Genomic DNA, 57,671 nt, shown 5'->3' with positions numbered 1-57,671 from the left:
AGAACCAGAATTTTTCTATACTTCTTCAATGCACGGTGACGAAATTACAGGTTACCCAACTATGCTTCATTTTATTGATTATTTGTTAACTAATTACGGCTCATTATCTGAAATTACTAACTTAGTTAATGGAACTGAATTATACATAAATCCACTTGCAAATCCAGATGGATCATACAAAACTATTAGTAATGATATTTATAATCCTGGTGGAGCTACAAATACTCCTACAAGAGCAAATTCTTTAGGTGTAGATTTAAATAGAAATTATGCTGACGCCATTGGAGGATTACATGACGATGGGTTTGCTTATCAACTAGAAACAGTTGCTTTTATGAATTTTCAAGCAACTAGAAATTTTGTTTTGGCAGCAAACTATCATGGAGGAACGGAAGTTATAAATTTCCCATTAGACACTTCAAATACACCAGGAACTGGTAATTTTAGTTATCATCCACATGATACTTACTTTAAATTTGTTTCTACAGAATACGCACAATTGTGTCAAACTGCTGATGGGAATTTAAATTATATGGATGCGGTTTATAATACTGGACAATTTCCTGGTACAACAAACGGAGCTGCATGGTATTCTGTTTATGGCGGAAGACAAGATGCAAGCAACTATTTTGATCATAGCAAAGAAATAACTGTAGAAATTTCAGATTTAAAAACTCCTGCTGCTGCTAATTTACCTTTCTTTTGGGATAGAAATAGACAAGCATTATTAAACTTTGTAAAACAAGCTAATTACGGTTTACATGGTATAGTTACTGATCAATCTGGGAATCCAATACATGCAAAAGTGTATGTTGGAGGAACATTTGATAATTTTGGTTCATGGGTTGAAACTTCTCCCACAAAAGGTGATTATCACAAAGTTCAAATTGCTGGAACTTACAATGTAATTTTTGAAGCTCCAGGTTATGCCACTCAAACAATATCTGTTACTTTAACAAATAATGCTACAACGACACTTAATGTTACTATGGTTCCTTCAACTTCAGTACCAACGGCAAGTGATGCAACAATTTGTACAGGACAAACCGCTGCCTTATCTGCAACTGGTACTGGCACAATAAGATGGTATAATAGTGCTACATCAACAACTCCTTTAGCTTCAACAGCTGCTTATACTACACCAGCTTTAACTTCAAACACATCATATTGGGTTGAAAGAGAAGTAACTCCTGCAAATGTTGGTCCTGCAACTGTTTCTGGAACTGGTGCAACTAATGCTGCTCTAGCAAATAGGTATCTAATATTCAATTGTACCACTCCAACTAAACTAAAATCAGTAGCTATAAACAATACTGTAGTTGGTGACATTTTAGTAGAATTACAAAACAGCTCAGGTGTAATGCTTGAATCAAAAGTAGTTAGATTAACAACTACCGGAAGTAAAGACATCGATTTAGATTTCTTTTTACCTGTAGCAACTGGTTTAAGATTAGTTTCAAGACAACTTTCAGGAACAAGTAATACATTGATTAGAGCTACTACCGGAATTACTTATCCTATAACAAGTGGTAGTATATCTATAACGGCAAATAGTGGAACAGGAACTTTCTTTCAATTTTTTAATTGGAAATTAGGTGCTGTAAAAAGTAATAGAGATGAAGTTATTGTTACCGTAAAACCAAATCCAACAAATGACTCGGTTAATCCAACATCTAGACTTGCAGGTTCTGGTGCATTTACTTTAACTGTAAATGGTACAAACTTTGTTAGTGGAGAATCAATTGTAAGATGGAATGGAACAAATAGAACAACAACTTTTGTTAGTTCAACTCAATTAACTGCAGCTATCAATGCAACTGATGTTGCAACTGCAGGAACAGCAAATGTAACAGTATTCAATACTTGTAATTCAACTACAACAAGTGCAAGAACATTTACAATAAATGTAAATTGTACTGCACCTGTTCCGAATGTTGCTTCATTACCAACAATAACTGCTCAATGTTCAGCTACTGTAACTGCTCCAACTGCAACAAGTAATTGTTACGGTCAAATTACTGGAACTACAAACTCACCTTTGACATATAATGCTCAGGGAACTTACCAAATTTATTGGACTTACAATGATGGTAACGGAAATACTTCTAATCAATTTCAAACAGTTACTATTACAGATACGACTGCACCTGTAGCAAACGTAACAACATTACCTACAATTTCAGGACAATGTTCAGTAAATATTACACAAACTCCTACTGCAACTGATAATTGTATGGGAACTATTAATGGAACTACCACAGATCCATTAACTTATTCTGCTCAAGGAACTTATTCAATCCTTTGGACTTATACTGACAATAGAGGTAACCAATCATTCCAATCACAATCTGTAATTTTTGATGATACTATTGCTCCAGTAGCAAACGTAGCTTCTTTACCAACATTAACTGGACAATGTTCAAGAACTGTAACTGCACCTACTGCAACTGATGCTTGTGTTGGAACTATTACTGGTACAACTGCTTCACCTTTAACTTATAACGCTCAAGGAACTTACAGCATTACTTGGACTTATAATGATGGTAACGGAAATACTTCAACTCAAACTCAAACAGTAATTGTTGATGATACTATTGCTCCAGTAGCAAACGTAGCTTCTTTACCAACAGTAACTGGTCAATGTTCTGCTAGTGTAACGGCTCCTACTGCAACTGATGCATGTGCTGGAACTATTACTGGGACAACTGCTTCTCCTTTAACATACAATGCTCAAGGAACTTATAACATTACTTGGACATACAATGATGGTAACGGAAACACTTCAACTCAAACTCAAACAGTAATTGTTGATGATACTATTGCTCCTATTGCAAACGTAGCTTCTTTACCAACTGTAACTGGTCAATGTTCTGCTACTGTAACTGCTCCTACTGCATCTGATGCTTGTGCTGGAACTATTACTGGTACAACTGCATCGCCTTTAACATACAATGCTCAAGGAACTTACAACATTACTTGGACATACAATGATGGTAACGGAAACACTTCAACTCAAACTCAAACTGTAGTTGTTCATGATACTATTGTTCCATTAGCAAATTTAGCTTCTTTACCAACTGTAACTGGTCAATGTTCTGCTACTGTAACTGCTCCTACTGCATCTGATGCTTGTGCTGGAACTATTACTGGTACAACTGCTTCACCTTTAACATACAATGCTCAAGGAACTTATAACATTACTTGGACATACAATGATGGTAACGGAAACACTTCAACTCAAACTCAAACTGTAGTTGTTGATGATACTATTGCTCCATTAGCAAATGTAGCTTCTTTACCAACTGTAACTGGTCAATGTTCAGCTACTGTAACGGCTCCTACTGCAACTGATGCTTGTGCTGGAACTATTACTGGTACAACTGCTTCACCTTTAACATACAATGCTCAAGGAACTTTCACTGTTACTTGGACATACAATGATGGTAACGGAAATACTTCAACTCAAACTCAAACAGTAATTGTTGATGATACTATTGCTCCTATTGCAAACGTAGCTTCTTTACCAACTGTAACTGGTCAATGTTCGGCTACTGTAACGGCTCCTACTGCAACTGATGCATGTGCTGGAACTATTACTGGTACAACAACTGATGCTTTGACTTACAATGCTCAAGGAACTTTCACAGTTACTTGGACATACAATGATGGTAACGGAAATACTTCAACTCAAACTCAAACGGTAATTGTTGATGATACTATTGCTCCTATTGCAAACGTAGCCTCTTTACCAACTGTAAGTGGTCAATGTTCTGCAACTGTAACAGCTCCTTCTGCAACTGATGCTTGTGCTGGAACTATTACTGGCACAACAACTGATGCTTTAACATACAATGCTCAAGGAACTTTCACTGTGACTTGGACATACAATGATGGTAACGGAAATACATCAACTCAAACTCAAACTGTAGTTGTTGATGATACTATTGCTCCTATTGCAAACGTAGCTTCTTTACCAACTGTAACTGGTCAATGTTCTGCAACTGTAACGGCTCCTACTGCAACTGATGCTTGTGCTGGAATTATTACTGGTACTACAACTGATGCTTTAACATACAATGCTCAAGGAACTTACACTGTTACTTGGACATACAATGATGGTAACGGAAATACTTCAACTCAAACTCAAACATTAATTGTTGATGATACTATTGCTCCAGTAGCAAACGTAGCTTCTTTACCAACTGTAACTGGTCAATGTTCAGCAACTGTTACAGCTCCAAGAGCAACTGATGCTTGTGCTGGAACTATTACTGGTACAACAACTGATGCTTTGACTTACAATGCTCAAGGAACTTACACTGTGACTTGGACCTATAATGATGGTAACGGAAATACATCAACTCAAACTCAAACAATAATTGTTGATGATACTATTGCTCCAGTAGCAAACGTAGCTTCTTTACCAACTGTAACTGGTCAATGTTCTGCTACTGTAACGGCTCCTACTGCAACTGATGCATGTACTGGAACTATTACTGGTACAACAACTGATGCTTTGACTTACAATGCTCAAGGAACTTACACTATTACTTGGACATACAATGATGGTAACGGAAATACTTCAACTCAAACTCAAACAGTAATTGTTGATGATACTATTGCTCCATTAGCAAATGTAGCCTCTTTACCAACTGTAACTGGTCAATGTTCTGCTACTGTAACGGCTCCTACTGCAACTGATGCATGTACTGGAACTATTACTGGTACAACAACTGATGCTTTAACATACAATACTCAAGGAACTTACACTATTACTTGGACATACAATGATGGTAACGGAAATACTTCAACTCAAACTCAAACAGTAATTGTTGATGATACTATTGCTCCATTAGCAAATGTAGCTTCTTTACCAACTGTAACTGGTCAATGTTCTGCTACTGTAACTGCTCCAACTGCAAATGATACTTGTGCTGGAACTATTACTGCTACAACAACTGATGCTTTGACTTACAATGCTCAAGGAACTTACACTGTTACTTGGACCTATAATGATGGTAACGGAAATACATCAACTCAAACTCAAACAGTAATTGTTGATGATACTGTTGCTCCAATAGCAAACGTAGCTTCTTTGCCAACTGTAACTGGTCAATGTTCTGCTACTGTAACTGCTCCTACTGCAACTGATGCTTGTGCAGGAACTATTACTGGTACAACAACTGATGCTTTAACATACTATGCTCAAGGAACTTATACAGTCACTTGGACATACAATGATGGTAACGGAAATACATCAACTCAAACTCAATCTGTAGTTGTTACAAATGGTGGAACAATTATCACATTCTACCAAGATACTGATGGTGATACTTTTGGTAATCCTGCTGTAACTACTCAAGCATGTACACAACCTGTTGGTTATGTTTTAAACAATACAGATTGTAATGATAACGAAATACAATATTTAGATGCTGACAACGATGGTTTCGGTTCCACAACAATTGTAGCTTGTGGTGTTGCAAACAATACTGATTGTAATGATAACAATAATACTCAAAATGTATTAATTACATTCTATCAAGATATTGATGGAGATACATTTGGTAATCTTTCAGTTTCTACTCAAGCATGTACACAACCTGTTGGTTATGTTTTGGATAATACAGATTGTAATGATAACGAAATACAATATTTAGATGCTGATAACGATGGTTTCGGTTCGACAACAATTGTTGCTTGTGGTGTTGCTAACAATACAGATTGTAATGACAACAACAATACTCAAAATGTATTAATTACATTCTACCAAGATATTGATGGTGATACTTTTGGTAATCCTTCAGTTTCTACTCAAGCTTGTTCTCAACCTGTTGGTTATGTTTTAAATAATTCTGATTGTAATGACAACCAAATTCAATATTTAGATGCTGACAACGATGGTTTCGGTTCTACAACAATTGTAGCTTGTGGTGTTGCTAACAATACAGATTGTAATGATAACAACAATACTCAAAATGTATTAATTACATTCTATCAAGATATTGATGGAGATACTTTTGGAAATCCATCAGTTTCTACTCAAGCTTGTTCGCAACCTGTTGGTTATGTATTAAATAATTCTGATTGTAACGACAACCAAATTCAATATTTAGATGCTGACAACGATGGTTTCGGTTCTACTACAATTGTAGATTGTGGTGTTGCTAACAATATAGATTGTAATGATAACAATAATACTCAAAATGTATTAATTACATTCTATCAAGATATTGACGGTGATACTTTTGGAAATCCATCAGTTTCTACTCAAGCTTGTTCGCAACCTGTTGGTTATGTATTAAATAATTCTGATTGTAACGATAACCAAATTCAATATTTAGATGCTGATAACGATGGTTTCGGTTCTACTACAATTGTAGCTTGTGGTGTTGCTAATAACACAGATTGTAATGATAACAACAATACTCAAAATGTATTAATTACATTCTACCAAGATTTAGATGGTGATACTTTTGGCAATCCATTAGTTTCTACTCAAGCTTGTTCACAACCTGTTGGATATGTAACTAATAATTTAGATTGTAATGATAATAATGCCGCTTCTAATGCATTAAATACTTACTATCAAGATTTAGATAATGATGGTTTTGGAAATCCAAATGTTTCAACTCAATCATGTTCTCAACCTTTAGGTTATGTGATTTTTGGAACTGACTGTGATGATACAAGAGCAAATGTAAATCCTAATGCTGTTGATGTTTGTTATGATGGATTAGATAACGATTGTAACGGAATTATCGACAATGCTTGTACACCAATTGTAGGATCATTACCATCAGGAACATGTGGTACAACTATTGCAGGTTTGTACTCAACTGTTACGACAAACTGGACTAATTCTGCTCAAGGGTACAGATTCAAAATCACTAAAGTGGATATGAATACTAATGCACCAATTGCTGCACCAGTTATCATTGACAGACCAGTAAATAATATTTCTTTGGCGAACGTTCCAGGAACTACTTACAACTCAAGATATATGTTTGAGATTGCAGTACGATACAACAACGTATGGCAACCTTTCTTTGGAACACCATGTTACTTAAACACACCAAATCCAGTTTCAACAATTGGAGCACAATGTGGAAGTACATTAACAGCTATGAACCAATGGATAAATGCAGGAGTAGTTTCTGGTGTTACTGCTTATAGATTTAGAGTTACAAGAGTAATTGCAGGTGTTCCAACAGGGGCTTCACAAGAAATTACTCAAGGTATGAATAGGTTCAACATGACACAATTGTCAGGAATCTTGTTTGCAAGTACTTATAGAGTAGAAGTTTCTTTAAGAAATATGGATGGTACCTTCTTACCTTATGGTACTCCATGTGATATCTATACACCAGCCCACCCAACTACACAATTAGCATCAACATTTTGTAATAATTATACAGTAAATAGTAATTCAGAATTGATAACAGCTAATGCGATTAATGGTGCAACTTCTTACCGTTTCAGAATATTTAACGGATCTGGATATAATGCAACTTATACTAATTTATATAATAGATTCACTTTAAATAATTTTGCTGGACTTACAACAGGTACTTACTCAGTTCAAGTTTCTGTAAAATTACCTAATGAACCAGATTTTGGTCCATATGGTCAAACATGTACTATTATTAAGCCTGGACCAGTTAATAACAAAACTATTAACGAAGATAGTATTGGTGAAGTTGAATTTAATGTTTCAATCTATCCAAATCCATTTAGTGATAGCTTCAACATTAAAACGAATACAATATTTAATAAAAATACTTCTATAACAGTATATGACTTAACTGGAAGACAAATTGAATCAATCAACTTAGATTCAAATGAGTTAGAAAGTATTGCTATTGGAAGTTCATATCCTAGTGGAGTTTATTCAATGATTGTAACTCAAGGAAATAATACAAAAACTGTAAGAATAGTTAAACGATAATTTTATAATTGCTTTCAAAAGAGCCATCTATTTATTAAATAGGTGGCTTTTTTTTATCTATTTATCTTAAAAACATTTTTTTTCAATCAAATAAATTAATAAATCAAATATTTCAACAATTAAAGGCGTCAAAATTGTAGAATTACTACTATGCTTAAATTATTTATTTGTAAGAAATTTTTCTTATTTTGTTTATTTTTATGTATTTCATCGATTTATTATGTATTTTATCGATGAAATATTTTTTTAATTAAAATTACAACTCTACATTTGTCATGTCAAATTACATATAAGTAAGATTCATGATTTTCTTACTTGATGAAAAAAAAGAAATCATAATTAAAACCCTAAGAGTTATGAAAAATTTTACTAAAACAAAAATGTTATTAAGAGTTATAGTTTTAATGCTATTACCATTAACATCTTTATCGCAAACAGTAATCAATTCTGAAACATTTGAATCTTCACTAGGCATATGGACCTCTGGAGGAGCCAACGTTGTTAGATTTGGTGGAGGCGCAACTGCATATCAAGGATCAAATGCTGTTAGATTTAGAGGAACTACTGGTATGACATTAACATCACCTGCCGCTGGTATTAATACTTTACCTTACAACAAAATTGATGTCAAATTCTTTTTGAGACATAATGCAAACACTAACGAAACAATTACTTTGGAATATCGTCCAAACACAGCTGCTGCATGGCAAACTGTTAGGGTTTATACAGTTGGTAATGGAGGAACAATTAGAGATATGAATAATTCAGGAATTTATCATGCCTTTTATGGTACCCTTTTTTCTACTAATTTCACATTCTCTGCCACATCTCAATTTAGATTTTCAGCAGCAATAGGCAACTCTTCTAGATTTTTCTATTTGGATTATGTTTCTATTATAGGTACAACTTACAATACTATTACTAATGGTCCTGGAGGTATAACTGCTAACCTAGAAACTTGGTTAAGAGCTGATAAAGTAAATGGAACAGGTGTAGCATCAGACAATACAGATGTAAACTCTTGGGAAGATATAGGTAAAGGAAATGATGCAACCGTTATTGATGCAACAAGAGCGGCTTTAACAAATAGACCAAGATTTAAAAATAATGCTACAGATAATATTAACTTCAACCCAACAGTATTCTTTAACAACAATCCAGCTATAAATGGTATTTCTGACTTCACTGGATTAACAAATCAAGCTGAATTGAATGGAACAGGCGGTTTTTTTACTCATGAGCAATATTTAGTTCTTGTAAATGATGTTCCTTCTACTTACAATGCTGCTACTCCTAGTACTGATATTTATTGCTCACAAAATTTAAATCCATACGACAATGATGGTACAGGTTTTGGTTATGGCCAATATACTATTAGAATGGATAATGAAATAGTAAGTTATTGTATAGGTTCAAGTCCAAGTCCAAATCCTGCCGATGTAAACTTAAGAGGATATGGTATAGCACACACAAGTACATCAGATTCTTATTCCAATGCAATTAGCATTTTAAATGCACGAAATAATCCTGCAATAAATGGCATGCAGTTATTTCATAATGCAAATCGAATAGATAATACTGAAGTTGGAGTACCTCAATTTGCTAATATATCTAACAGAAGATATTGGTTAGGTAGAAGTCAAGTTTGGAATGGAAGTTTTGGAGGTAGAATTGCCGAAGTAATCTCTTTTTCAAGCAGAAAAAATGATGTTAGCGAAAGAAGAAGAATCGAAACTTACTTAGCTTTAAAATATGGTATCACATTAGGAGTAAACGGAACTTCAATGAACTATGAAGACTCGAATGGTAACGTAGTTTGGAATTCTACAACAAATGCAGGATACAATTTTGATATTGCAGGTATTTTTAGAGATGATGCATCTCAACATTCTCAAAAACAATCTAAAAGCATCAATACAACAGAAGTTATGACTATTGGTTTAACTGATATATTAGCTACTAATTCGGCAAATACAAATACATTTGCAACAAATAGAAGTTACCTAGTTTGGGGTTCAAATGGAGCAAACATGAACAACTCTGGTGTTAACTTAAATGTAGATTTAGGTCCAACTACTATTACAACAATTACAGAAGTAGTAAACAGAAGATGGAAAGTAGTTGAAACTGGTGGTGATGTTGCTACTACAAGAGTTGCTATTCCAACAGCATCATTCACAAGTGGTTTACCGGCTTTGGGACCAACAGATGCTTATGTTATGGTAGTAGCGACAAACGCAGGATTTACGACTGGTGTTGAAACAGTATTCATGTCAACAACTGGTATCAATCAAACTTGTTTATATGATTTTGACGGAACTAAATTCATCACTTTTGGTGTAGCACATCGTGCAACTAACCCATTACACATTACGTTAGATGGTTCTGATGATTACGTGAGAATTGATAATGTAAACGAAATTGGATCTAACTTCTCAATAATGACTTGGATTAGACCAAATGGTGCCAATGATTTAGGAACTGAAAGAACGATTATTGCTAAAAAAGCATCTGCCACAACAGGATATCAAGTAGTTTTACAAAACGATAATAGAATTCGTGTTGAATGGTATCGCACAGTTTTAGGATTTCCAATACAACAAGTGTTAGTAACCAATACGGCAATTCCAAATGCTATTTGGCATAATTTTGCTGCAACTTATTCTGGTGGAACTTTAAGACTTTATATTGATGGTGTTTTAGACAGAAGTCAAAATTTAGCAATAACTCCGGCTGCATCAACAAGCACTTTTGCAATTGGAGCTCAATATATTGACAAAAACAATATTATTAATTTATTCAAAGGAGACATCGATGAATTAAGAATTTGGAACAGAGCAGTTTCAGTTACTGAAATTCGTTTCCTAATGAACCAAGAAATTGCTCAAAATGGAACTGGGACAAGAGGAACTATTATTCCTACTACAGTTACAAAAAATGATGCAAGTGCATTATTATGGAATAACTTAATTGCTTATTATTCAATGAATTCCTACATCGGAACTCACCTTGACGACGATTCTAACAATGCTAATAGAGGTAGCTTAGTAATTCCTGATAAAATTTCTATCAATTTACAAACAGCTCCAATGCCATATGAGAGTGCAGCAAATGGTTCTTGGTCAACTGATGGAACATGGAGAAATGGTACTATACAAGATATCCCTTACAGCTTATCTATAGTTGATGGTACAACTCCAATTGATTGGAATATTGTAAGAACAAATCACAATGTTGATTCAAATGGTAACAAAGTGTTATTAGGTTTATTTACTCACTCAAACACATTATCATCATCTAACGATTCTAAAATCGAAATTACACATCATTTCAGATTAGATGGTATCATGGACTTACAAGGAAGATCACAATTAGTACAACCTATTAATAGTGATTTAGACCCAACAAGTTCTGGTAGAATTGAAAGAGATCAACAAGGAACTAAAAATATTTATAACTATAATTATTGGTCATCTCCTGTAGGAACTATCAATAACACAACTAACAACAATACATTTTCTGTAAATGGTGTTATGAAAGATGGTACAACAAGTACACCACAAAACATTACTTGGACATCTGGATTGAATGGTAGTCCAACAAGTCCAATAACATTGAGTAGCTACTGGATTTTCAAATTCCAAAATCTAAGCAATAGTTATGCTAACTGGCAATCTGTAGGTTCTGGTGGTACATTGAATCCTGCACAAGGATTTACATTAAAAGGTAGCGGTGCTGCAGGTGCAAATCAAAACTTTACTTTTGTTGGAAAACCTAACAATGGTTTAATTACAACAACTGTTGCAGCTAACAATTTGAACCTTGCAGGAAACCCTTATGCTTCTGCTCTTGATGCTGATGCATTTATTACAGCAAATAATTCTTCAACAACTGGAGCTTTATATTTCTGGGAACATTCAAGCACAAACAGTACTCACAACTTGGTAGCTTATCAAGGTGGATATTCTGTAAGAAACTTAGTTGGTGGAACGCCTCCAACAGCTCCTGCAGGTATTAGCGGAGTTGGAGTTAGTGCAAAAGTTCCTCAAAGATATATTCCTGTAAGCCAAGGATTCTTCATTGTAGGTTCTGGTACTGGAGGTACGGTTACTTTTAATAATAACCAAAGAGCATTTATTAAAGAAGATAATGCTTTATCAACAAGTTTATTTAGAAGTAATACCAATATGTTATCATCTGTGAATCATTTCACAAACAATCAAGATGATGAAACTACAACTGATTCTTTCAAGAAAATACGTTTAGGATTAACATCTAAAGATAACTATCACAGACAAATTCTTTTAGGATTTATGAATCAACTTGCTACAAGCGCAATAGATTTTGGATACGACGCTGCAAACATTGATAACCAATTAAATGATATTTATTTTATCAATACTGGAACTAAACTTGTAATTCAAGGAGAAGGAAACTTTGATGTGAATAACTCTTATCCTATCGGAATCAAAACTAGTGTAACAGGTGAAGTAAAAATTATGCTAGACACTGCAGAAAACTTTACAAGTGGTGATAACTTAAGAGCATTCATTCATGACAATACAAATAACCAATATCATGAAATTACTGATCATCCTTATATTGTAGAATTACCTCAAGGTCTTACAGATAATCGTTTTACCTTAACATTTAAAGATAATAGTGCAGCTTTAGCTAATGCTTCTTTCAATATTGAAAACGGAATTGAAGTAGCTTACGCAAATACTAAAAACATATTGAACATTAAAAATAACGTGGCTGATGCCACAGTAGAACAAGTATTACTATACAACTTGTTAGGTCAATTAGTTACGACTTTTGAAGTAGAAAATCAAAGTCAACAAAACATCCAATTGCCTATCAGTGGAATTAGTTCTGGAACTTACATTGTAAAAGTAAAAACAGACAAAGGTGATACTAGCAGAAAAATCGTTTTTAATTAGGGTTTAAATGATTGATTTGACGCCAAAAAGCTCCGCAAATGCGGAGCTTTTTACTTTTTACTAATCATCTAAAAACTTGATACTTTCAACGATAGAAAAGCTTCAATCATCTAAAATTTAAAACACAATTATCTATTAACTATACTTTTACACCATAATACTGATTGGTGCATGTCTTTTTCAAATGGGGGTTTGAAAAAAGACATAAAAAAAAGTCCTCGGGTTTAAAACATAAACTCTAAAAAAAAATGAAAAAACAGAAAAATTTTTTATGTTATTTTAAAAAAAGAAAACGATAACATAAAGAAGCAACGTTAAATCAAAATCTGAGGCAATCAAACAAAACAAAAAAACCACGTAGTTTACGTGGTTTTTTTTTATTAAAAAATCAGATTTATTTCAAAGTTGTACTTAACGTAGAAAAGTCTACCTGAACTTGCTCACCAGAAATAATATTTTTCAAAGTGAACAATCCATTTGAAATTTCCTTTACTACAAAAGGAATTCCTCTTCTTTCGGCATATTTAAATTGTTTATCAATTTTGGCTGCATCTGGATACATTTCACTTTTAATGTTAGCAGCTCTAAGTTTTTGAATGGTTTGCATTACTTCAAAAGATTGGATTTCTCCAAAATTTAAAAACATCACTTTCGTTGCGGTAGTTACCGTTTCTGGAAACAATCCCAACTCATCAAGAACCAAATAAATTCTATCCAAACCAAAAGATATTCCTACTCCACTCATATTTTTTAATCCGAAAATACCTGTCAAATCGTCATATCTTCCACCACCGCCTATCGAACCCATGGCAACTCCTTCTGGCGCTGCAACTTCAAAAATTGCTCCTGTATAATAATTCAATCCTCGAGCCAAAGTTACATCTAAATCCAAAGTTGCTTTTTGTAATCCAAGTTTAGAAACATTATCACAAATAAATTGTAACTCCTCTACTCCTTTCATTCCTTCATCTGACGAAGAAAGCAAAACCGAAAGTTTCGCTATTTTCTCTTGAATAGTTCCTGTAAAATTAAATAATGGTTGTACTTTGACTAAAGCTTCTTCAGAAATTCCTTTTTCAAGCATCTCTTTTTTGACGCCGTCCTCTCCTATTTTATCCAATTTATCTAAAGCAACGGTAAAATCAATCAATTTATCTGAAGCTCCTATAACCTCAGCAATTCCAGATAAAATTTTACGATTGTTGATTTTAATGGTAACACCATGCAATCCCAATTCTGCAAAAACAGCATCATATAATTGCACCAACTCTACTTCTTGCCACAACGAAGTTGAACCAACAACATCGGCATCACATTGATAAAATTCTCTAAAACGTCCTTTTTGTGGTCTATCGGCACGCCAAACTGGTTGAATTTGATACCTTTTAAAAGGAAACTCAATCTCACTTTGGTGTTGCACAACGTACCTTGCGAATGGTACTGTTAAGTCGTAGCGTAAAGCTTTTTCGGAGATTTTACTAGTTAATTGTTTGTAGTTAATTGTTTGTAATTCATCAGAAGATACTTTATCCAAATAATCACCACTATTCAAAATTTTAAAAATCAATCGATCACCTTCTTCACCATATTTCCCCATCAAAGTATCTGAATTTTCAAAACTTGGTGTTTCTATAGGTTGGTAGCCATAGTTCTCAAAATGAGTGCGCATAATAGCAATAATATAGTTACGTTTAGAAACCTCAACTGGTGAAAAATCGCGTGTGCCTTTAGGAATACTTGGTTTAGATGCCATTTTTAAATATTAGATTTTAGATTTTTGATATCAGATATTAAATTTTCAGATTGTATTTTAGACATTAAATCTAATATCTAAAATCAGATATCTGAAATTATGGTACAAATATCATACTTTTTAAAATAATTTGTAATTCTTATAACACAAACTTGTAACAAAAACTGTAATTTCGTGTCAAATAAGAATTATGAATTCAGTTTTTAGAGAAAATATTAAGATTGCTTTGGGTTCGATTCGTGCACAATTGTTGCGTACGATTCTTACCATCGTCATTATTGCCATAGGAATCACAGCTTTAGTAGGAATTCTTACGGTTGTTTCAGCAATTGACAATGAGTTGAACTCGAAATTTGCTTCTATGGGTTCTAATACTTTCAACATCAATCAATATGAATTTTCTACAAGAAATCAAGGTGGTGGTGAAATTGAAAAAATAAACCCAATCATTTCTTATCCTGAAGCCAAAGCATTCAAAGAAAAGTACGATTATCCTTTTACACATACTTCCGTTTCATTCACTGCAACTGGAACTGCAGAGGTAAAATATGAAAATGAAAAAACCGATCCCGAAATAAGTGTTTTAGGAGTTGATGACCTTTATACAACCAATTCTGGATTAGAAATTGTAAATGGTAGAAACTTCAATCCATTCGATATTTCAAACAATGCATACGTTTGTCTTGTTGGTAGTGATTTTGCAACAAAAGGTTTATTAAAAGACGTCAATCCTGTAGATAAAATTCTTTCTATAAGAGGTGCAAAATTTAAAGTGATTGGTGTTTTAAAAGAAAAAGGCTCAACCTTTGGAAACAATCAAGATTTACGAATTCTTATTCCAATACAAGTAGCACGTTCTATTTTTTCAACACCAAACATCAATTACACAGTAAGTTCGATGGTAGACAAAAAAGAACTTTTAGAAAGTGCTGTAAATGATGCAACGGTTACTATGCGACAAATTAGAAAACTAAGTCCAGTAGAAGAAACCAATTTCGGAATATCGAGAAGTGACGATTTAGCCAACAGAATTGCCAATATCACAGGATATTTAAGTGCTGCAGCATGGGTAATCAGTATTATCACTATCATGGGCTCCTCTATTGCCTTAATGAACATTATGATTGTTTCTGTAACCGATAGAACAAGAGAAATTGGTGTAAGAAAATCACTTGGAGCCAAAAAAAATACCATTGCTTGGCAGTTTTTTATGGAAACCTTACTAATCGCTCAAATTGGTGGATTGGTTGGAATAATATTAGGAATGTTGGTAGGTTATCTAATGGCATCCTTAATGAAATTCGGATTTGTTATTCCTTGGGGTGCAATTGTTGCTGCTGTAATAACAAGTTTCATTGTAGCCATAGTTTCTGGACTTTACCCGGCAATAAAAGCATCGAAACTTGATCCTATCGAGGCGTTGAGATACGAATAAAAAGTACGAAGTACGAAGTACAAAATACGAAGTACAAAATACGAAGTAGAAAATACAAAGTAAATCTATCTTGTACTTCTAATCATTCTATCATTTCCATAAATATCTTTTTTCAAAACAATATTCTTGAAACCCATTTCTTCAAGTAATTCAACTGTTTCTTTGCCTAAATATTGATTGATTTCAAAATATAATTTTCCGTTTTTAGATAAATTTTTCTTGGCTAATTTTGCTATTTTTCTATAAAAAAGTAAGGCATCATTATCCTCAACAAATAATGCTAAATGAGGTTCATATTCTAAGACATTAGGCTTAATTTCTTCTTTTTCAAGATTTCTAACATAAGGAGGATTGGAAACAATAATATCGTATTTTTCATCTAAAACTTTTGTTTCCAAAATATTTTTTAGAATAAAATTTACTTCAACTTTATTTATTTCAGCATTTTTATGAGCTGTAGCCAAAGCTTTTTCAGAAACATCAATTGCAGAAACTTGAGCACTTGGAAGATTTTTAGCCAATGAAATAGCTATACAACCACTTCCTGTTCCTATATCTAAAACATTCAACTTCGTACTTTGTTCTTCGTACTTCGTACTTTCCAAAATCCATTCTACCAATTCTTCAGTTTCTGGTCTTGGAATTAATGTGTTTTCATTTACAAGAAATGGCAAACCATAAAATTCTGTTTCTCCTAATATATATTGTATAGGTTTCTCTTTTTTTAAATCAGACAAAACGCTTTCCCATCGCAACAATTGAACAGCATCCATTTCCATTTCTGGATTTAATGCCAAATCGATTCGTTTCTTGTTGTGAAAACTTTCTAATACAATGTAAAAGAAACTCTCAATTTCCTTTTCATCATATAAAGGAGAAAGCTCTTGTAAAAATGTGGATTTGTAGGTTTTCAACAACATTAAACTATTTTTAAACAATATTAAACTACTATAAACTTTTTATCATCCAAACCGGACAACTTATATGACCAGTTCCACCAAGTGGTTCACAAAGATACTCAAACCCAACTTTCTTATACAAACTTTGAGCTGCGAGCATTTCTGGAAGTGTTTCTAAGTAACATTTTTCATAGCCGAATTCTTTTGCTTTTGTCAAACATTTTTGAATCATTTCAAATCCAATTCCTTTTCCACGAGCTTCTTGTAAGAAATACATTTTCTGCAATTCACATATATTTTCTTCCGAATTATCCAATTGACTTACTCCTGCTCCACCAACAATTTTTCCTTCAATCTCAACTACGAAATATATAGATTTTGGTTTATCATAGGTTTCAAACATAAAATCTAATTGCTTATCGGCAAAAGCAGTTCCGGTTTTTGGATAATCATCCGATATAAATACTTGACGAATTACATTGGCAATTTGTTTGTTATCTTCAGATTGGATTTCTCTAATTATCATTTCTAAAATTTCAAAATTCGTTATTCAAAGTTGGATATTCAAAATTCAAAAAATCAAATGCTTTTGAATTATAAAATTACATTACAAAAATAGTACTTTTGTGATGTGAAAACACATGATACATACATAAAACGCTGCATCGAATTAGCCAAAAATGGTTTGGGTACAACTTATCCAAATCCTTTGGTTGGAAGTGTAATTGTATATAATAATGAAATTATTAGTGAAGGTTGGCACAGAAAATCAGGCGAACCGCATGCAGAAGTAAATGCTATAAATTCTGTAAAAGACAAATCATTACTATCTAAATCAACTATTTATGTAAGTTTAGAACCTTGCAGCCATTTTGGAAAAACACCGCCATGTTGCGATTTAATTATTGCCAATAAAATTCCAAATGTAGTTATTGGAACCATAGATCCATTTGCAAAAGTCGCAGGAACTGGAATCAAAAAGCTAATCGAAGCTGGAAAAAATGTTACTGTAGGAATTCTTGAAGACGAATGTAACGAACTAAACAAATGCTTTTTTACTTTTCACAAAAAAAAACGACCTTACATTATCTTGAAATGGGCAGAAAGCCAAGACGGATTTATAGCTCCATTAACAAAAGAAAAAAAAGAACCAGTTTGGATAACCAACGAATTTGCACGACAATTGGTTCATAAATGGCGCAGTGAAGAACAAGCAATTCTTGTTGGAACCAATACTGTTATAGAAGATAATCCAAGTTTGACAACTAGAGATTGGTCTGGAAATCATCCTATTAGAATAGTTTTAGACCAAAATAATAGAATTTCAAAAGAAAGTCATATCTTTGATAATCAAGTAAAATCCATTACGATAACTAAAGAGAATATCAATTTTAATAATAATATTGCTCTTGAAATTACCGATTTCTTATTTAATGAAGGAATTCAATCGGTAATTATTGAAGGTGGAAGACAAACTTTGCAGACGTTTATTGATGCAAACATTTGGGACGAAGCGCGAGTTTTTAGAGGTGAAATTTATTTTAAATCAGGAACCAAAGCGCCAACTATTTCTGGAGAAAATAGTAAAAAAGAGAAAATTTTAAATGACGAACTTTTAACATTTTTCAATTATGATTGATACAATAATTTTTGATTTTGGTGATATTTTTATCAATTTAGAAAAACAGGCTCAAATTGAAGCATTCAAAAAATTAGGTTTAAACGAACCTAAACCTGAACTGATTGAAATAAATGACTTATTTGAAAAGGGAAAAGTAACAGAATTAGAATTCATTCAGTCGTTTCATCAATTTATTCCTAATGCATCTTTAGAAGAAATTAGAGGAGCATGGAATACCATAATTGGAGAATTTCCATTATATAGATTGGAGTTTTTACAAATGCTTTCCTATAAAAAATACAAATTGTTTCTACTAACAAATACAGATGAAATTCACATAAGTAGATTTGAACACAATGTTGGAGTTTCTTTTTTCAGTGATTTCTATCAATGTTTTGAAAAAGTTTTTTACTCGTATGAAATGGGAATGAGAAAACCCGATCCTGCCATTTTTACAACCATAATGAGTAAATACGATTTATCTCCTAAACGCACTCTATTTGTAGATGATAAAAAAGTAAATACCGATGCAGCAGCTAGTTTAGGACTTCACGTATGGAATCTAGAAGTTGGAAAAGAAGATGTTGTAGACTTGTTCAATCAAAAACATTTGCCGCTTTAAGTTTTGAACGATACCTACAAAACCATTGCCACATCATCTGAAGAAATTTTATTTAAAGAAAAAAATAGCAAGTTTTTTGGCTACGCATTTCCTGTAACTTCTGAAGAAGAAATCAAAAATCATTTAGACATCTTACGAAAGCAACATTATGGCGCAGTACATTTTTGCTATGCTTTTCAAATTGGAACCGATAAAATTCAATATAGAGCCAATGATGATGGCGAACCAAGTAATACTGCTGGAGCACCAATTTATGGACAAATTCAATCTTTTGGACTAACTAATATATTAATTGTAGTAGTTCGATTTTTTGGCGGAATTAAATTAGGTGTTGGCGGATTGATTTCAGCATACAGAACTTCAGCTCAAATGGCATTGGAAGCATCAGAAATTATTGAAAAAACAATTAACATACATTATACAGTATCCTTTGATTACAAAAACATGAATAAAGTAATGCGAGTAATTAAAGAAAAAAATCTTGAAATAATTTCACAAAACATGAACGAAAGTTGCGAAATTGAAATTGCAACACGCAAAAAAAATGCCGAACAAATTGTCGACATTTTTAATAATTTATTTGAAATTGAGATAAAATTAAAAGACTAAACTTCTGCTTTTAAAATATCTAAAATGTAGCTTGGTGGAACAATAGGTTTTCCATTTTTTATGTCCACAAAAACGAGTATAAAATGAGCAGTTGTTAACAACTCTTCGTTTTCACTGCGGATTTCACAATCAAATTCAATCTTTACACCACTATATTTCTTCAACTTCGTATTGATTGTTAACATATCATCATAACGAGCTGGTTTTTTGTAATTCAAATGCATTGAAACTATAGGTAAGGCTATTCCGCTTTCTTCTAATGCTTTGTACGAAACGCCTTTATTTCTAAGCCATTCCACTCTTCCTATTTCAAAATAAGGCACATAACTGCCATGATATACTACTCCCATTTGGTCGGTTTCGCCATATCTAACTCTAACTTGTACTTCGTGTCCGTTCATCTATTTTTTTTGCTTTTAATCTAAATTTAAAATACTCATTACAACAAAATTTTTAAAAAATCAATACCATATTATTTTTTTTTAAAGAAATTTGTTCACATATTTGTTAACCCAAAAAACACGAAGAAAATCTCCTTTTTTTTTGTAAGAGAACCTTTAATTAAATTAGTAATTTTAACAATAATATGAACAAAACTGCGCAATCGGTATGGGAAAACTGTCTGTCATTTATAAAAGACAATATTCAAGAGCAAGCATACAAAACTTGGTTTGAACCTATTAAGTCAGTTGAACTTTCTGATAACGCATTGTACATTCAAGTTCCAAGTAAATTCTTTTACGAATGGCTAGAGGAACATTATGTGAAATTACTAAAAGTTGCCCTAACCAAAGAACTTGGAAAAAACGCAAAGTTACTCTATAAAATTAAAATGGAAAACACTTATGGCAATAAACAACCTTTTACGGAACAATTGCCATCTGCTCACCGTGGTCCAATAAAATCACAAGATGTTGACGCTCCTTTTAAAAATCTAAACCCAGAACTTAAAAATCCATTTGTGATTCCTGGAATTAGAAACTTAAAAATTGAGTCTCAACTTAACCCAAATTATAGTTTTGATAATTTCTTAGAAGGTGATTCTAACAGATTAGCTCGTTCAGCTGGTATGGCAGTTGCCAACAAACCTGGAGGAACTTCATTCAATCCACTGTTAATTTTTGGTGGTGTTGGACTAGGAAAAACTCACTTAGCGCATGCTATTGGTGTTGAAATTAAAGATAAATATCCTGAAAAAACCGTGTTGTATATTTCTGCCGAAGTATTCACACAACAATATATAGATTCTGTTAAGAAAAATAATCGTAATGATTTTATTCATTTTTATCAATTGATAGATGTGTTAATTATTGATGACGTTCAATTCTTATCAGGAAAATCAGGTACGCAAGATGTGTTTTTCCATATTTTTAATTATTTACATCAAAATGGAAAACAAGTAATTCTTACTTCAGACAAAGCTCCTGTTGATATGCAAGATATCGAACAACGTTTGTTGTCTCGTTTCAAATGGGGATTATCTGCCGAATTACACCAACCTGACTACGAAACAAGAGTTTCTATTTTGAACAACATACTTTATCGTGATGGTGTTGAAATGCCAAACGAAATTGTAGAATATGTTGCACAAAACATAAAATCTAATGTACGTGAACTTGAAGGCGCAATTATTTCTTTAATCGCACAATCATCTTTCAATAAAAAAGAAGTTACTCTCGAATTAGCGAAAAGCATTGTAGAGAAATTTGTTAAAAATGTAAAACGTGAAATATCAATCGACTATATCCAAAAAGTAGTTTCTGATTATTTCCAATTGGATTTAGATACTTTACAATCTAAAACTAGAAAACGTCATGTGGTTCAAGCAAGACAATTGGCTATGTTTTTTGCAAAGAAATTTACTAAAGCCTCTTTAGCAAATATTGGTTCTCAAATTGGAGACAGAGATCACGCTACTGTTTTACACGCCTGCAAAACAGTTGACAACTTGGTTTCAACCGATAAGCAATTCAAAAAATTTGTTGAAGATATTCACAAAAAATTATCATTATAGCAATCAGCTTTTCTTACTTTTGCATTTGAAAGTAAAAACTGAAACTTAATACTATGTCCGTTAAAATTTTAATGGTTTGCTTAGGCAATATCTGTCGTTCACCATTGGCAGAAGGACTTTTAGCAGCTAAACTTCCTAAAGACAAATTCCTGGTAGATTCTGCCGGAACTGGTCATTGGCATGTTGGAAAACAACCAGATGAGCGCTCTATAGCTACAGCTAAAAAAAACGGACTGGATATATCCAAACAAAGAGGTAAACATTTTACTCCTAAACACTTTGAAGAATTTGATTACATCTATGTTATGGATGGTTCAAATTATGACGATGTTGTCTTTATGGCTAAAACCGAAGAAGACAAAAATAAAGTACAACTTATTTTAGACGAATTATTTCCTGGTGATAATGTTGACGTGCCAGACCCATATTATGGTTTACAAAACGGATTTGATATGGTTTACGAAATGCTTGATGAAGCTACGGATTTATTAGCAAAAAAATTAATAGCAAAACATTCCTAATGAAGCCAGTAAACTTAAAAGGTATTTTATATTTAATTCCTACAACACTTGGCGAAAGCAATCCGCATGATGTTTTGCCTCAAACAGTTAAAAGAGCCATCGAATTTATAGATTGCTATATTGTTGAGAATGAAAAAACTGCACGTAGGTTTATAAAAAGTATTTACCCAGAAAAAGTACAATCCTCTCTAATAATTAGTTCTTTAAACAAACACACCGAAGTTTCTGAACACAACGAAATGATTCAGCCTTGTTTACAAGGAATCAATGTTGGATTAATGAGCGAAGCTGGTTGTCCTGGTGTAGCTGATCCTGGTGCTGCAATTGTTAAACTAGCTCATGAAAAAGGAATTCAAGTAGTTCCTTTAGTTGGGCCATCCTCCATTTTATTAGCTATGATGGGTAGCGGAATGAATGGACAAAGTTTTGCTTTTAATGGTTATTTACCTATTGACAAATCTGATAAAAAATCGGCTTTGAAAAATTTTGAAAAACTTTCTTTTGATAAAAACCAATCGCAAATTTTTATTGAAACACCTTATAGAAACAATAAGTTATTAGAAGATTTTCTCCAAACATTACAACCCAACACTCATTTGTGTATTGCTGCAGATATAACACTTCCAACAGAATACATCAAAACAATGAAAGTTTCAGAATGGAAAAAAGCAACCATTGATTTACACAATCGACCGACTATATTTATTATACATAAATCATATTAAATAAAAAAGCCATCAGAATTTGATGGCTTTTTTATTATATAACTTTTAACTATTTTGTCACTTTAGGACTACTTTCAGGTTTGATATTATGAGTTTCATAACCACCAAACTCTTTCATATACGACTTTACTGAAGTTCCGTAATTGTCTTTACATTTTTTTCTTCCGTTAGATTCTAGGAACTTTCTAACAGAACCTGCTCCACCTAAATGAGCTGCAGCTAAAATTCCTGATTCAGTAATTCTTACTCCATCAATCATTTTACCTCTATATTCTTTTATCACTTCTCTTAATTCCCATTTGTTCTTTTTTAACAACGCGATAAAAGCTTTTTCTTGCATTTTGTGACTTCTCAAAAACAGCATGCTATCTTTAATTCCGATTGAAGCTAATGTTGATTTACCAAATTGGTATTTACCTAAATATCCTAAAGAATTAACTTTACTATATTTTCCTTGAGATTCTTTGAAAGCGATAGCTTCTTTAAATCCAATAAAATATTTTCCGGTAAAAGGTATAGAAGTATTGATATAATCTGATGGTTTTTCTGAAGGAAATTGATATAACAATTCTTCATTTTCGTCTACATAAAACCAGTTATGATTGAAAGATTCTATAGGTTTAAAAGCGGAGCTTATAAATCCAATTAACACAACGATTCCTATGTAAAACGACCATCTATTTATCATAAATTGTAATTTCCAAGTGCTGTCACCATCTTGATATTGACGGTGCAAATGTACAACTTATTTTTAAATAAAATTGAAAATCAAGCAGTTAAAGTTTTCTAAAAGTAAAAACCACGCCATTTAACTCCTTGTGAACCACTGATTTCAATCGTTGGAGCTGGAATTTTGATAGCGTTAAAAATCGAAAAAAAAGTCTTTAAAAAAGCTGATTTCGTCTCAATTTTTGTCAAATCTGCATCCAAACTTAGGTAAAATTGTCGCTCTCTTTTCGAAAAAGGAAGGTTTAAATCAGCTACTGTTTCACTTCTTCCAGCTATCATCCCATCTGCACCATAACCTGCAGCCAAATTTAACCATTTGGGCAATTTAGAAGATTTAAAAAATGAATGCAAATTCACTGATAGCCAATACGTTTGACCATTGTAATCTTTAAAAATCTCTTCAGAAAGTGAACTACCCAACACATTTGGACGCAAGGAAGCATATTTTGTAGTTTGAAATGAAAATTTCGGCACAATGCGTTGCTCCTTCCATAATAATTCTTGAGAAACATATAGAGCAGTTCCTCCAGCATTAGCAATTAAATCTCCTGAAGATGCACCCCATTCTTGCGAAAAGCCATCAAAAACCTCAACTGCTGTTAAAAAAGCAAAACCAACAGTTGCGCCATATACTAATTGACTTTTTCTATCACATCCACTCCATTTCAAAGCATTTGCACCATAGCTTCCTAGATGATAAGCCGAAAAAACATGTCCAGCTTTATCCATTTGAAGCCATTCATCATTATCATTAATAAAATGAAAGTCAGATTTTGGGTAATCTGCATACCAAAGTTGATTAAGACCTACCAAAGCACTAGAGACTAAAACAGTTTCAGAGATAATAACTCCGTTGAGACGTTTTTTATTTAAAGAATCGGAAGGTTTGAAAAAATTATTGAAGTCACTCTGAGAAAATCCGAAGTTGAATTTTAACAGAAGTAAAAGCAATAGTATTAAAGGTGATTTTTTCAACACTTATCGGTTGGTTCCTGTAGTATTCAACCAATCAGCATACTTCTTTGCATTAACTTGATGCTGAGGATAAGTTGAAGCAAATTCATGATATCCAAAACGTTCAACACTTGCACAAAAGTAGATATAGTCATGCTTCTCTGCATTTAAGACAGCATCGATAGCATTAATATCTGGTTGAGCAATTGGTCCTGGAGGCAAACCAATATTAACATAAGTATTATAAGCTGATGAAATGGTCAAATCACCGTAAAGAACTCTTTTTATAACTTGATCAAAATCATTATCTCTAAGTTTTAGTGAATAAATTACCGTTGGATCTGCTTGCAAAGGCATACCTTGAGTAATTCGATTCAAATAAGCACCAGCAACTCTTGGACGTTCATCTTTTTTAACAGTTTCTTTATGCACAATTGAAGCTAAAGTAATCACTTGCTCTGGAGTCATTCCTAATTCTTCAGCTTTAGCTAAACGATCTTTATTCCAAAATTTCTTGTACTCATCAAGCATTTTATCTCGGAATTTTTCAGCAGATGTATTCCAATAAAATTCATACGAATTTGGAAGAAACATACACAAAACATTCTCTTTTGTAAAACCATTTTTCTTTAAAAAAATGCTATCTCTAAAAGCTGTCATCAATCCTAAAGAATCCGCCTCAATTTCAGAACCAATTCTTTGAGCCACGTTTTCTAATCGCTCTTGATTGTTAAAAGCAATTTTTACAGGTAAATTTCTTCTTAAAGAAGCTATCAAACCAAAGTTGCCCATTCCTTTTTTAAACAAAAACCTACCTGGTTTAACATTGTCATCATATTTTCTCAAACTAGCCATAAGATCAAAACCACTCATACTTTCAACATATGGTGAAACGATTCGTTTAACGTCTTCATAATTGGAACCTGTTGGAATTTCAACATAGAGTTCATCTTTAGAGAATTTAGTATTAGAAGAGAAAAACTTCACATAAACAATAGTAGCGACAACTAGAAAAAGAGCCGTTCCAATTCCTAAAATGGTTTTTAATTTTTTGTTCAAAACAATATTTTTTTAATGTTGATGATTGATTAACTGAAAAAGAGCTTCGTCATGAAAGGCATTATTGTGATAAATCCAATCTTTCTTCACTCCTATTTTCTGAAATCCAAAAGTAGTAAAAAGGTTTAAACTTGCTTCATTATCCATTCCAATATTTGCATAAAGTTGGTGCAATTGTAATTGTTTGAAACTATAATCAATTAATAAACTAAGCGCTTCTTTACCTATTCCGTTACCACGATTAGTTTCATTTTGAATTAAAATTCCAATTCCTGCACGATTATTTACAGGATCAAAATCGAATAAATCTATTAATCCAATAGCTTCAAAAGTGTCATTTTTACATATTGCAAGGCGTAATTGTTTGGCTTCATAAATATCTTGATGTGCATTTTCAAGATATTGACGAATTAAAAACTTACTGTAAGGCGTTTGCGTATTGCTCACATTCCAAATCGATTCGTCGTTTTCTATTTGATAGACAAACTCCAAATCTTCTGGTTCGAGTGCTCTTAAGAATATATTTTTACCTTTTAATGTAATCATGAAACTTTTTTTATTTACCAAATAATCTAACTAAAATAACAATAAGTAAAAATATAATTGCAAGTGGTAAAATTATATACATTTCTAAAGATTTATACATACTGAAATAATCTTTTTTAGAAAAGCCATCTTTATCTGAATTAAATTTTGAAAACAATAATAAACAACAAACTACAAGGAGTAAAACTAAAGTTGTTAAATCTACACTCTGCATGTAATTAAATTAATATTTCTCCTTCAAAAACAAAAGTCGCTGGTCCAATTAAAAAAACTTTTTCAAAACCTTTGTCTGATTTTTCAAATGTAACTTTTAACTTTCCGCCTTCTACATTTATATCAATTGAATTTGAATTGGTTTTTCCGATTACATTCATAGCAATTGCTGTTGCTGTTGCTCCTGTTCCACAAGATAATGTTTCATCTTCAACGCCACGTTCATAAGTTCTTAGTCGGAAATGATTATCTGAAATTTGATTAACAAAATTCACATTGCTTCCAACTTTTCCATACAAATCAGAATATCTGATTTCGGCACCATTATCTTTTACATTATAGTGTTCTAAATCATTTACCAAAGTTACATGATGTGGTGATCCTGTATTTAAAAAAACATATTCTGAATCGATTTTCACCTCATCAACATCTTTCATTTGAAGTGAAACAATTCCATTTTTGTCAATTGTTGCATGATGCAAACCATCAGTTGCTATGAAAGTCGCCTCATTATTTATAACATTCAAACTTTTAGCAAAAGCTACCAAACATCGTCCGCCATTACCACACATCGAGCTTTCATTTCCGTCAGAATTGTAGTAAACCATCCTAAAATCTGTCGAATTGTCATTTTCTAAAAGAATTAAACCATCAGCACCAATACCAAAACGTCTGTCGCAAAGACGTTCAATCAGTTTGGTATCGTTTTTGGGAAAGAAATTTTGACGATTATCAATCATCACAAAATCATTTCCTGTTCCTTGATATTTGTAAAATTTGAGTTGCATTTTTATTTTTGTATTCCACAAAGTTACAAATATTAATGATACGTTAAAGATTGTTAAACGAGCGTTAAACTGATTTTATAAAAATAATAAATTACTAATTTTGATGTTAAATGATTTAAAACAATTTAAAAAATGAAAAGATTATCAAGTTTATTTTTAGTGTCTTTGTTAAGCGGTGCTACAACACTAGGTGCTTATAAATTATTTATTGAAAAAGATGTCAATGGAAATTCAATTGTTACACAAGCTCCAAATTCCTTCGGAAGAACCGTTGGAATGGGTGCCGAAAATATTGATTTTACTTCGGCTGCAGAAAATGCAGTTCACACGGTTGTTCACGTAAAAAATGTTTCTGTTAGAACAGTTTACAACCCAATTATGGAATTTTTCTACGGTTCACGAGGAGGACAACAACAAGAACAAATTGGAACAGGTTCTGGAGTTATTATTTCTGAAGACGGCTATATTGTTACCAATAATCACGTGATTAAAGATGCTTCTGAATTGGAGGTTACTTTGAATAACAACAAAGTTTACAAAGCAAAATTAATTGGAACCGATTCTAAAATGGATATCGCTTTATTAAAAATCGATGCTGATGGAAAATTACCTTATTCAACATTTGCCGATTCAGATCAAGTGAAAGTTGGAGAATGGGTTTTAGCAGTTGGAAATCCATACAATTTGAATTCGACTGTTACAGCTGGAATTGTTTCTGCGAAAGCTAGAAATTTGGATACCAAAGGAATTCAATCGTTTATTCAAACGGATGCTGCTGTAAATCCAGGAAATTCTGGTGGTGCTTTAGTCAACACTCGTGGAGAATTGATTGGGATTAATACAATGATTTCTTCTCCAACAGGAAGTTATGCTGGATATTCATTTGCAGTTCCATCAAATATTACACGCAAAATCATTGAAGACATTATGGAATTTGGAAATGTTCAAAGAGGAATTCTTGGTGTTGAAGGAAGTGAATTGACTGGAAATTATTCTAAAGAATTAGGAATTAAAGATACTGAAGGATTCTATATTAATAAAGTAAATAAAAATTCTGGTGCGGAAAAAGCAGGTTTGAAAAAAGGTGATATCATCAAAAAATTAGACAATCAGAAAATTTCATCTTATGCTGAATTATCTGGATTTATCAATACAAAACGTCCGAATGATAAGGTAAATGTGACTTATGAAAGAGACGGACAAACCAAAGTTGTTCCTGTAGTTTTGGTAAAAAACGATATCATTCAAACTGATTTTAAAGGTTTAGAATTAGAAAATTTATCAGATGCTGATAAGAAAAATTTCAGAATTGACTACGGTGTAAAAATCAAAGAAGTAAGTAACCAAAGACTTTTACCTTACAAAGACGAATTAGAAGGAAGCATCATTTTAGACATCAATGGAGTAAATGCATCCGATGTAGAAACGGTATCGAGAGCAACCAACAACGCTAATGAAAGTCAAGGAACTAGTGTCAAATTAATGACAAAAAATGGTCAAGTAATGCGCATCATCATCTAAATATAATGTAATAAAAGGTGAAAAACCATTCTGTTTTATTCAGAATGGTTTTTTTATTTAAAAAAAGTTTGAAATAATTTTACGAAAACGTTATAGTTGATTACTTTTGCACGGAAATTTATTTTTAACAACACAACTAATCAATTTTTCTCAAAATGAACAAAAACGCATTATACGAAAAAGAGCTTTCTTTTCAAGCTGACAGACGAAAGGCTGGTGTAGAATTTATTAAAATCATTAGTGATTTATGGTATGACAAATCCATCGAATTGGTATTCTTTAGAAATCAATTAATTGATAGAAACGTTAGCGATATTATGAATCTTCATGAATATGCTGGTGAATTCGTTCAAAAACCAATTAATGTTTTTGATTCTGTTGAAATTGCTCGTGCTATTGAAAATTTAGATTTACCACCATCAAGAATAGATATTGGAAAACTGACTTATGAATATCATTTAGAAGACAATAAATACCACGATGCACGTGCGTTTGTGATTGACAAATTAAAAGACGCAAAAAATTCGCAAGAAATTAAACCTAAAGATGTAGTTCTTTATGGATTTGGTAGAATTGGAAGATTATTGGCTCGTGAAATGATGAGTAAAATTGGAAAAGGACAACAATTACGTCTAAGAGCAATTGTAACTCGTGATAGAAATGACGCACAATCTTTAGAAAAAAGAGCTTCGTTATTGAGATATGATTCGGTTCATGGCGATTTTGAAGGTTCTGTAAATGCTGATACTGAAAATGATGCTTTAATCATCAACGGAACAACAGTTCACATTATTACAGCCAATTCTCCAGAAGAAATTGATTACACTAAATACGGAATTGAAGATGCTTTAGTAATTGATAACACTGGTGTTTTCACAACTGAAGAAGCATTACAAAGACATTTAGTTTCTAAAGGAGTTGATAAAGTTTTATTGACTGCTCCTGGAAAAGGTGTTCCGAATATTGTTTACGGAGTAAATCATAATGATTATAATCCTGATACTGTAAATATTTTCTCGGCTGCGTCTTGTACAACAAATGCAATTACACCAATTTTAAAAGCAGTGGAAGATACGCTTGGAGTTGTAAAAGGTCACTTAGAAACTATTCATGCTTATACCAACGACCAAAACTTGGTAGACAATATGCACAAAAAATACCGTCGTGGTAGAGCAGCTGCTTTAAACATGGTAATTACAGAAACCGGAGCTGGAAGTGCTGTTGCAAAAGCATTACCTAATTTGGCAGGAAAATTAACTTCCAATGCTATTCGTGTTCCTGTTCCAAATGGTTCACTTGTAGTTTTGAATCTTGAAGTTGGTAAAGAAACTTCTGTTGAAGAGATAAACAATATTATGAAAAAATATGCTTTAGAAGGTGAACTTGTAGAGCAAATTAAATATTCTTTAAACAACGAATTAGTTTCTTCTGACATTGTTGGAACATCGGCACCATCTATTTATGATAGCAATGCGACAATTGTTTCTGGCGACGGAAAAAACATTGTTCTATATGTTTGGTACGATAACGAATATGGTTATAGCCACCAAGTTATAAGACTTGCAAAATATATTTCTAAAGTAAGACGTTATACTTACTATTAGTAGATTATTAATTCGAAATTAAATTCCGTTTCATTGCTTTGAAACGGAATTTTTTTGTTTTCAAAATAAAAATATACTATTTCAATTCCCATTTTATAGAGTTTACTTCAACAAATACTTGACTTCTTTGATTTTTTAATTAATTTTTGATTAATTTTTGAAATAAATGTCACTACTTTCCAATAATTATGATATTTTAGCGTTTTTAAAATGTAACCCAAATTTACATCTATGAATAAATCCTTGTTTGTATTGCTATTATTGGCACAATTTTCTTTTGGCCAAGAAAAATCAAAAGTTACCACTTATAAGTATGGCTACAATGGCATGGAGCTAATTGTAAAAAACAATAGTGGAAATATGATTGTTGTAAGCACCTTTAATTCTAAAAAAGAACTTAAAGAAGAAATCGCACAAAAAGTTTATCAGCAATTTAAAGAAAGTAAATTAGTAACTGGTGATACATTAAAAATACAAGGTGACAACGCAATTGTAACTGGAAAATGTTTCATCCTACAAAAAGGAAAGTTAACTACACTTAACTTTTATTATGAAACTGTAGAATGGGATTCAGGTTTGACCGAAATTTATAAAAATATATAATTAAAAAAGCTCCTAAAATTTAGGAGCTTTTTTTTGCAAAAATAAATTACTAACCAATTATGCGTTGGCAGCAATTAAGTTTAAAGCCGATCCAGCTACAAACCAACCAATTTGGCTTTCGTTGTAAGTGTGATTTGCTAGAATTATATCTTTTGAACCATCAGCGTGAACGAATTCTAACGTTAATGGCTTTCCTGGTGCAAATTCTGTTAAGTCTAAGAAATTGATAGTATCATTCTCTTGGATTTTATCATAATCTGCTTCGTTAGCGAAAGTTAATGCTAACATTCCTTGTTTTTTCAAGTTAGTTTCGTGAATACGAGCAAAAGATTTTACCAAAACCGCTTTTACTCCAAGGAAACGAGGTTCCATCGCAGCGTGCTCTCTTGAAGAACCTTCACCGTAATTTTGATCACCAACAACAATTGAAGGAACTCCAGCCGCTTTATAAGCTCTTGCTACAGCAGGAACAGCAGCGTATTCTCCTGTTAATTGATTTTTAACTTTATTAGCTTCTTGATTGTAAGCATTTACAGCACCAATCAACATATTATTTGAAATATTATCTAAATGTCCTCTGAAACGTAACCATGGTCCAGCCATAGAAATGTGATCTGTAGTACATTTTCCGAAAGCTTTGATAAGTAATTTTGCTCCTGAAATGTTTTTTCCATCCCATGCATCAAATGGTGCTAAAAGTTGTAATCTATCTGATGTTGGAGATACCACAACAGAAACATTACTTCCATCTGCAGCTGGCGCTTGAAAACCTGCGTCTTCTACATCAAAACCTCTTTTTGGAAGTTCATCACCTGTAGGAGGATTTAATTTTACAGCTTCACCTTTATCATTCAATAAAGTATCTGTTATTGGATTGAAAGACAAATCACCTGAAATCGCTAAGGCAGCTACCATTTCTGGAGAAGTTACAAAAGCATGTGTGTTTGGGTTTCCGTCAGCACGTTTTGAGAAATTTCTGTTGAACGAGTGAACGATGGTATTTTTTTCTCCTTTATCTGCTCCTTCTCTATCCCATTGTCCGATACATGGTCCGCAAGCATTAGTAAATACTTTAGTTCCCATTTTTTCGAAAGTTGCGATGATTCCATCTCTTTCAATAGTATAACGAATTTGCTCAGAACCTGGATTGATTCCGAATTCTGCTTTTGGAGAAATTCCGTGAGCAACAGCTTGTTCAACGATTGAAGCAGCACGCGCCATATCTTCGTATGATGAGTTGGTACAAGAACCAATTAAACCCCATTCTACTTTTAAAGGCCAACCATTTTTAGTTGCTTCCTCTTTCATTTTAGAAACAGGCGTTCCTCTATCTGGAGTGAAAGGTCCATTAATGTGTGGTTCTAATTCAGATAAGTTAATTTCGATTAATTCATCAAAATATTGACTTGGATTAGCATAAACTTCAGCATCACCTGTTAAATAATCCGCTACTTTATCTGCTGCATCAACTACATCTTGACGACCAGTTGCTGCTAAATATCTTCTCATTGAATCATCGTATCCAAAAGTTGAAGTCGTTGCTCCAATTTCTGCTCCCATGTTACAGATTGTTCCTTTTCCAGTACAAGACATATTGATTGCGCCTTCACCAAAGTATTCTACAATAGCTCCAGTTCCACCTTTTACAGTAAGAATATCAGCTACTTTTAGAATCACGTCTTTTGGAGCTGTCCAACCGTTTAATTTTCCTGTCAATTTAACACCGATAAGTTTAGGAAATTTTAATTCCCAAGACATTCCTGACATTACATCAACCGCATCAGCACCACCAACACCAATTGCTAACATACCTAATCCACCAGCATTTACTGTATGTGAATCGGTTCCAATCATCATTCCACCTGGGAATGCATAATTTTCTAAAACAATTTGGTGAATAATTCCAGAACCTGGTTTCCAGAAACCAATTCCGTATTTGTTTGAAACAGAAGAAAGAAAATCAAAAACTTCTTTTGATTGTGAATTTGCTACAGCTAAATCGGTTGTAGCACCAACTTTTGCTTGAATCAAGTGATCACAGTGAACTGTTGTTGGAACAGCAACTGTTTTCTTTCCTGCGTGCATAAATTGTAATAATGCCATTTGAGCTGTTGCATCTTGACAAGCAACTCTATCTGGAGCAAAATCAACATAATCTTTTCCTCTTGAAAAAGCTTGAGAAGGCGTTCCTTCCCATAAATGTGAATATAAAATCTTTTCAGAAAGTGTTAACGGACGTCCAACTAATTCACGTGCTTTATCCACACGTTCTGCCATTGTTCCGTACACTTTTTTAATCATTTCGATATCAAAAGCCATAATGTAATAGGTTTATTTATTTGCAACGCAAATTTACGAAAACGTTGTACCATTAAAAAATTTTTAGTCAAATATCTTTATTGAAAGAAATAATTTGCGAAAACGAGAATTTGGCTATACATTTTTTATCAAAATCGCATTTTAAAGAAGAAAAATTGATGATTGTTAAATTTTAGAATAAAAAAAACTCCTAACAAATTCAATTCATTAGGAGTTTAAATATTTTTATAAAACTTACATCAACTTACTTATAATTACTTCTTCTGTAATCCCTTCGGCATCGGCTTTGTAATTTTTGATAATTCTGTGTCTTAATATTCCTGTTGCAACTGCTTTTACATCTTCAATATCTGGAGAGAATTTTCCGTTGAATGCTGCGTTGGCTTTGGCTGCCAAAATTAAATTTTGAGAAGCTCTTGGTCCTGCACCCCAATCTAAATAATTATTTACATAATCAGTTGCTAATGGTGAATTTGGACGCGTTTTTCCAACTAAAGTTACTGCATATTCAATAACATTATCTGCAACAGGAATTCTACGAATTAAATGTTGGAAGTCGATAATTTCTTGAGCAGAAAACAAAGGATTTATAGTTGGTTTTGCGTCAGAAGTGGTGCTTTTTACTACTTCAACTTCTTCTGCAAACGATGGATAATCTAACTTTATAGCAAACATAAAACGGTCTAATTGCGCTTCTGGCAAAGGATAGGTTCCTTCTTGCTCAATTGGGTTTTGGGTTGCTAAAACAAAATAAGGCAAATCTAATTTATAGTTATGCCCTGCAATAGTTACCGAACGTTCTTGCATCGCTTCCAATAAAGCGGCTTGCGTTTTTGGTGGCGTTCTGTTAATCTCATCTGCTAAAATGATATTAGAAAAAACTGGTCCTTTGATGAATTTAAACTGACGGTTTTCATCTAAAATTTCACTTCCTAAAATATCAGATGGCATCAAATCTGGTGTAAACTGAATTCTTTTGAAATTCAATCCTAAAGCTTGAGAAATAGTATTGACCATTAAGGTTTTTGCCAAACCAGGAACTCCAACAAGCAAAGCGTGTCCACCTGAAAAAATACTCAATAATATCTGGTCAACAACATCGTCTTGACCAACAATTATTTTGGAAATTTCTTTTTTAAGTTCGAGCCTTTTCTGAACTAAATTCTGTATCGCTGTAACGTCTGACATATTTAATATTAGATTTTAGATATTAGATTTTAGATGTTTTTATCCATCCAAATCCAAAGTATACTATTATTTTTTCAACCAATTATTTGTAAAAGTACAATCTTTGTACTCACCATTAATTTTGATGTAGGTTTCTTTTACCTTTTCATCTGTCCATTTTGCAATGGCATTGATTTGCTTTTCTTTAAGAGCTAACTCTTTAATTTTGATAAAATCTTTACTAAAATCGGCAGTATGCTCTTCAATTTTATTGGTAACCATTATAATCTTATAACGCTTTCCAGCTTTCGCATCTTCATCTAAAATAACTGAAGAAATTTCGCCACTTTTCAAATTAGAAACTTGACCATAAATAACTGGATCCATATTGGTCAATTCAAAATGCGTATCTTGAGTTTTTGGGTTAACTAACGTTCCTCCATTAGCACGAGTTTCTTTCTCATCAGACATCGTTCTTGCTGCTTCTGCAAAAGTAATTTCTTTAGCCAATATTCTAGTTCTTAGCAATTCGATTTTATCTTTTGCCTCTTTTAGTGCATCATAAGATACTTTTGGCATCATCAAAATATGTCGTAATTCTAAATCTTGACCTTTTACTTTTTCCAAATAAATAATGTGAAAACCAAACTCAGTTTCAAAAGGTTCTGATATTTCACCTTCTTGTAATGAGAAAGCAACGTCTTTAAACTCTTTTACGAAAGGTGTTTTCTTGTTGATTTTATAGAAACCTCCACTAGATCGCGAACCAGGATCTTCTGTATACAATACGGCTTTGGTTGTAAAACTTGCACCTTCTTGCACTTGTTTCTTAATTTCTTTCAATCGATCAATAACCACTTGTTTTTCAGCTTGAGAAACTTTTGGTGCGATAACGATTTGTGCAATTTCAAGCTCAGCACCCAACATTGGACGTTCTGATTCTGGAATTTTCTTGAAAAAATTTCTAGTTTCTTCAGGTGTAATTTGAATAGGATCAATAATTTTCTTCTGCATTTCAGCAGCTAATTTTTGTTGTTTCAAGATTTCAAAAAGTTCAGTTTTGAACTCGTCTTCGTTATTCTTTTTGAAATATTTTACCACATTTTCCATAGACTTAAGTTGTTCAACCATATAGTCTATTTGTTGATTCATTTTTTCTTTTACTTCTTCGTCTTTTACAACAATAGAATCTTGAATGGCTTGATGCGCATACAATTTGTCTTCAAGAAGTTTACCCAACATTTGGCATCTAGTAATGTCTTTTACAGAACCACCAGAACCTTCAATTTCAAGAAAAGCTTTGTCAATATCAGAATCTAAAACCGTGTAATCTCCAACTGTTGCTACAATTCCATCAACACGCTGACGCTTTTGTTGTGGTGTTGTTGCTTTCTTTTCAGGTTCTTTGTCTTTAATTATCTCTTGTGCGTTTACAGAAAAACCAATTAAAAAAAGGAAAATACCTTGTACAATTTTGTTATTCAATACATTCATCATTACTTCGTTTATTATTTTTTAATTTGTTTTTTTATTGTTTCAAACACGTCTTGATTTACCTTTACAGTAAACTCTTTTTTAAGTTCATCAACCCAATTTTGTTCTAAATATTGCTGATAGTCGTTTACTAATTTGCCTTTACACTCTTCTAATGATTTTGCACCTGCAGGAAGGACTTTATTTACTTTAGTAATAAAATAGTATTCACCTTTATTTGTTATTTCTGAAAGTCCTAATTCCATTTTAGTTCCTTGTGGCAAAGCGCTATCACCTTCTTCATAAGTTCCTTCGTAAAGCATTACGTTTAATACTTCCTCAGTATTAAATTTATCCTTTACATCTTTAGGAGTTTTCCCTTTTTTAAGCATTGCTAAAACCTTGTTCATAGTTTCTTTATCTCTTGAAGAATAAATTTCACTAGTCACACGAGCTTTCCATTGGTATTTATTTTTTTGAGTTTCGTAGAATGCTTTCAATCCAACAGAATCTGTTTTAGAACGTTGCCAAATTTCTTTATCCATTAAATCAAATAATAATAATCCATCACGATATTCTTCCATAACAGATGCAAATTCAGGAAACTCATTTTCTAAATTCTCATTATTATATTGATTACGGTGCTCATCAGCAAAATTTTCAAATAACTTTTCAACTAATTTTTCTATTGGTTTAATAGCTATTCCTGATTTTTGTTGAGAATATATGTAATCTAAAAATGTTGTTCCTGTTAGATTTCTTGTTCCAACATTGAAAAGTGTTGCAGAATATTTTTTTGCATCAGCTGGCAAGCTCCATTTTGCTTCATAAAAATCGTCAGTTACTAATTTTACAATAGAACTATACAATTTAGCATCTCTTTTTACTGGATATTTTTTTCTTAATTTTTCAGTTAAAGAATTTGTAATCAATCTAGAACGATCGTCTTTACCAATTTTGTTTTCTAATTCGATTCTAGAATCCTCGTAAGATTTTATTGGAAATTTTTCGATTAATTTTACAATATGCCAACCAAATTGAGTTTCAAAAGGCTCAGAAACAGGATTCTCTTTTGTTAATGAAAAAGCTTTATTTTCAAATTCTTCAGAACTCAATTGCCCTGAACCAAAACGATTTAAAACACCACCTTTTGAAGCTGATGATTTATCTTCTGAAAATTGCTTAGCTAATTCTTCAAATTTTTCGCCTTGTTGTAGTTTTTTATAAATATCCTCAATAGTAGTTTTTGCTGTTGTTACTTCTTCATTATCTTTTTGTTTCAAAATCATAATGTGAGCAACTGCTACTTCGCCTCTGTTTGCTCTAACATCATTTATTTTTATCAAATGATATCCAAAACGAGTTCTCACTGGATTAGATACGGTTCCAACAGGAGTATTATAAGCGCCATTTTCAAAAGCGTAAACCATTCTGAAACTTGTAAAATAACCTAGATTTCCTTTATTTTCTTTAGCCGATGGATCTTGAGAAACTTCAGCAGCTACGGTTCCAAAATCTTCACCTTTCATTATTCGCTCTCTAATGGCCTTTGTCTTATTATAAGCAGCTAAAGTATCCGCAGGAGATGCATTTTCATCAACTAAAATTAAAATATGAGACGCATTAACTTCTTTTTGAAGTCTTTTATATCCTTCATCCACCAATTCTTTGGTAACTTTTGAATCGGTTGTATAGTTTTTAGACAATTGAGTTCTATAGGTTTTTAACTCTGACAAATACTGTTGTCCATCTTGAAGTCCTAATTTATTTGCTTTGTTAACTTTAAGCTTATAACCAATATAAAGATCTAAATATTGATTCAAATCTTTTTGAGATTCATCTTTTACTAAATCAAGATTTTTATTATAAACTCTTACAAATTCATCCGTATAATAAGGCTTATCATTGATAGTGAATAAAACTTCTTTGGATTTATTTTGCGCATTTGATGTAAAAGCAAGACACATTATTAATCCTAAAAACAATTGTTTTAACTTCATATTCTGTATTTTAATTAAATAAGTGGTTTTATTAATTTCTATTTTACATGCAATAGCAGCACATACATTACAATCAACAAAAGTAACAAATCGACTGTATTAAACAAGTATAGCACTTACTATTAACAAAATTTTATTAACAGAATAAAAAGGAAGATTTTTTCAAATCACAACTTCCATTAGTTATTTATTTAATAAATAGTATTTTTGCAGTACATTATAACAATTATGAGCTTTTTAAAAGAAATACAACGTCGCAGAACATTCGGAATTATATCACACCCTGATGCCGGAAAAACAACACTTACAGAGAAATTGTTACTTTTTGGTGGTGCTATTCAGGAAGCAGGTGCAGTAAAAAATAATAAAATCAAAAAAGGAGCTACCAGTGACTTCATGGAAATTGAACGTCAAAGAGGAATCTCGGTGGCAACTTCGGTTTTGGCATTCAACTATAAAGATAAAAAAATCAACATTCTTGATACTCCTGGTCACAAGGATTTTGCAGAAGATACTTTTAGAACATTAACTGCTGTTGACAGTGTTATTGTTGTTGTCGATGTCGCAAAAGGTGTTGAGGAGCAAACAGAAAAACTAGTTGCTGTTTGTAGAATGCGAAAAATTCCAATAATTGTATTTATAAATAAATTAGACCGTGAAGGTAAAGATGCTTTTGACTTAATGGATGAAGTTGAAAAAAAGCTTGGTCTTCAAGTAACTCCATTAAGTTTTCCAATTGGAATGGGTTACGACTTTCAAGGAATTTATAATATCTGGGAACAAAATATAAATCTTTTCAGTGGAGACAGCAGAAAAAACATTGAGGATACTATTGCTATTTCTGACATTAATAGTCCAGAATTAGAAAAATTAATCAAAGAAAAACCTGCTCAAAAACTTCGTGAAGAGCTAGAACTAATCGATGAAGTATATCCAAAATTTGATAGACAAGAATATTTAGATGGAAATTTGCAGCCTGTATTTTTTGGTTCTGCATTAAATAATTTTGGAGTTAGAGAATTATTAGATTGCTTTGTAGAAATTGCTCCTACACCAAAACCAAAAGAATCAGATACAAGATTAGTTAATCCTGAGGAAGAAAAATTATCTGGATTCGTGTTTAAAATTCATGCTAACATGGATCCAAAACACAGAGATCGTTTGGCATTTATAAAAATTGTTTCTGGAACTTTCGAACGCAACAAACCTTACATGCACGTTCGTTTGAATAAAAACTTGAAATTCTCAAGTCCAAATGCCTTTTTTGCTGAGAAAAAAGAAATTGTAGATATTTCTTATCCAGGAGATATTGTTGGATTACACGATACTGGTAATTTTAAAATTGGTGACACTCTTACCGAAGGCGAAATGATGAGTTTTAAAGGAATTCCAAGTTTCTCACCAGAACATTTTAGATACATCAACAATGCTGATCCATTAAAAGCAAAACAATTAGAAAAAGGTGTTGACCAATTAATGGACGAAGGTGTTGCTCAGTTGTTCACACTTGAAATGAATAACAGAAAAGTTATTGGAACGGTTGGAGCACTTCAGTATGAAGTAATACAATATCGTTTAGAGCATGAGTATGGTGCAAAATGTACTTATGAAAATTTCCCTGTACACAAAGCTTGTTGGGTAAAACCTGATGATGCTAAAAATGAAGAGTTTAAAGAATTTAAAAGAGTTAAACAAAAGTTTTTAGCACACGATAAATATGGGCAATTGGTGTTTTTAGCAGATTCAGATTTCACAATTCAGATGACTCAGAGCAAATATCCAAGTGTAAAATTATTTTTTACGTCAGAATTTGACTAAAATTTATATAAACTATGTCGATTTCGTAAAATTATTTCTACTTTTAATCGATAAATAACAAAAATGTAACATTATTCAAAAAAATGATTTTATATTTGCAACTTGATTTAATGTATAGTTATGAATAGATTTTATAAATTTTGTTTGTTTTCATTTGTTCTGCTTTCAGACTTTGTTGTGTTTGCTCAGCCTGGCGATGATGATGACGGAACTGGTGGCGGTGGAGGTCTAGAAGGTGGAGATCCTGCTCCTGCTCCAATCAATGGTAAATTAATAGTATTGTTGCTTTTTGGTTTAATTTTTGCGTTTTATAAATTGAAAAACGTGGCTAAAAAAGCTTAATATTCTAGATAGAATAAAAAAACCACTCTTGATGAGTGGTTTTTTTATGTCTAAAAGTTAATCTGTATTCAGTTAAAATGATTATTAGTTTTTCAACTTGATTTTTTATACAAATAAAAACCTCCACAATTTCTTGAGGAGGTTTTAAACTATTTAGTTCTTATTTAGAAACTATCTTTTAATAACGCGTAGCGTTTTAGTGTTAGACTCTTGAGATACAATTACATTGTAAACTCCAGATGGATATTGGTTTCCTAATTCAAAATTTTGAATGTCAGAAGCGTTTATCATTTTGTCCTCAACTAGTTTTCCTATCATGTCGTAAACTCTAACTTGAATGTTAGCTTCGCTATTAGTTTTTACATCCAACTTGAAGTTCTCTGCAAATGGATTTGGATAAGCTAATGCTTCAAATACATTTACTACTTCTAATTGAACATCTGATGCAATAGCTCTTGCTTGCATTGGAGTTTTGATAGTACATGCTTTACTATATGGCCCAAAATTTGGCTCATTTGGTAACTTAACCGCTACTTGCACAGAATAAAGCTCTCCATTTGGAATTAATCCAGGGAAGTTGTTTAAGGTAAATCTGTTGTATTGGTTATCATAGAATGTATCATAATCAACTCCGTTGTAAACTCTAAATCGATACATTGTTGCTCCATTAACTCCATCTGCAATAATTAACTCAGAGTTACTTGTAACTTGATAGTTATTACATTGAACCGATCTAACTTGTGTAGTAGGATAAGCTGGCGTATTGATATCACATGGTGTACCATAAGGTAAGAACGTACCATCAGTATTTCTTAATGAAACTTCTACTCTGTACGTACTTGCATATAAGATTCCTGACAATTGTGTCATGTTAAACTTATTACCTGCTTGTGTAGTTTCTTGTGGTAATCCTATTGGATTTCCTGCAATTACTCTTGTAACTCTAAATCTATAAGCAGTAACATTAGAAACTGCTCCTGCAGTGATCCATTGGTTCATAGCTGTTAATGTACTTCCACATTGTGCGCCTATTGTTGAAACTGGATTTGGTGTGTTTAAGTAACATGGTGCTCCAAAGAAGGGTTGCCATACATTGTTGTATCGTACTGCAATCTCAAACATATATCTTGAGTTGTAAGTCGTTCCTGGAACATTAGCCAAAGAAATGTTATTTACTGGTCTGTCAATGATAACTGATGCAGCAATTGGTAAATTAGTATTCATATCAACTTTAGTGATTCTGAATCTGTATCCTTGAGCAAAATTTGTCCAGTTTGCAGTAACCGTTGAGTACCAACCTGCAAGAGTTGTACCACATGTTCCTGATGGCAGTGACCCTACAATTGGTGTACAAGCATTGTCGATAATACCATTACAATCATTATCGATTCCGTCATAGCATACATCAACTGCTCCTGGATTAATAGCTGCATTAGCATCGTTACAATCTGTTGATAATAAACTTCCTCCACAAGCAACCATAGTCATAGCAACTGAACCAAATCCATCATTATCTGCATCTAAATAACGAACTTCGTTATCATTACAATCGGTAGAATTTATTACTCCGCTTGGTGCAAATGTTGTTGAGCCAAATCCATCACCATCAAAATCAAGATAAGTTAATAGATTATCGTTTGTATCTAAACTATTTGTTACTCCGCTCGGTGCAAATGTTGTTGAGCCAAATCCATCACCATCAAAATCAAGATAAGTCAATAAATTGTCGTTTGTATCTAAATTGTTAGTTACTCCGCTTGGTGCAAATGTTGTTGAACCAAATCCATCACCATCAAAATCAAGATAAGTCAATAAATTGTCGTTTGTATCTAAACTGTTAGTTACTCCGCTCGGTGCAAATGTTGTTGAGCCAAATCCATCACCATCAAAATCAAGATAAGTCAATAAATTGTCATTTGTATCTAAACTATTTGTTACTCCACTTGGCGCTAATGTTGCAGACCCAAATCCATCACCATCAAAATCAAGATAAGTCAATAAATTGTCGTTTGTATCTAAACTATTAGTTACTCCACTTGGTGCAAATGTTGTTGAGCCAAATCCATCACCATCAAAATCAAGATAAGTCAATAAATTGTCATTTGTATCTAAACTATTTGTTACTCCACTTGGCGCTAATGTTGTAGACCCAAATCCATCACCATCAAAATCAAGATAAGTCAATAAATTGTCATTTGTATCTAAACTATTTGTTACTCCACTTGGCGCAAAAGTAGTTGAACCAAATCCATCGCCATCTGCATCTACGTAAGTTAACAGATTATCATTAGAATCTAAATTATTAGAAACCCCACAAGCAACTTGAGTGGTTGATCCAAATCCATCTCCATCGGTATCTAAATATTGTAATTGATTGTCGTTACAATCATTGTTATTCAAAACATATCCTACAACTGAAACACAAGAACTAGTTGTTGATAGAGGATTTCCATACCCATCAGCATCAATATCTTGATAATAAGTATTCAATGGTTGAATTGTAACTGTTACAGGAAAACGAGTTGCGCTCTCACAAATTCCTATGGTTTGAGACGCATAATAAGTTACTCCATTAACTAAAGACAATGAGGTAGACAATGGGCTTCCTAATGTTGGATTGGCATACCATAAAACAGATGTACCAGTTACTGATAAATTAGAAATCGTAGCAGCGTTACAAAAAGATTGATTGGCACTACCAGTTGGTGGTGGCACTACTCCAACTATAGAGTAAGAAACGCTAGCACCATTATTAGACAAAACAGGATCTAATTGATTAGACTGAATTATTGAAGCATAAGCTGATAAATTTCCTGAAGCGTTAGCTATTCCATTAATAGTTAAAGTTCTAGAACCACTTGCTGGCACAGCTCCAACTGTCCAATAACCAGAACTTGGATTGTATGTTCCGCCAGAAGCTGTATGCGAAGAATATGTGAAACCGGCAGGCAAACTTGCAGTTGCAATTACACCGCTAGCGGCTGTTGCAGTTGCATTTGAAATAGTAATGGTAATTGTATTGCTAGTTCCCAAACAAGCGGTGGCAATATTTGAGGTTACTCCAATACCTAAATTGGCTTGAGTTGTAGGAGCAGCACCAAATACTAAAACTCGATTCATTTCTCTACCAGCAACATACAATCTTCCATACAAGTCAAAAGAAGCATTATAAACACTAAACATATTATTATTAGTTGGTGATCCTGATGGATATAAAGCAGTTGATGAAGTAAAATTAGCCTGACCTAAAACTACGTTTGCAGCTGCGCCATTAGTAGTTGGAATTGAATTATAAATTAACACTCTACTGTTTCCGAATTCACCAATAGCAACTTTACCTGATGGGGAAACCGTAACACCAATTGGTGCATTTAAGTTAGTCGAAGTAGTTCCAGCACCATTTGTTCCCATGATAGGCTGACCAATTACTAAATCTGCTGCAGCGCCATTTGTAGTGGGAATCGTATTCCAAACTAAAACTCTATTATTAGCTGAATCAGCAACCAAAAGTTTTCCGTCAGGAGAAACACATACACCCCAAGGATTTACCATGCTAGTAGCAGAACTACCGCCACCAGGAGCATTGAAAACGGTTTGTCCTACAACAACATCGGCAGGCTTGTTATTGGTAGTTGGTATGCTATTCCAAATTAAAATTCTGTGATTCCCTCTATCCGCAATTAATAATCGGCCGTCACTACTCACAAAAGCACCTGTTGGCCCATTCATTGCTGTAGCAGAAACTCCACCAAAACTTGATGTAAAATTAGACTGTCCTAATACCACATCAGCATTTTGACCATTAATAGTCGGAATTGTATTCCAAATTAACACTCTATTATTACTAAAATCGGTTACTATCAATTTATTTCCATCTGGAGAAAATGCAACACCGTTAGAATTACTGACACTTGATTGAGAAGTCACTGAACTACCACAAACAGTAAAGCTTGCCTTTCCAACAACAATACTTGCAGCAGCACCATTGGATGTTGGCGTTGGATTCCATAATTTTACTCTTCCACCTGTTTGCTCGCTAACTGCTAATACTCCTTTAGAACTAATAGCAGTATAAGATGGCGCATAAAGTCCACTTTGTGTACAACCAGCAACATTAGCAGTAAAATTTGCTTGACCAACAACTAAACTTGCTGCTTGCGAATTTGTAAAATTAATTTGAGCAAAAGAAAAATTTGACAGCAAAAGAAAAATTACAATCATTTGACTTCTTTGTAAAGTTCTCACAACATTTGTTGATAGACTAACAAATGCAAATGGAAAAATACAATCTAGTACATCCAAAATAGGTCTACCAAGAAAAGTAAACTGTTTAAAATTGTGGACCAACCACTTCAATTGAATAAAGTTTTTCATAATATAAGGGTTTAAATGACTTTACAAAATTGATTCAATATTTAATATTATAAATCCCTACAAATGGGTATTTTAAATGTTTTTTTCCTGCTCTTCATAAACTTTTAACCATAAAAAAACCTCCTCAGTTTCCTGAGGAGGTTTTAAACTATTTAGTTCTTTTTAAAAACTATCTTTTAATAACACGTAGTGTTTTAGTGTTAGACTCTTGAGATACAATCACATTGTAAACTCCAGATGGATATTGGTTTCCTAATTCAAAGTTTTGAATATCAGAAGCGTTTATCATTTTGTCTTCTACTAGTTTTCCTATCATGTCATAAACTCTAACTTGAATACTTGCTTCGCTATTAGTTTTTACATCCAACTTGAAGTTTTCTGCAAATGGGTTTGGATAAGCCAAAGCCTCAAATACATTTACTACTTCTAATTGAACATCTGATGCAATAGCTCTTGCTTGCATTGGAGTTCTGATGGTACACACTTTATTGTATGGACCAAAATTTGGCTCATTTGGCAACTTAACCGCAACTTGTACAGAATAACTTTCTCCGTTTGGAATTAATCCAGGGAAGTTGTTTAATGTAAAACGATTTAATGTGTTATCAAAGAACGTATCATAATCTACTCCGTTGTAAACTCTAAATCTGTACATGGTTGCTCCATTTACTCCGTCTGCAATAATTAACTCTGAGTTACTTGTAACTTGATAGTTATTACATTGAACCGTTCTAACTTGTGTAGTAGGATAAGCTGGAGTATTGATATCACATGGTGTACCATAAGGTAAGAAGGTACCATCAGTATTTCTTAATGAAACTTCTACTCTGTAAGTACTATCAAACAAGATACCTGACAATTGAGTCATATTAAATCTATTCATACCTTGAGTAGTTTCTTGAGAAGTTCCTGTTGGAACACCTGCAATTACTCTGGTAACTCTAAATCTATAAGCAGTAACACTAGAAACTGCTGCTGCATTAATCCATTGGTTCATTGCTGTTAACGTGCTTCCACATTGTGCTCCAATTGTTGAAACTGGATTTGGTGTGTTTAAATAACATGGTGCACCATAGAACGGTTGATAAGCACCATTAAGTTTAACAGAAACTTCAAACATGTATCTTGAATTATAAGTAGTATTTGGTACGTTAGCTAAAGAAATGTTATTTACAGGTCTTTCAATAACAATTGGATTAGCTATTGGTGCATTCGTATTTAAATCTACTTTAGTAATTCTAAACTTATAGCCTTGTGCAAAATTATACCATGTAGCAGTAACTGTAGAGAACCAACCAGACAATGTAGTTCCACATGTCGCAGGTACTAACGAAGTTGTTGTTGGACATCCTGACGTTGCTATTGCAAAAGATTTAGTTGCAGTTCTTGTGCATCCTAATGCTGTTGTAGAAGTAGCAGTATAAGAAACAGGTCCATCAATTTTAGTATATACAGTTGAAGCAGTTCCACCAGTATAAGGTATAGTAGCTTCAGAATCAGTATATAATCCTAAAACTGGAGACCAAGTTATTGGAGCTGGAGCAATATAATTGATTACTAATTGAGCAGAACCAAATGTTGCATCATTTCCAGTATCATTAAATGTTTCTGATAATTCTAAATTTATAGTTCCAGAAGAAACATTAAATCCAGGAAGATTTATAACTGGATTTGGAGATATTAAACCTGAACTACCTAAAGTAGAAATTTGTGTAGCTGCTAAAGTATAACCACCTGTCAAAGCAACTCTAATTTCACTTCTATAAGAACCTCCAACCGCATTAACATTAGTCAATTGCAATTGAGCAGAAGTAATTGTTGAACCAACTGGAATTCCAGAAATTGTTACTGGATAAATTGCAGTATCAGTTCCTTCAGATACAAGATTTAAACCAAATGAAGCATTAGCTACACCAGGATTAGACATAGCAACAGCTGACAAAGTTTTAATCTCACCTATACAAGCTGTTGAAATATTACCTGAATTTGTAATAGCTGGAACAGGATTAAGATTCACATTTACTGTATAAGTAGCTGTATTAATACATCCTGCGCTATTAGTAGCAGTTAATGTATAAACAGTAGTAACAGTTGGGTTAAATACATAACCTGAACCTGAATTTCCACTTACTCCTGTAGAAGGAGACCAAACATAATTATCATAATCTCCAACAGTTGAAGTTATAGATACATTACTAGTTGAAGAACCTTCACAAATTGTTTCACTAGCAGCGCTAATTGACAATGCTGGTGGAGTATTTACTGTAGCTGTTACAGCTGTTCTAGTTGAACTACAACCATTTGAAACATTTAAGTTATAGAAATACAAATTGTTTGTAGAATCTGCAGCAAACCAATATCCGCTTGTTACACTAAATCCTCCTGATAAAGCAGAACTTGGAAAAGTAGTGCTAGAATATCCTAATGCACCAACTGTACCTGAAATCCCTGTAAGAATAAGTGAATAACTACCAGGAGTTGCCACTGTAATTCCTAAAGGTATAGTTATAGGAGTCAATCCTGAACCTGTAAATGAACCTGTAGTAACCGATGTAACAGTAGTTCCGTTTGCTCCATTTTTAAGAGCAATTGTAAATGTTCCTGTACCAGTAAATGGTATATTTACGCTATTAATTACTACGTTAGGAACTGTAGTTGTAAACAAAATACCATGATTACCTGTGCTAGTTCCATTTGTTGAAACTGCATTTCCAGTTGCTCCAGCATTTCCTGATCCACCACCAACTCTAGCTTCAACATAGTATGTTGTAGTTGTTGAAATACTCGGAGTTGTATATGAATTTCCTGAAGCAAGAGATAAACCACCTGTTGCCGAAGTATACCAATTTAATGTTGCTCCAGATGATGGAGTTGCACCTAAAACAACTGTTCCTGCACCACAACGCTCACCTGGAGTTGTTGTCGCAACAGCTGGTGCATCAACACCAATAACAATTGAATTAGAATCACTAAACGCACCACCATTTGCACATGTAACTCTAAAGTAATAAGTTTCAGACGCACTAAGAACTGGAGTTGTATATGTAGCATTATTTGCTCCAGAAATTGCTCCTGCAGAATTATACCATTGAAAAGAAATACCTGTAACACCTGTGGTATAACCGGTAGCAGTTAATGTAGCTGTTCCTGAATAACAAACATTTGCAACTGAAGAAGTGATAGATCCTGCATTTGGAGTTCCAGCACAAGCAGGAGCAGCAATTACGTTAATCGTATAATCTTCAAAAGTACCCCAAGATCCAGTATAACATGGATTTGTTAATGGACCTGCATCAACACCACCAATTCTCAATCTATGATTACCAGGAGCGGCAGTTAGTGGGATAGTAAATGAACCTGATAATGTAGTTGGATTATTTGCTAATGAAGTACCTTGATAAACAATTTCACCTGCTTCAAATACTGCATTATTATTTATATCCAACCAAATGGTTGTATCGTAAGTAAATCCTGTTGAATAAGTAATACCAAAAGATTGTGGTACCAATTGCGTTACGTTAGCAACTAAATTAGAATAATTACCATATCTTCCAGGTTCAGCACCTGTAGTATTGTTTATTGTACCAAGAGTAACATTAGTTATACCAGTTCCATCAACACTTGATGGTGCAGGGTTACAATAATTAGTTATTGTTAATTGAGCACCTGTTGAATTAACTGAACATCCACCTGGATTAACAACTAATCTATAGAAATTAGCAGTTGATGCAGTAGCTGTACCAGCTACATTTACAGTTAAAGTATTAGAAGTTGCACCAGAGTAAGTAACATTTGCTGGAGTTCCATTAACAACATTAGAATAAGTTCCTCCTAAAGTTGTTGCTCTTTGCCATTGATAAGTCATTGGTAAAGCTGCTGTTGCAGATGCGGTAAAAGTAGTTGAATTTCCTGCTAAAACAGATGTTGCTGTTGGAGCAGCAGTAATTGTTGGGTTATTTATGATTAACTCAGCTCCTATTGAATTTGTATCTGAACAAGGAGATGAACCTAATGCAACTGATCTATAATAATGAGGACCAGCTACAGGAGTTGCAGCTGTTGTTGTAACAGATAATGAACTTGTAGTAGCACCTGTATAAGAAGCGCCAGTTGGAGTTCCTGCTACAACATCGTTGTAATTTGTTCCATCAGATGAATATTGCCATTTGTAACCTGTAAATGAACCTGAAGCTGCTGTTGTAAATGTAGCAGTTCCTCCAGTATAACAAACTGATTGGTTAGATGGATTTGTATCAATTGCCGGAGCTGTATTTACATTTAATGTAACAGTAATCGATGTTGGATCGTTAGCTGGACCGTTAATTACAACATAATAATTTGTTCCTGAATTAGCAACTGTTCTATTAGCAATTGTTAAAGTAGCTGTGTTAGCCCCTGAATAATCACCACCATTAACAATAGCTACGCCACCTAAACCTGTATCTTCATACCATTGGTAAGAATATATCGGACTTGGTAAAGCAGCTAAATCTTCATCAACAACTGTTCCTGAAGCTACAACTGTAAAAGTAGCAGTTCCTGAACCACATAAATTACTATTACTTGGTTGTGTTGCAATACCTGTATTTCCTACATTTAATAAAACAGAATTTGAAACTAATGGATCACATGGAGAAGTTCCTGTAATTACACATTGGTATAAATTACCATTCATAGTATCAGCACCATTAGTAATAGATAAACTATTAGTTAAAGCACCACTATAAATTCCACCATTTGTTATTGGATTGAAATTTGTTCCTCCATCTGTAGACTCTTCCCATTGGTAAGAAATCCCTGTACCTGAAGCAACTAGATTAAATGTTGCACTAAACAATCCACCTGATGAAACAACTGTTTGATCAACTGGTTGAGTAGAAATAGCCACTGGCTCTCTAACATCAACTGCATAAGAAACTGTCGTTGGACAACCTCCATCTGTTACTGTATAAGTAGCTGTAACTGTTCCAGCTGAAGTACCTGTAAGCTCTCCACTAGTAGTAATAGTTGCTGTACCTGTACCATTAACAACGCCCCATACTCCTAAAGCAGTAGCATTTGTTAAAGACAATGTATTTGGCATACATAATGCTGTAGCACTTCCTGCAGCGATAATTGGATCAACTGTAGGATTATTAATTACTGTAACTGATGATGAACTATTTGTTCCTTTTACAGTAGTTACACTAACAACACCTGTAGAAATACCAACTGGTGTAACTGCAGTAATTGTAGTATCGTTATCTACAGTATAAGAAGCAGCAGCAGCCCCATTAAATTGAACTGAAGAAGCTCCAGTAAATGCATATCCAGATATAGTTACCGTTTGTCCACCTGCACTACAAAGAGTTGTTGGTAAAACATCCGTAATTTGAGGAGCTGGAACATCAATAATCATATTATCAATAGAGACATCATAATCACCTGCCAACCAAGAACAAACTACTCTTGCATTTACATTTTGACCTACATAAGCACCTAAGTAATAGCTATAATTAACATAACCAGCTCCTGGAGCTGCACTTATAGTTGATAAAGTAGTATATGTAGCACCACAATCTGTAGAAATTTGAACATCTATTGTTCCCCAACCTGATGCTGGTGGAGCATAAGGAGAAGAATAATTTGATAATTTTAAATCAAACGACAAAGCTTGACCAGCAGTAACTGGTCCAAACTTAGCTGATGCAAAAGATGCATTAGCGTTACCGCTGTAAATATTAACATAAGCGTTATTACCAGGATTACCTGTAGCTCCTCTAGTTGCACCAATACCAAAATTACCTATTTGAGTCCACCCACCTAATGTATTTAAATCAGTAAATGGTTGGTTTAAAGGAAGTGGATTTGGATTAGAATTAATTTCAGAAACTCCAGAATAAGCTATTTCACTCGAATTAGTACAAGTTACCCTTAATCTATATTGAATAGTAGTACCAGCAAAAACTGGTGGAGTATAAATACTTGTAGTAGCACCTGAGCCTCCTACAGCATTACCCCAGTTTGAACCACCATCAGTAGATTGCTCCCACTGCAATGTAATTCCAGAATCTGCAGAATATCCTGTTGCAGTTATTGCTAAAACTGGCAAAGTAGGGCAAACGCTTTGTAAAGCAGGAGATACTGTTCCTCCAACTGGAGTACCTGTACATAAAGCGCTCACTGCAAAATTATCAAAGGCTAAATAGAAATCTCCTGAAGTCCAAGTAGCATTAACTCTAACCTTTATGTTTTGACCAACATACGAAGCTAAAGAATAAGATTTAGTTCTCCACGCAACATTTGAATCAATAGATACCGTTTCTAATGTAGTATAAGTAGCTCCAAAATCTGTTGAAACTTGTACTACATAACTTCCTACACCAGTAGAAACAGCTGAATTAGAAAAATCAACGTTTCTGTAATCAAAAGTTAAAAGTTGATTTGCTAGAATTGGACCAACATTAACTGTACTGAAATTTCCTGATGGAGTACTTGAATATAAATTGATAAAGTTAGCATTACCAGGATTCCCTCCTCCAGAGGTTCCTAAAGCAAAGGAAGATAAAGCCCATCCTGCTGGAGTGGTTGTTGTAGCAAAACCTTCATTATATGGAGAAGGTACTAATAACTGTGTAGTAAAAGATCCTTGAACAGACCATCCAGATAAATTAACTCCATCGCAGTTTGCTCTAACCCAGAAGTAATGTGTAGTGTTAGGCGTTAAAGAACTAAGCGCCACAGAAGTAACACCTGCCAATGTACTTCCTGTAGGTGTTGTACCTGCAGTTGGTGCTGGAGTAGCTGAAGTTGAAACATAATAATCATAACCATTAGCTGGAGCTGGCGAAGGAGCCGTCCATGCTATAGTAGCACTATTATTTGTAACAGCTGATGCGACTAAAGCAGATGGTGTACCTGAGCACAAAGCACAAGCACCAGAGTAAAGTGCTTGTACACTAAATCCTCCTCCATTACCTGAACCATCAGAAGTAAATTGAATTGTTAAAGGTTGACCTGGTGCACTACTAAAAGAAGTGATTGTACCCGGTGTACTACTTGAATAAGTATATAATAATGTACCTGAAGTACCTACCCCACTATAAATTCTTAAAAAATCCCAAGATCCTTCCATATAAGTATATGAACCACTCATAGAGATTACTCCAGTACCAGAATTTTCTAATACTGTATAACCATTACTACCTGAAGCATAATCTCCAGATGGACCTCCATTATCATAAAGGAATGAACTTGTTCCACAAGAAACAGAGTTTGCTCCAGAAAAAGGAACATTCACTGAGCCACAACTTGTTCCTACAAAAGAAACAGAGTTAGAGCTATTAGAAGTTGGCCCTGCAGAACATGTTGTAACAAGTTTATAATATGTTGTTCCAGCTGTTGTTGTTGCTGTATAAGTTGCAGAAGTTGCTCCTGAAATATTTGTCCAATTAGAATTATCTGGTGATGATTGCCATTGATATGTAATACCAGTACCAACAGTAATACCTGTTGCAGATAAATTGACTGAACCTCCAGAACATCCTGAAGCTAACGAAATAGCAGCCGTACCAGCGTTAGGAGTTCCTGAACACAATGGTGGAGCTGATGTAAATCTTATGTAAGGTTTTGTTGTATTTACGTCAACAGTACTAGCACTACACTGAGCGCCTGAATCAGACCTTACACTTCTTGAACCATTAGTAACTCCAGTTTTTGCTTGTACCCCACCATATGGAGTACTAAAAGGATTACCTGGTCCTGTACAAATATCTACAACAATATTACTAGTTCCATTCCAAACGAAATTAGTATCGAAAGTAATGTCATTAAAACCAGTTGCAATACCATAAGTGAAGGCATTTTTTACAACAGTAGTCGCGTCTGCATTGTGAGCAGATGAATTTGTTGCAGTGGTATGCCCCATTCTAATAGTATAATTAGTTAATGAAACAGAAGATTGAGTAACGTTCCACGCTAATTTATTAATAGCTGTTCCAGAAGGCATACCTGATGCAGTTAATTCAGCTGCAGTATATACCACTTGGTATCTAATGGAACCATAATACCTACACACAGGATCCGCACCTGTTCCATTTGTATTTCCCGCAGTCCCTCCTGTGGGAACAATAGAATACTGCACCTGACTATATGACAGATTTCCTACTGCGAGTAGAAAAAACAGCATCATACTCATAAGCCACGTAGTTCGCATTTTACCCTCCGAATTGGGAGCATTCCCAACTACTCCGGACTCTTGCGAGCTGAGTTTCGATGTTTTTCGAAAACTCAAAAAATTGTAGTTATTCATCATAATATTAAAAAATTGGGTTAATTAATGGGTTAATTTATAAAAAAGTTAATTACTTACTAATGATTAATTCACAAAAACGATAAAATGTTTAAAAAAATCGTTAAAACACATCTTTGCATTAATTAAAAATCAAATTAATTGAATCAAGTATGATATTTTTTGTTACAATTATCAATAATTAACATATTTAATATTTTGAATGCAAAAATTATAAGAAATAAATAAACTTAATTCATTAGTTAAATTTGTAAAATATTCTATTAAATCAATAAATACTTAACATAAAAAACCTCCTCAATTTCTTGAGGAGGTTTTAAACTATTTAGTTTTTTTTTTAGAAACTATCTTTTAATAACACGTAGTGTTTTAGTGTTAGACTCTTGAGATACAATTACATTGTAAACTCCTGATGGATATTGGTTTCCTAATTCAAAGTTTTGAATGTCAGAAGCGTTTATCATCTTGTCTTCTACTAGTTTTCCTATCATGTCGTAAACTCTAACTTGAATGTTAGCTTCGCTATTAGTTTTTACATCCAACTTGAAGTTCTCTGCAAATGGATTTGGATAAGCTAATGCTTCAAATACATTTACTACTTCTAATTGAACATCTGATGCAATAGCTCTTGCTTGCATTGGAGTTTTGATAGTACATGCTTTACTGTATGGACCAAAATTTGGCTCATTTGGTAACTTAACCGCTACTTGTACAGAATAAAGCTCTCCGTTTGGAATTAATCCAGGGAAGTTGTTTAATGTAAATCTGTTGTATTGGTTGTCATAGAATGTATCATAATCAACTCCGTTGTAAACTCTAAATCGGTACATGGTTGCTCCATTAACTCCATCTGCAATAATTAACTCAGAGTTACTTGTAACTTGATAGTTATTACATTGAACCGATCTCACTTGTGTAGTTGGATAAGCTGGCGTATTGATATCACATGGTGTACCGTAAGGTAAGAACGTACCATCAGTATTTCTTAATGAAACTTCTACTCTATAAGTACTAGCATACAAGATACCTGACAATTGTGTCATATTAAATCTATTGATACCTTGAGTAGTTTCTTGAGAAGCTCCTGTTGGAACACCTGCAATTACTCTTGTAACTCTAAATCTATAAGCAGTAACACTAGAAACTGCTCCTGCATTTATCCATTGGTTCATAGCTGTTAATGTACTTCCACACTGTGCTCCAATTGTTGAAACTGGATTTGGTGTGTTCAAATAACATGGAGCTCCAAAGAATGGTTGCCATACGTTGTTGTATCGTACTGCAATCTCAAACATATATCTTGAGTTGTAAGTAGTTCCTGGAACGTTTGCCAAAGAAATATTATTTACTGGTCTGTCAATGATTACTGGCGCAGCAATTGGTAAATTAGTATTCATATCTACTTTAGTGATTTTGAATCTATATCCTTGAGCAAAATTTGTCCAGTTTGCCGTTACTGTTGAGTACCAACCTGCAAGAGTTGTACCACATGTTCCTGCTGGTAGTGACCCTACAATTGGTGTACAAGCATTGTCGATAATACCATTACAATCGTTGTCAATTCCATCGTAACATACATCAACTGCACCTGGATTGATAGCAGCATTAGCATCATTACAATCTGAATTATTTAAAACATAACCTACTGGTGCAACGCAAGCTGAAGTTGTTACAGAAGGATTTCCGTATCCATCGCCATCGGAATCTTGATAATACGTTATACCTGTTAAATTCAAGAAATCATTGTCGTTACAATCCAAATTGTTTGTCACTCCACTACAAGCAGAAAAAATAGTTGAACCTAAGCCATCACCATCAGCATCTACATATAAAACTGTACCAGGATAACAATCAGAATTATTAGTTACACCACAAGCCACTAAATTATTAGAACCAAATCCGTCACCATCAGCATCTAAATATTGGTATTGGTTATCATTACAATCGGTATTATTTGCAGGACCACATGGTGCAAAAACAGTACTTCCGAATCCATCACCATCAGCATCTACGTAAGTTAACGTACCTGGATAACAATCAGAATTATTAGTTACACCACAAGCCACTAAATTATTAGAACCAAATCCGTCGCCATCAGCATCTAAATATTGCCATTGATTGTCGTTACAATCGGTATCATTTGCAGGACCACATGGTGCAAAAACTGTACTTCCGAATCCATCACCATCGGCATCAACGTAAGTTAGGGTATTTGGATAACAATCAGAATTATTAGTTACACCACAAGCCACTAAATTATTAGAACCAAATCCGTCACCATCAGCATCTAAATATTGCCATTGATTGTCGTTACAATCGGTATTATTTGCAGGACCACATGGAGCAAAAACAGTACTTCCGAATCCATCTCCATCGGCATCAACGTAAGTTAAAGTACCCGGATAACAATCAGAATTATTTGTAACTCCACAATCAACTAAATTATTGGAACCAAAACCGTCGCCATCAGCATCTAAATATTGCAATTGATTGTCGTTACAATCTGTATTGTTTGCAGGACCACAAGGTGCAAAAACTGTACTTCCATAACCATCACCATCTGCATCAACATAAGTCAATGTACCTGGATAACAATCAGAATTATTTGCAACTCCACAATCAACTAAATTATTGGAACCAAATCCGTCGCCATCTGCATCTAAATACTGTAACTGATTATCGTTACAATCTGTATTATTTGCGACTCCACATCCAACTAAAGTCATAGAACCAAACCCATCACCATCAGCATCATAATACTGTAATTGATTATCATTGCAATCACCATTATTTGTCACTCCACAAGCTACTGCTATATTGGCTCCAAATCCATCGCCATCAGCATCTAAATATTGTATCTGATTATCATTGCAATCCGAATTATTAGCAACACCACAATTTGTTACTGTATTAGAGCCAAATCCATCACCATCAGCATCATAATATTGTAATTGATTATCATTACAATCGCCATTATTTGTTACTCCACAGGCTACTGCTATGTTGGACCCAAATCCATCTCCATCACCATCAAAATATTGTATTTGATTGTCGTTACAATCAGAATTATTAGTAACACCACAATTTGTTACTGTATTAGAGCCAAATCCATCACCATCAGCATCATAATATTGTAATTGATTATCATTGCAATCGCCATTATTTGTTACTCCACAGGCTACTGCTATGTTGGACCCAAATCCATCACCATCAGCATCTAAATATTGTATTTGATTATCGTTACAATCAGAATTATTTGCAACTCCACATCCAACTAAGGTTAATGACCCAAAACTATCACCGTCTGCATCATAATATTGTAATTGATTATCGTTGCAATCGCCGTTATTAAATACTCCGCAAGCTACGGCTATATTGGCACCAAATCCATCACCATCAGCATCTAAATATTGGATTTGATTATCATTGCAATCAGAATTATTTGCAACTCCACATCCAACTAAGGTTGACGACCCAAAACCATCACCATCAGCATCGTAATACTGTAATTGATTATCGTTGCAATCACCGTTATTAAATACTCCGCAAGCTACAGCTATATTGGCACCAAATCCATCACCATCAGCATCTAAATATTGGATTTGATTATCATTGCAATCAGAATTATTGGCAACTCCGCATCCAACTAATGTTAATGACCCAAAACTATCGCCATCTGCATCTAAATACTGTAATTGGTTATCGTTACAGTCTAAATTATTAGTAACATATCCGATTGGTGCTCCAGTGCAACTCACTTGGGACACTGAGTTTGTTCCAAAACCGTCATTATCTGCATCAAGATAATAGGTTACGTTTGCATTAACACCAAAAGTTGCTTTAAAATTGTTACCGCCATTACTAGCATATACAGTTCCTAAACAAGTTGTAGATTGTTCCGAATACACTTCAATAGTATAATTTCCAGCTGATAATCCGCTTAAAAGGTTCGTATTATATGTTAAATTACTCCATTGTTGATCTTCTCCTCCACAGCCGTTTGAAAATCCTGATGAGTATCCAATTGAATTAGCAACAAATCCTCCTGAAGGTGATCCCGTTGGATAGATTCGATACATTAAAGAGGTAGAAGTAATATCACATCCACCACATTTATAATTATTATGTTCAGCTCCTTTAAAGATAAGTGTAGCTGAACCTTCACAGTGCACTCCTAAATTTGAATTATCAAAATCGAGATTAGCTGTACTTGCTTGTAAGTCATAATAGACATTACCTGAATTGTTGTTGTCTAATACTATATAAGTAGTATTAAAACCAGCTTGCCCATACGATAACACTGAAGAAAATATCAGTAATATCAAAACAATCATTCCTTTGAAATTTTGTAAAATGTGTTTCATAAATAAAATAATTTAGAGGTTTGAAATATCATTAATTATCAATCTCAAATTTAGGGCAAGTAGACAAACAACTAATTTACCTCAAAAATAATTTACTGCTACTTTCTATACCATACGACATTTTACGTATTTTTTGAATAAAAAAACCTCCTCAATTTCTTGAGGAGGTTTTAAATTATTTAGTTCTTTTTAAAAACTATCTTTTAATAACACGTAGTGTTTTAGTGTTAGACTCTTGGGATACAATCACATTGTAAACTCCAGATGGATATTGGTTTCCTAATTCAAAATTTTGAATATCAGAAGCGTTTATCATTTTGTCTTCTACTAGTTTTCCTATCATGTCATAAACTCTAACTTGAATACTTGCTTCGCTATTAGTTTTTACATCCAACTTGAAGTTTTCTGCAAATGGGT

The 57,671-nt window shown here is 33.4% G+C and carries 31 protein-coding genes (1 of these 31 running past the window's edge); 14 read left to right on the top strand and 17 right to left on the bottom strand.

Going from position 1 to position 57,671, the window contains the following annotated elements; genetic code table 11:
- Positions 1-7,948, top strand: partial view of a M14 family zinc carboxypeptidase gene (locus ACIQ06_RS10870; protein WP_396146269.1) — the 3' portion only. 506 nt of this gene lie to the left of the window's left edge; 7,948 of the gene's 8,454 nt are visible here — the last part of the coding sequence; the start codon falls outside the window, past its left edge; it ends in the stop codon at positions 7,946-7,948.
- A gap of 356 nt (positions 7,949-8,304) precedes the next feature.
- A complete protein-coding gene (locus ACIQ06_RS10865) occupies positions 8,305-12,891 on the top strand; it encodes a LamG-like jellyroll fold domain-containing protein (RefSeq protein ID WP_396146267.1) in 4,587 nt (1,528 codons plus the stop codon).
- A 394-nt stretch (positions 12,892-13,285) separates the two neighbouring features.
- On the opposite strand, the gene hisS is transcribed toward ACIQ06_RS10865, so the two are convergent.
- Positions 13,286-14,644 carry a histidine--tRNA ligase gene (gene hisS / locus ACIQ06_RS10860; protein ID WP_396146265.1) on the bottom strand — a complete coding sequence of 453 codons (1,359 nt, stop codon included), beginning with the start codon at positions 14,642-14,644 and terminating at the stop codon, positions 13,286-13,288.
- Positions 14,645-14,834: 190 nt separating this feature from the next.
- Here hisS and ACIQ06_RS10855 point away from each other — a divergent pair, with 190 nt between their 5' ends.
- On the top strand, positions 14,835-16,079 hold the full coding sequence (locus ACIQ06_RS10855) for an ABC transporter permease (RefSeq protein ID WP_396146263.1): 1,245 nt from the start codon (positions 14,835-14,837) through the stop codon (positions 16,077-16,079).
- 65 nt (positions 16,080-16,144) lie between these two features.
- Here the strand turns inward: ACIQ06_RS10855 and prmC are convergent, their stop codons facing one another.
- Entirely contained in the window at positions 16,145-16,999 is an 855-nt protein-coding gene (prmC, locus tag ACIQ06_RS10850; RefSeq protein ID WP_396146261.1) for a peptide chain release factor N(5)-glutamine methyltransferase, read from the bottom strand.
- 28 nt (positions 17,000-17,027) lie between these two features.
- Positions 17,028-17,504 (bottom strand): GNAT family N-acetyltransferase, encoded by a 477-nt coding sequence (locus tag ACIQ06_RS10845; protein WP_396146258.1) that lies wholly within the window; start codon positions 17,502-17,504, stop codon positions 17,028-17,030.
- 105 nt (positions 17,505-17,609) lie between these two features.
- Between ACIQ06_RS10845 and ribD the strand changes: the two genes are divergently transcribed.
- Genes ribD through ACIQ06_RS10830 form a run of 3 tightly spaced genes read left to right on the top strand, consistent with a single transcriptional unit; the run spans position 17,610 to position 19,830 of the window.
- Entirely contained in the window at positions 17,610-18,617 is a 1,008-nt protein-coding gene (ribD, locus tag ACIQ06_RS10840) for a bifunctional diaminohydroxyphosphoribosylaminopyrimidine deaminase/5-amino-6-(5-phosphoribosylamino)uracil reductase RibD (protein WP_396146256.1), read from the top strand.
- Positions 18,610-19,221 (top strand): HAD family hydrolase, encoded by a 612-nt coding sequence (locus ACIQ06_RS10835; RefSeq protein ID WP_396146254.1) that lies wholly within the window; start codon positions 18,610-18,612, stop codon positions 19,219-19,221. The genes ribD and ACIQ06_RS10835 overlap by 8 nt, the downstream gene beginning before the upstream one ends.
- 3 nt (positions 19,222-19,224) lie before the next feature.
- Positions 19,225-19,830 (top strand): YigZ family protein, encoded by a 606-nt coding sequence (locus tag ACIQ06_RS10830; RefSeq protein WP_345090166.1) that lies wholly within the window; start codon positions 19,225-19,227, stop codon positions 19,828-19,830.
- Here the strand turns inward: ACIQ06_RS10830 and ACIQ06_RS10825 are convergent.
- Positions 19,827-20,231, bottom strand: coding sequence for an acyl-CoA thioesterase (locus tag ACIQ06_RS10825; protein WP_396146252.1), 405 nt, complete (start codon positions 20,229-20,231; stop codon positions 19,827-19,829). The genes ACIQ06_RS10830 and ACIQ06_RS10825 overlap by 4 nt on opposite strands.
- A 185-nt stretch (positions 20,232-20,416) precedes the next feature.
- Here ACIQ06_RS10825 and dnaA point away from each other — a divergent pair, with 185 nt between their 5' ends.
- The 3 genes from dnaA to ACIQ06_RS10810 are packed head-to-tail and all read left to right on the top strand — an operon-like array spanning position 20,417 to position 23,090.
- On the top strand, positions 20,417-21,844 hold the full coding sequence (gene dnaA / locus ACIQ06_RS10820; RefSeq protein WP_345090174.1) for a chromosomal replication initiator protein DnaA: 1,428 nt from the start codon (positions 20,417-20,419) through the stop codon (positions 21,842-21,844).
- Positions 21,845-21,897: 53 nt separating this feature from the next.
- On the top strand, positions 21,898-22,365 hold the full coding sequence (locus ACIQ06_RS10815) for a low molecular weight protein-tyrosine-phosphatase (protein ID WP_396146249.1): 468 nt from the start codon (positions 21,898-21,900) through the stop codon (positions 22,363-22,365).
- The gene (locus ACIQ06_RS10810) at positions 22,365-23,090 is read left to right on the top strand and encodes an SAM-dependent methyltransferase (protein ID WP_344815194.1); all 726 of its coding nucleotides are present in this window, start codon (positions 22,365-22,367) and stop codon (positions 23,088-23,090) included. The genes ACIQ06_RS10815 and ACIQ06_RS10810 overlap by 1 nt, the downstream gene beginning before the upstream one ends.
- Positions 23,091-23,139: 49 nt before the next feature.
- On the opposite strand, the gene ACIQ06_RS10805 is transcribed toward ACIQ06_RS10810, so the two are convergent.
- The 5 genes from ACIQ06_RS10805 to dapF all read right to left on the bottom strand — a co-directional run bounded on the left by ACIQ06_RS10805 (position 23,140) and on the right by dapF (position 27,379).
- Positions 23,140-23,826, bottom strand: a complete 687-nt coding sequence (locus tag ACIQ06_RS10805) for a peptidoglycan-binding protein LysM (protein ID WP_396146247.1) — start codon at positions 23,824-23,826, stop codon at positions 23,140-23,142.
- Positions 23,827-23,876: 50 nt separating this feature from the next.
- Positions 23,877-24,794 carry a DUF2279 domain-containing protein gene (locus tag ACIQ06_RS10800; RefSeq protein ID WP_396146245.1) on the bottom strand — a complete coding sequence of 306 codons (918 nt, stop codon included), beginning with the start codon at positions 24,792-24,794 and terminating at the stop codon, positions 23,877-23,879.
- Positions 24,795-24,797: 3 nt separating this feature from the next.
- Complete coding sequence (mltG, locus tag ACIQ06_RS10795) at positions 24,798-25,832, bottom strand: endolytic transglycosylase MltG (RefSeq protein WP_396146243.1); 1,035 nt, start codon at positions 25,830-25,832, stop codon at positions 24,798-24,800.
- Between the two features lie 12 nt (positions 25,833-25,844).
- On the bottom strand, positions 25,845-26,378 hold the full coding sequence (locus ACIQ06_RS10790) for a GNAT family N-acetyltransferase (protein ID WP_396146241.1): 534 nt from the start codon (positions 26,376-26,378) through the stop codon (positions 25,845-25,847).
- 218 nt (positions 26,379-26,596) lie between these two features.
- Entirely contained in the window at positions 26,597-27,379 is a 783-nt protein-coding gene (gene dapF, locus ACIQ06_RS10785) for a diaminopimelate epimerase (protein ID WP_396146239.1), read from the bottom strand.
- A 132-nt stretch (positions 27,380-27,511) separates the two neighbouring features.
- On the opposite strand from dapF, the gene ACIQ06_RS10780 reads away from it, so the two are divergent.
- The 3 genes from ACIQ06_RS10780 (at position 27,512) to ACIQ06_RS10770 (ending at position 31,107) form a co-directional block, all read left to right on the top strand.
- A complete protein-coding gene (locus ACIQ06_RS10780; RefSeq protein WP_396146237.1) occupies positions 27,512-28,900 on the top strand; it encodes a trypsin-like peptidase domain-containing protein in 1,389 nt (462 codons plus the stop codon).
- Between the two features lie 155 nt (positions 28,901-29,055).
- Complete coding sequence (locus ACIQ06_RS10775; protein WP_396146235.1) at positions 29,056-30,504, top strand: glyceraldehyde-3-phosphate dehydrogenase; 1,449 nt, start codon at positions 29,056-29,058, stop codon at positions 30,502-30,504.
- A gap of 231 nt (positions 30,505-30,735) precedes the next feature.
- The gene (locus tag ACIQ06_RS10770) at positions 30,736-31,107 is read left to right on the top strand and encodes a hypothetical protein (protein ID WP_396146233.1); all 372 of its coding nucleotides are present in this window, start codon (positions 30,736-30,738) and stop codon (positions 31,105-31,107) included.
- A gap of 57 nt (positions 31,108-31,164) precedes the next feature.
- Here ACIQ06_RS10770 and ACIQ06_RS10765 read toward each other — a convergent pair whose 3' ends face one another.
- The 4 genes from ACIQ06_RS10765 to ACIQ06_RS10750 form a co-directional block, all read right to left on the bottom strand.
- Complete coding sequence (locus ACIQ06_RS10765; RefSeq protein ID WP_396146231.1) at positions 31,165-33,426, bottom strand: aconitate hydratase; 2,262 nt, start codon at positions 33,424-33,426, stop codon at positions 31,165-31,167.
- A 234-nt stretch (positions 33,427-33,660) separates the two neighbouring features.
- Positions 33,661-34,614: an AAA family ATPase gene (locus ACIQ06_RS10760; protein ID WP_396146229.1), complete on the bottom strand. Its 954-nt coding sequence runs from the start codon at positions 34,612-34,614 to the stop codon at positions 33,661-33,663.
- 66 nt (positions 34,615-34,680) lie between these two features.
- On the bottom strand, positions 34,681-36,087 hold the full coding sequence (locus ACIQ06_RS10755) for a peptidylprolyl isomerase (RefSeq protein ID WP_396146277.1): 1,407 nt from the start codon (positions 36,085-36,087) through the stop codon (positions 34,681-34,683).
- 14 nt (positions 36,088-36,101) lie between these two features.
- Entirely contained in the window at positions 36,102-38,066 is a 1,965-nt protein-coding gene (locus tag ACIQ06_RS10750; protein WP_396146227.1) for a peptidylprolyl isomerase, read from the bottom strand.
- A 228-nt stretch (positions 38,067-38,294) separates the two neighbouring features.
- Here ACIQ06_RS10750 and ACIQ06_RS10745 point away from each other — a divergent pair, with 228 nt between their 5' ends.
- Both ACIQ06_RS10745 and ACIQ06_RS10740 read left to right on the top strand, forming a co-directional pair.
- The gene (locus tag ACIQ06_RS10745; protein ID WP_396146225.1) at positions 38,295-39,884 is read left to right on the top strand and encodes a peptide chain release factor 3; all 1,590 of its coding nucleotides are present in this window, start codon (positions 38,295-38,297) and stop codon (positions 39,882-39,884) included.
- 120 nt (positions 39,885-40,004) lie between these two features.
- The gene (locus tag ACIQ06_RS10740; protein WP_396146223.1) at positions 40,005-40,226 is read left to right on the top strand and encodes a hypothetical protein; all 222 of its coding nucleotides are present in this window, start codon (positions 40,005-40,007) and stop codon (positions 40,224-40,226) included.
- A gap of 171 nt (positions 40,227-40,397) precedes the next feature.
- On the opposite strand, the gene ACIQ06_RS10735 is transcribed toward ACIQ06_RS10740, so the two are convergent.
- The 4 genes from ACIQ06_RS10735 to ACIQ06_RS10720 all read right to left on the bottom strand — a co-directional run.
- On the bottom strand, positions 40,398-44,600 hold the full coding sequence (locus ACIQ06_RS10735; protein WP_396146220.1) for a T9SS type A sorting domain-containing protein: 4,203 nt from the start codon (positions 44,598-44,600) through the stop codon (positions 40,398-40,400).
- Between the two features lie 169 nt (positions 44,601-44,769).
- Positions 44,770-52,893 carry a GEVED domain-containing protein gene (locus tag ACIQ06_RS10730; protein ID WP_396146218.1) on the bottom strand — a complete coding sequence of 2,708 codons (8,124 nt, stop codon included), beginning with the start codon at positions 52,891-52,893 and terminating at the stop codon, positions 44,770-44,772.
- Positions 52,894-53,234: 341 nt separating this feature from the next.
- Entirely contained in the window at positions 53,235-57,254 is a 4,020-nt protein-coding gene (locus ACIQ06_RS10725) for a T9SS type A sorting domain-containing protein (RefSeq protein ID WP_396146216.1), read from the bottom strand.
- Between the two features lie 196 nt (positions 57,255-57,450).
- Positions 57,451-57,671: T9SS type A sorting domain-containing protein (locus ACIQ06_RS10720; protein WP_396146214.1), on the bottom strand; the 221-nt coding region annotated here is incomplete at its 5' end.

Origin of the sequence: Flavobacterium sp. (genome assembly GCF_044341265.1) — a bacterium.
Taxonomy (GTDB): Bacteria; Bacteroidota; Bacteroidia; order Flavobacteriales; family Flavobacteriaceae; genus Flavobacterium.
Note: the sequence above shows the minus strand (reverse complement) of the source record. Positions and strands in the feature narration are given on the sequence as shown.

What these genes read in the sequence shown, in the direction of transcription:
- ACIQ06_RS10865 (WP_396146267.1), top strand. Translation starts at nt 8,305, where the DNA reads ATGAAAAATTTTACTAAAACAAAAATGTTATTAAGAGTTATAGTTTTA.
- hisS (WP_396146265.1), bottom strand. Translation starts at nt 14,644, where the DNA reads ATGGCATCTAAACCAAGTATTCCTAAAGGCACACGCGATTTTTCACCA.
- ACIQ06_RS10855 (WP_396146263.1), top strand. Translation starts at nt 14,835, where the DNA reads ATGAATTCAGTTTTTAGAGAAAATATTAAGATTGCTTTGGGTTCGATT.
- prmC (WP_396146261.1), bottom strand. Translation starts at nt 16,999, where the DNA reads ATGTTGTTGAAAACCTACAAATCCACATTTTTACAAGAGCTTTCTCCT.
- ACIQ06_RS10845 (WP_396146258.1), bottom strand. Translation starts at nt 17,504, where the DNA reads ATGATAATTAGAGAAATCCAATCTGAAGATAACAAACAAATTGCCAAT.
- ACIQ06_RS10835 (WP_396146254.1), top strand. Translation starts at nt 18,610, where the DNA reads ATGATTGATACAATAATTTTTGATTTTGGTGATATTTTTATCAATTTA.
- ACIQ06_RS10825 (WP_396146252.1), bottom strand. Translation starts at nt 20,231, where the DNA reads ATGAACGGACACGAAGTACAAGTTAGAGTTAGATATGGCGAAACCGAC.
- dnaA (WP_345090174.1), top strand. Translation starts at nt 20,417, where the DNA reads ATGAACAAAACTGCGCAATCGGTATGGGAAAACTGTCTGTCATTTATA.
- ACIQ06_RS10815 (WP_396146249.1), top strand. Translation starts at nt 21,898, where the DNA reads ATGTCCGTTAAAATTTTAATGGTTTGCTTAGGCAATATCTGTCGTTCA.
- ACIQ06_RS10810 (WP_344815194.1), top strand. Translation starts at nt 22,365, where the DNA reads ATGAAGCCAGTAAACTTAAAAGGTATTTTATATTTAATTCCTACAACA.
- ACIQ06_RS10790 (WP_396146241.1), bottom strand. Translation starts at nt 26,378, where the DNA reads ATGATTACATTAAAAGGTAAAAATATATTCTTAAGAGCACTCGAACCA.
- dapF (WP_396146239.1), bottom strand. Translation starts at nt 27,379, where the DNA reads ATGCAACTCAAATTTTACAAATATCAAGGAACAGGAAATGATTTTGTG.
- ACIQ06_RS10780 (WP_396146237.1), top strand. Translation starts at nt 27,512, where the DNA reads ATGAAAAGATTATCAAGTTTATTTTTAGTGTCTTTGTTAAGCGGTGCT.
- ACIQ06_RS10775 (WP_396146235.1), top strand. Translation starts at nt 29,056, where the DNA reads ATGAACAAAAACGCATTATACGAAAAAGAGCTTTCTTTTCAAGCTGAC.
- ACIQ06_RS10770 (WP_396146233.1), top strand. Translation starts at nt 30,736, where the DNA reads ATGAATAAATCCTTGTTTGTATTGCTATTATTGGCACAATTTTCTTTT.
- ACIQ06_RS10765 (WP_396146231.1), bottom strand. Translation starts at nt 33,426, where the DNA reads ATGGCTTTTGATATCGAAATGATTAAAAAAGTGTACGGAACAATGGCA.
- ACIQ06_RS10760 (WP_396146229.1), bottom strand. Translation starts at nt 34,614, where the DNA reads ATGTCAGACGTTACAGCGATACAGAATTTAGTTCAGAAAAGGCTCGAA.
- ACIQ06_RS10755 (WP_396146277.1), bottom strand. Translation starts at nt 36,087, where the DNA reads ATGAATGTATTGAATAACAAAATTGTACAAGGTATTTTCCTTTTTTTA.
- ACIQ06_RS10750 (WP_396146227.1), bottom strand. Translation starts at nt 38,066, where the DNA reads ATGAAGTTAAAACAATTGTTTTTAGGATTAATAATGTGTCTTGCTTTT.
- ACIQ06_RS10745 (WP_396146225.1), top strand. Translation starts at nt 38,295, where the DNA reads ATGAGCTTTTTAAAAGAAATACAACGTCGCAGAACATTCGGAATTATA.
- ACIQ06_RS10740 (WP_396146223.1), top strand. Translation starts at nt 40,005, where the DNA reads ATGAATAGATTTTATAAATTTTGTTTGTTTTCATTTGTTCTGCTTTCA.
- ACIQ06_RS10735 (WP_396146220.1), bottom strand. Translation starts at nt 44,600, where the DNA reads ATGAAAAACTTTATTCAATTGAAGTGGTTGGTCCACAATTTTAAACAG.
- ACIQ06_RS10730 (WP_396146218.1), bottom strand. Translation starts at nt 52,893, where the DNA reads ATGATGAATAACTACAATTTTTTGAGTTTTCGAAAAACATCGAAACTC.
- ACIQ06_RS10725 (WP_396146216.1), bottom strand. Translation starts at nt 57,254, where the DNA reads ATGAAACACATTTTACAAAATTTCAAAGGAATGATTGTTTTGATATTA.